General features: G+C 66.7%; 63 protein-coding genes. 45 read left to right on the top strand and 18 right to left on the bottom strand.

Annotated features, from left to right (window positions below; all coding sequences use genetic code 11):
* Together ACLQ62_RS03785 and ACLQ62_RS03780 are read left to right on the top strand one after the other, a co-directional pair.
* A partial coding sequence (locus ACLQ62_RS03785; protein ID WP_411720337.1) for a LuxR C-terminal-related transcriptional regulator occupies positions 1 to 492 on the top strand: 492 nt, incomplete at its 5' end.
* A gap of 109 nt (positions 493 to 601) precedes the next feature.
* Positions 602 to 1171 (top strand): GNAT family N-acetyltransferase, encoded by a 570-nt coding sequence (locus ACLQ62_RS03780; protein ID WP_411720336.1) that lies wholly within the window; start codon positions 602 to 604, stop codon positions 1169 to 1171.
* On the opposite strand, the gene ACLQ62_RS03775 is transcribed toward ACLQ62_RS03780, so the two are convergent.
* Positions 1154 to 1780, bottom strand: a complete 627-nt coding sequence (locus ACLQ62_RS03775) for a hypothetical protein (RefSeq protein ID WP_411720335.1) — start codon at positions 1778 to 1780, stop codon at positions 1154 to 1156. The two genes, ACLQ62_RS03780 and ACLQ62_RS03775, sit on opposite strands and share 18 nt — an antisense overlap.
* Before the next feature lie 71 nt (positions 1781 to 1851).
* Here ACLQ62_RS03775 and ACLQ62_RS03770 point away from each other — a divergent pair, with 71 nt between their 5' ends.
* Positions 1852 to 2952, top strand: a complete 1101-nt coding sequence (locus ACLQ62_RS03770) for an FUSC family protein (protein ID WP_411720334.1) — start codon at positions 1852 to 1854, stop codon at positions 2950 to 2952.
* 2 nt (positions 2953 to 2954) lie between these two features.
* On the opposite strand, the gene ACLQ62_RS03765 is transcribed toward ACLQ62_RS03770, so the two are convergent.
* Positions 2955 to 4040, bottom strand: a complete 1086-nt coding sequence (locus tag ACLQ62_RS03765) for a LacI family DNA-binding transcriptional regulator (RefSeq protein ID WP_411720333.1) — start codon at positions 4038 to 4040, stop codon at positions 2955 to 2957.
* Between the two features lie 136 nt (positions 4041 to 4176).
* Here ACLQ62_RS03765 and ACLQ62_RS03760 point away from each other — a divergent pair, with 136 nt between their 5' ends.
* From ACLQ62_RS03760 to ACLQ62_RS03595, 34 genes are all read left to right on the top strand, one after another.
* On the top strand, positions 4177 to 5418 hold the full coding sequence (locus ACLQ62_RS03760; RefSeq protein ID WP_411720332.1) for an MFS transporter: 1242 nt from the start codon (positions 4177 to 4179) through the stop codon (positions 5416 to 5418).
* 60 nt (positions 5419 to 5478) lie between these two features.
* Positions 5479 to 6174 (top strand): endonuclease NucS, encoded by a 696-nt coding sequence (nucS, locus tag ACLQ62_RS03755; protein WP_411720331.1) that lies wholly within the window; start codon positions 5479 to 5481, stop codon positions 6172 to 6174.
* Positions 6175 to 6235: 61 nt separating this feature from the next.
* The gene (locus ACLQ62_RS03750) at positions 6236 to 6940 is read left to right on the top strand and encodes an HAD hydrolase-like protein (protein WP_411720330.1); all 705 of its coding nucleotides are present in this window, start codon (positions 6236 to 6238) and stop codon (positions 6938 to 6940) included.
* A 65-nt stretch (positions 6941 to 7005) separates the two neighbouring features.
* The gene (locus ACLQ62_RS03745) at positions 7006 to 8286 is read left to right on the top strand and encodes a hypothetical protein (RefSeq protein WP_411720329.1); all 1281 of its coding nucleotides are present in this window, start codon (positions 7006 to 7008) and stop codon (positions 8284 to 8286) included.
* A gap of 444 nt (positions 8287 to 8730) precedes the next feature.
* Positions 8731 to 9528 (top strand): sigma-70 family RNA polymerase sigma factor, encoded by a 798-nt coding sequence (locus tag ACLQ62_RS03740; protein ID WP_411720328.1) that lies wholly within the window; start codon positions 8731 to 8733, stop codon positions 9526 to 9528.
* A 125-nt stretch (positions 9529 to 9653) separates the two neighbouring features.
* On the top strand, positions 9654 to 10496 hold the full coding sequence (locus ACLQ62_RS03735) for a flagellin (RefSeq protein ID WP_411720339.1): 843 nt from the start codon (positions 9654 to 9656) through the stop codon (positions 10494 to 10496).
* A 106-nt stretch (positions 10497 to 10602) separates the two neighbouring features.
* Positions 10603 to 11937, top strand: coding sequence for a flagellar filament capping protein FliD (fliD, locus tag ACLQ62_RS03730; RefSeq protein ID WP_411720327.1), 1335 nt, complete (start codon positions 10603 to 10605; stop codon positions 11935 to 11937).
* Entirely contained in the window at positions 11934 to 12365 is a 432-nt protein-coding gene (gene fliS / locus ACLQ62_RS03725; RefSeq protein ID WP_411720326.1) for a flagellar export chaperone FliS, read from the top strand. The genes fliD and fliS overlap by 4 nt, the downstream gene beginning before the upstream one ends.
* Complete coding sequence (locus ACLQ62_RS03720) at positions 12358 to 12648, top strand: hypothetical protein (protein WP_411720325.1); 291 nt, start codon at positions 12358 to 12360, stop codon at positions 12646 to 12648. The genes fliS and ACLQ62_RS03720 overlap by 8 nt, the downstream gene beginning before the upstream one ends.
* A gap of 127 nt (positions 12649 to 12775) precedes the next feature.
* On the top strand, positions 12776 to 13117 hold the full coding sequence (locus ACLQ62_RS03715) for a flagellar basal body rod protein FlgB (protein ID WP_411720324.1): 342 nt from the start codon (positions 12776 to 12778) through the stop codon (positions 13115 to 13117).
* Entirely contained in the window at positions 13117 to 13509 is a 393-nt protein-coding gene (locus ACLQ62_RS03710) for a flagellar basal body rod protein FlgC (RefSeq protein ID WP_411720323.1), read from the top strand. Before ACLQ62_RS03715 ends, ACLQ62_RS03710 begins: the two co-directional genes overlap by 1 nt.
* Complete coding sequence (gene fliE, locus ACLQ62_RS03705) at positions 13509 to 13811, top strand: flagellar hook-basal body complex protein FliE (RefSeq protein WP_411720322.1); 303 nt, start codon at positions 13509 to 13511, stop codon at positions 13809 to 13811. The genes ACLQ62_RS03710 and fliE overlap by 1 nt, the downstream gene beginning before the upstream one ends.
* Entirely contained in the window at positions 13811 to 15388 is a 1578-nt protein-coding gene (fliF, locus tag ACLQ62_RS03700) for a flagellar basal-body MS-ring/collar protein FliF (RefSeq protein WP_411720321.1), read from the top strand. Before fliE ends, fliF begins: the two co-directional genes overlap by 1 nt.
* Entirely contained in the window at positions 15385 to 16404 is a 1020-nt protein-coding gene (gene fliG, locus ACLQ62_RS03695) for a flagellar motor switch protein FliG (RefSeq protein ID WP_411720320.1), read from the top strand. The genes fliF and fliG overlap by 4 nt, the downstream gene beginning before the upstream one ends.
* A complete protein-coding gene (locus ACLQ62_RS03690; RefSeq protein ID WP_411720319.1) occupies positions 16394 to 17002 on the top strand; it encodes a FliH/SctL family protein in 609 nt (202 codons plus the stop codon). Before fliG ends, ACLQ62_RS03690 begins: the two co-directional genes overlap by 11 nt.
* Positions 16999 to 18321 (top strand): FliI/YscN family ATPase, encoded by a 1323-nt coding sequence (locus tag ACLQ62_RS03685; RefSeq protein WP_411720318.1) that lies wholly within the window; start codon positions 16999 to 17001, stop codon positions 18319 to 18321. The genes ACLQ62_RS03690 and ACLQ62_RS03685 overlap by 4 nt, the downstream gene beginning before the upstream one ends.
* Positions 18318 to 18752 (top strand): flagellar export protein FliJ, encoded by a 435-nt coding sequence (locus ACLQ62_RS03680; protein WP_411720317.1) that lies wholly within the window; start codon positions 18318 to 18320, stop codon positions 18750 to 18752. Before ACLQ62_RS03685 ends, ACLQ62_RS03680 begins: the two co-directional genes overlap by 4 nt.
* Complete coding sequence (locus ACLQ62_RS03675) at positions 18749 to 19408, top strand: C40 family peptidase (protein ID WP_411720316.1); 660 nt, start codon at positions 18749 to 18751, stop codon at positions 19406 to 19408. The genes ACLQ62_RS03680 and ACLQ62_RS03675 overlap by 4 nt, the downstream gene beginning before the upstream one ends.
* Positions 19405 to 20811: a flagellar hook-length control protein FliK gene (locus tag ACLQ62_RS03670; RefSeq protein ID WP_411720315.1), complete on the top strand. Its 1407-nt coding sequence runs from the start codon at positions 19405 to 19407 to the stop codon at positions 20809 to 20811. Before ACLQ62_RS03675 ends, ACLQ62_RS03670 begins: the two co-directional genes overlap by 4 nt.
* 19 nt (positions 20812 to 20830) lie before the next feature.
* Positions 20831 to 21259: a flagellar hook assembly protein FlgD gene (locus tag ACLQ62_RS03665; protein WP_411720314.1), complete on the top strand. Its 429-nt coding sequence runs from the start codon at positions 20831 to 20833 to the stop codon at positions 21257 to 21259.
* Positions 21260 to 21280: 21 nt separating this feature from the next.
* Positions 21281 to 22441 (top strand): flagellar hook protein FlgE, encoded by a 1161-nt coding sequence (locus ACLQ62_RS03660; RefSeq protein WP_411720313.1) that lies wholly within the window; start codon positions 21281 to 21283, stop codon positions 22439 to 22441.
* Between the two features lie 203 nt (positions 22442 to 22644).
* Positions 22645 to 22890 (top strand): flagellar FlbD family protein, encoded by a 246-nt coding sequence (locus ACLQ62_RS03655; protein ID WP_411720312.1) that lies wholly within the window; start codon positions 22645 to 22647, stop codon positions 22888 to 22890.
* A complete protein-coding gene (locus ACLQ62_RS03650) occupies positions 22890 to 23654 on the top strand; it encodes a motility protein A (RefSeq protein WP_411720310.1) in 765 nt (254 codons plus the stop codon). The genes ACLQ62_RS03655 and ACLQ62_RS03650 overlap by 1 nt, the downstream gene beginning before the upstream one ends.
* Before the next feature lie 62 nt (positions 23655 to 23716).
* The gene (locus ACLQ62_RS03645) at positions 23717 to 24457 is read left to right on the top strand and encodes a flagellar motor protein MotB (protein ID WP_411720309.1); all 741 of its coding nucleotides are present in this window, start codon (positions 23717 to 23719) and stop codon (positions 24455 to 24457) included.
* Between the two features lie 55 nt (positions 24458 to 24512).
* On the top strand, positions 24513 to 25412 hold the full coding sequence (locus ACLQ62_RS03640) for a flagellar motor switch protein FliM (protein WP_411720308.1): 900 nt from the start codon (positions 24513 to 24515) through the stop codon (positions 25410 to 25412).
* The gene (gene fliN, locus ACLQ62_RS03635) at positions 25409 to 26110 is read left to right on the top strand and encodes a flagellar motor switch protein FliN (RefSeq protein WP_411720307.1); all 702 of its coding nucleotides are present in this window, start codon (positions 25409 to 25411) and stop codon (positions 26108 to 26110) included. The genes ACLQ62_RS03640 and fliN overlap by 4 nt, the downstream gene beginning before the upstream one ends.
* A complete protein-coding gene (locus ACLQ62_RS03630; protein ID WP_411720306.1) occupies positions 26111 to 26569 on the top strand; it encodes a flagellar biosynthetic protein FliO in 459 nt (152 codons plus the stop codon). It begins immediately after the preceding gene.
* Entirely contained in the window at positions 26569 to 27417 is an 849-nt protein-coding gene (fliP, locus tag ACLQ62_RS03625) for a flagellar type III secretion system pore protein FliP (protein WP_411720305.1), read from the top strand. Before ACLQ62_RS03630 ends, fliP begins: the two co-directional genes overlap by 1 nt.
* Positions 27417 to 27692 (top strand): flagellar biosynthesis protein FliQ, encoded by a 276-nt coding sequence (gene fliQ, locus ACLQ62_RS03620; RefSeq protein WP_411720304.1) that lies wholly within the window; start codon positions 27417 to 27419, stop codon positions 27690 to 27692. Before fliP ends, fliQ begins: the two co-directional genes overlap by 1 nt.
* A gap of 1 nt (position 27693) precedes the next feature.
* Positions 27694 to 28452 carry a flagellar biosynthetic protein FliR gene (gene fliR / locus ACLQ62_RS03615; RefSeq protein WP_411720303.1) on the top strand — a complete coding sequence of 253 codons (759 nt, stop codon included), beginning with the start codon at positions 27694 to 27696 and terminating at the stop codon, positions 28450 to 28452.
* Positions 28452 to 29552, top strand: coding sequence for a flagellar biosynthesis protein FlhB (locus ACLQ62_RS03610; RefSeq protein WP_411720302.1), 1101 nt, complete (start codon positions 28452 to 28454; stop codon positions 29550 to 29552). Before fliR ends, ACLQ62_RS03610 begins: the two co-directional genes overlap by 1 nt.
* 55 nt (positions 29553 to 29607) lie before the next feature.
* Positions 29608 to 31605: a flagellar biosynthesis protein FlhA gene (locus ACLQ62_RS03605; RefSeq protein WP_411720338.1), complete on the top strand. Its 1998-nt coding sequence runs from the start codon at positions 29608 to 29610 to the stop codon at positions 31603 to 31605.
* Positions 31580 to 32338, top strand: coding sequence for a hypothetical protein (locus ACLQ62_RS03600; protein ID WP_411720301.1), 759 nt, complete (start codon positions 31580 to 31582; stop codon positions 32336 to 32338). The genes ACLQ62_RS03605 and ACLQ62_RS03600 overlap by 26 nt, the downstream gene beginning before the upstream one ends.
* A 4-nt stretch (positions 32339 to 32342) precedes the next feature.
* Positions 32343 to 32588 (top strand): carbon storage regulator, encoded by a 246-nt coding sequence (locus ACLQ62_RS03595; protein WP_411720300.1) that lies wholly within the window; start codon positions 32343 to 32345, stop codon positions 32586 to 32588.
* A 7-nt stretch (positions 32589 to 32595) separates the two neighbouring features.
* Here the strand turns inward: ACLQ62_RS03595 and ACLQ62_RS03590 are convergent, their stop codons facing one another.
* The 5 genes from ACLQ62_RS03590 to ACLQ62_RS03570 form a co-directional block, all read right to left on the bottom strand.
* Entirely contained in the window at positions 32596 to 32979 is a 384-nt protein-coding gene (locus tag ACLQ62_RS03590) for a flagellar assembly protein FliW (RefSeq protein WP_411720299.1), read from the bottom strand.
* Positions 32976 to 33848: a flagellar hook-associated protein FlgL gene (gene flgL / locus ACLQ62_RS03585; protein ID WP_411720298.1), complete on the bottom strand. Its 873-nt coding sequence runs from the start codon at positions 33846 to 33848 to the stop codon at positions 32976 to 32978. Before flgL ends, ACLQ62_RS03590 begins: the two co-directional genes overlap by 4 nt.
* Positions 33849 to 33863: 15 nt before the next feature.
* Positions 33864 to 35300, bottom strand: coding sequence for a flagellar hook-associated protein FlgK (gene flgK, locus ACLQ62_RS03580; RefSeq protein ID WP_411720297.1), 1437 nt, complete (start codon positions 35298 to 35300; stop codon positions 33864 to 33866).
* The gene (locus tag ACLQ62_RS03575; protein ID WP_411720296.1) at positions 35297 to 35857 is read right to left on the bottom strand and encodes a flagellar protein FlgN; all 561 of its coding nucleotides are present in this window, start codon (positions 35855 to 35857) and stop codon (positions 35297 to 35299) included. The genes flgK and ACLQ62_RS03575 overlap by 4 nt, the downstream gene beginning before the upstream one ends.
* A 315-nt stretch (positions 35858 to 36172) precedes the next feature.
* The gene (locus ACLQ62_RS03570; protein ID WP_411720295.1) at positions 36173 to 37315 is read right to left on the bottom strand and encodes a peptidoglycan DD-metalloendopeptidase family protein; all 1143 of its coding nucleotides are present in this window, start codon (positions 37313 to 37315) and stop codon (positions 36173 to 36175) included.
* 214 nt (positions 37316 to 37529) lie between these two features.
* Between ACLQ62_RS03570 and ACLQ62_RS03565 the strand changes: the two genes are divergently transcribed.
* On the top strand, positions 37530 to 37820 hold the full coding sequence (locus tag ACLQ62_RS03565; protein WP_411720294.1) for a hypothetical protein: 291 nt from the start codon (positions 37530 to 37532) through the stop codon (positions 37818 to 37820).
* Between the two features lie 119 nt (positions 37821 to 37939).
* Positions 37940 to 39085 (top strand): AI-2E family transporter, encoded by a 1146-nt coding sequence (locus tag ACLQ62_RS03560; protein WP_411720293.1) that lies wholly within the window; start codon positions 37940 to 37942, stop codon positions 39083 to 39085.
* Between the two features lie 25 nt (positions 39086 to 39110).
* Here the strand turns inward: ACLQ62_RS03560 and ACLQ62_RS03555 are convergent, their stop codons facing one another.
* From ACLQ62_RS03555 to ACLQ62_RS03535, 5 genes are all read right to left on the bottom strand, one after another.
* On the bottom strand, positions 39111 to 40505 hold the full coding sequence (locus ACLQ62_RS03555; RefSeq protein WP_411720292.1) for a YibE/F family protein: 1395 nt from the start codon (positions 40503 to 40505) through the stop codon (positions 39111 to 39113).
* Between the two features lie 14 nt (positions 40506 to 40519).
* Positions 40520 to 41746 (bottom strand): MFS transporter, encoded by a 1227-nt coding sequence (locus tag ACLQ62_RS03550; RefSeq protein ID WP_411720291.1) that lies wholly within the window; start codon positions 41744 to 41746, stop codon positions 40520 to 40522.
* A gap of 389 nt (positions 41747 to 42135) precedes the next feature.
* Positions 42136 to 42669 (bottom strand): hypothetical protein, encoded by a 534-nt coding sequence (locus ACLQ62_RS03545; protein ID WP_411720290.1) that lies wholly within the window; start codon positions 42667 to 42669, stop codon positions 42136 to 42138.
* 266 nt (positions 42670 to 42935) lie between these two features.
* Positions 42936 to 43148: a DUF2945 domain-containing protein gene (locus tag ACLQ62_RS03540; protein WP_411720289.1), complete on the bottom strand. Its 213-nt coding sequence runs from the start codon at positions 43146 to 43148 to the stop codon at positions 42936 to 42938.
* A 19-nt stretch (positions 43149 to 43167) separates the two neighbouring features.
* The gene (locus ACLQ62_RS03535) at positions 43168 to 43896 is read right to left on the bottom strand and encodes a DUF72 domain-containing protein (protein WP_411720288.1); all 729 of its coding nucleotides are present in this window, start codon (positions 43894 to 43896) and stop codon (positions 43168 to 43170) included.
* Positions 43897 to 44015: 119 nt separating this feature from the next.
* Between ACLQ62_RS03535 and ACLQ62_RS03530 the strand changes: the two genes are divergently transcribed.
* Genes ACLQ62_RS03530 through ACLQ62_RS03515 form a run of 4 tightly spaced genes read left to right on the top strand, consistent with a single transcriptional unit; the run spans position 44016 to position 47282 of the window.
* Positions 44016 to 45167, top strand: coding sequence for a zinc-dependent alcohol dehydrogenase (locus ACLQ62_RS03530; protein WP_411720287.1), 1152 nt, complete (start codon positions 44016 to 44018; stop codon positions 45165 to 45167).
* 21 nt (positions 45168 to 45188) lie between these two features.
* Positions 45189 to 45758, top strand: coding sequence for a hypothetical protein (locus ACLQ62_RS03525; protein ID WP_411720286.1), 570 nt, complete (start codon positions 45189 to 45191; stop codon positions 45756 to 45758).
* A gap of 9 nt (positions 45759 to 45767) precedes the next feature.
* Entirely contained in the window at positions 45768 to 46634 is an 867-nt protein-coding gene (locus ACLQ62_RS03520; RefSeq protein ID WP_411720285.1) for an endonuclease/exonuclease/phosphatase family protein, read from the top strand.
* Positions 46635 to 46673: 39 nt separating this feature from the next.
* A complete protein-coding gene (locus ACLQ62_RS03515; RefSeq protein ID WP_411720284.1) occupies positions 46674 to 47282 on the top strand; it encodes a hypothetical protein in 609 nt (202 codons plus the stop codon).
* A 7-nt stretch (positions 47283 to 47289) separates the two neighbouring features.
* Here ACLQ62_RS03515 and crcB read toward each other — a convergent pair whose 3' ends face one another.
* The 4 genes from crcB to ACLQ62_RS03495 all read right to left on the bottom strand — a co-directional run bounded on the left by crcB (position 47290) and on the right by ACLQ62_RS03495 (position 50102).
* On the bottom strand, positions 47290 to 47661 hold the full coding sequence (crcB, locus tag ACLQ62_RS03510; RefSeq protein ID WP_411720283.1) for a fluoride efflux transporter CrcB: 372 nt from the start codon (positions 47659 to 47661) through the stop codon (positions 47290 to 47292).
* Positions 47658 to 48116: a fluoride efflux transporter FluC gene (locus ACLQ62_RS03505; protein WP_411720282.1), complete on the bottom strand. Its 459-nt coding sequence runs from the start codon at positions 48114 to 48116 to the stop codon at positions 47658 to 47660. The genes crcB and ACLQ62_RS03505 overlap by 4 nt, the downstream gene beginning before the upstream one ends.
* Positions 48113 to 48619: a universal stress protein gene (locus tag ACLQ62_RS03500; protein ID WP_411720281.1), complete on the bottom strand. Its 507-nt coding sequence runs from the start codon at positions 48617 to 48619 to the stop codon at positions 48113 to 48115. The genes ACLQ62_RS03505 and ACLQ62_RS03500 overlap by 4 nt, the downstream gene beginning before the upstream one ends.
* 157 nt (positions 48620 to 48776) lie before the next feature.
* Positions 48777 to 50102: an FAD-dependent oxidoreductase gene (locus ACLQ62_RS03495; protein WP_411720280.1), complete on the bottom strand. Its 1326-nt coding sequence runs from the start codon at positions 50100 to 50102 to the stop codon at positions 48777 to 48779.
* 112 nt (positions 50103 to 50214) lie between these two features.
* Between ACLQ62_RS03495 and ACLQ62_RS03490 the strand changes: the two genes are divergently transcribed.
* Entirely contained in the window at positions 50215 to 50565 is a 351-nt protein-coding gene (locus tag ACLQ62_RS03490; protein WP_411720278.1) for an ArsR/SmtB family transcription factor, read from the top strand.
* A 111-nt stretch (positions 50566 to 50676) separates the two neighbouring features.
* Positions 50677 to 51327: a hypothetical protein gene (locus ACLQ62_RS03485; RefSeq protein ID WP_411720276.1), complete on the top strand. Its 651-nt coding sequence runs from the start codon at positions 50677 to 50679 to the stop codon at positions 51325 to 51327.
* Positions 51328 to 51422: 95 nt separating this feature from the next.
* Here ACLQ62_RS03485 and ACLQ62_RS03480 read toward each other — a convergent pair whose 3' ends face one another.
* Both ACLQ62_RS03480 and ACLQ62_RS03475 read right to left on the bottom strand, forming a co-directional pair.
* The gene (locus tag ACLQ62_RS03480; RefSeq protein WP_411720275.1) at positions 51423 to 52733 is read right to left on the bottom strand and encodes a TRAP transporter large permease; all 1311 of its coding nucleotides are present in this window, start codon (positions 52731 to 52733) and stop codon (positions 51423 to 51425) included.
* An 8-nt stretch (positions 52734 to 52741) separates the two neighbouring features.
* Positions 52742 to 53353: a TRAP transporter small permease gene (locus ACLQ62_RS03475; RefSeq protein WP_411720274.1), complete on the bottom strand. Its 612-nt coding sequence runs from the start codon at positions 53351 to 53353 to the stop codon at positions 52742 to 52744.
* Positions 53354 to 53490: the final 137 nt, after the last annotated feature.

Raw genomic sequence — 53490 nt, 5'->3', positions numbered from 1 at the left:
GTGCTGATGGACATTCGGATGCCGGTGCTCGACGGTCCGGAGTTCGACGGCGCCGAGGCGACCGCGCGCATCATCGACACCGTACCGGGCACGCGGGTGCTCATCCTCACCACCTACGAGACCGACGATCACATCCTCGGCGCGATCGAGGCCGGCGCGAGCGGCTACCTGCTCAAAGCCGCGCCCCAGGAAGAAATTCTCGCCGGGGTGCGGAGCGTCGTCGGCGGCCAGACGGTGCTCGCTCCCGCCATCGCCGCGAAACTCGTCGCGCGGATGCGGCAGGACAAGCTCCCCGCACGCCCGAAGCTCAGCGTTCGGGAGCTCGACGTCCTGCGGCTGGTCGCGGCCGGCGACAGCAACCCGGTCATCGCCAAGCGCCTCTTCATCAGTGAAGCCACGGTCAAGACTCCTCTGCTGCACGTGTTCGAGAAGCTCGGGGTATCGGACCGCACCCGTGCCGTCACGCTCGCACTCGAGCTCGGCCTGCTCTAGGTCTCTCGTCGGCGCGACATCGCATTTACGCACCCAAAATGGCCGCCCTGAACGAATTTGAGTGCGCAGATGCCATCTCGCGACCCATCCGCGCTCGCTAGCATGAGGCATGCGCGTACTCGAGTTCCGGGAGCCCATCGGCACGGAGCGACTGCTGCTGCGTCTTCAGACGGATGCCGATCTCGACGCCGTCTACTCGTGGCAATCGCGAGCGGATGTCTGCCAATACCTCCTCTACGAACCCCGCGATCGCGAGACGGTCGCCGCCAGGCTCGCGCGGGATGCCGCGCACACTCGCCTCGAGTCGAACGGGGACTATCTGCAGCTTGCCGTCGAACGCCGCACCGACTCCCGGATGATCGGGCAGATGTATTTCACCGTCGACAACGCCGAGTACTCGACGCTTGAGATCGGCTGGGTCTTCCATCCGGATGTGGAAGGGCAGGGCTATGCCGCTGAGGCCGCGCGGGCGCTCCTCGCCCTCGGTTTCGAGACGATGGGCGCGCACCGCATCATCGCGTCGCTCACACCGGAGAACACAGCATCCGTTCGGCTCTGCCTGCGCCTCGGCATGCGCGAGGAGGCCCACTTCATCCAGGACATGTTCATCAAGGGCCGCTGGGAGGACACCGGCGTGTACGCCATGCTCGACCGGGAGTGGTCAGCGCGCCGAAGCTGACGTCACAGGGATGGGTTCGACCGGGGTGCGAACGGTCGACAACGCGATCACGACCGCGAACAGCACAGGCACCGTGCCGAACGCCAGTGTGAGTTCGACGCCCGTGGCGGCGAGGGCCAGGAGGAACGCAACCCAGAGTCCCACCCTTCTGGGAAAGCGGGGAGGGGAGACGACGACGAGGGCTAGCGCAACGCCCGCGGCGGCCAGAATCAGGGCCGGCTTCGCCATCACGCTCGACCACGTGTCGTCGGGGATCAAGCTCGCGGGATTGCGCCCCGAATCGGCCACGATCGACGCGCCGACGGTGAAGACGACGCACGCGATACCCATGCCAGCCGTCACCCGCGTCGCCAGAGGTGGCCGATCACTGAGAATGGCCGCTGCAGCCGCGGTCGCCAGAAGCAGGACGCCGACACAAAACCCCAGTGCCAGCACCGCCAGGGCGTAGCCGTTCCCGTCGGCGCAGATGAAGCTACCGTCGTAGCTGCAGCGGTACCGGATCCGGTCGCGCAGAAATGAGACCGCCGCCCAGGCAAGCGGGATGGCGAGGACGGCACCGAGCAGCGTCGTTAAAGCGAGTACCGGCCAGATCCGCGCCCAGATTCCCATCGCCACAATGTACCGACGTCCCCGGCGCGAAGATAGGCGGCCTTCCCAGCCGAGGTTGAGATGATGAACCCATGGGTACAGCTCCTCGCACGGCGGTCATCGGCGCCGGAACGCGCATCACGTCCTGGCTCGCTCATCCCCGGCTCCTGCTCGCCATCAAGACAGCCATCGCCGTCGGCCTCGCCTGGGTTCTCGCGCATCTCGTGCCGGGCGTCGCCGACGAGTACCCCTACTACGCGCCGCTCGGCGCCCTCATCAGCGTGTCACCGACGCTGATGAGCTCGGTGAAGCGGGGCGCGCAAACCCTCGCAGCCCTCGCCATCGGCATCCTGCTGGCCGGCGCCATCATCCTTTTTTGGGAACCGAACGTCTTCACCATCTCCCTCGTCGTCGGAATCGGGGTACTCATCGCGGGCAGCCGCTGGCTCACCGCCGGCGGGGAATACGTGGCAGTCGCGGCCCTGTTCGTGCTCATCATCGGCGGACAGGACGCCGACGATTACTCGATCGGCTACCTCGTGCAGATGGGCGTCGGCATCGCGGTGGGACTCGGCGTCAACCTTCTCATCCTGCCGCCGCTGAACACCAGCGCGGCGGTCCTCCGGCTGGCCGAATTCCGCTCGCTGCTCTCCGACCACCTGCATGACATCGGCAAGGCGCTCGTCGAGTCGTGGCCACCGGAGCATGAGGACTGGGCCGGGCGGAGCGGCACCCTCGTCGACACCGCCGACCGGGTGCGCGAGGCGGTCGGGCAGGCCGACGAGAGCCGCAAACTCAATCCGAGGGCCAAGCTCCACCGGCGGGACCTCGAGAAGGACTACGAGGATCTCACCGACCTGGAAACGATGACCTTCCATGTGCGCGACCTCACCGAGGTGCTGGCCGCCGCCATCTGGAAGAGCCCCATCCACGCTGAAGTCCCTCAGGTGCTCCGGGAACCGCTGAGCGACACGATCCACGCGGTCGCCGACGTGCTGACTATGCGCAATGCCGGCGAAGAGATCGGCGAGGGCGTCGCGGCCGCCGAGGCGGCGCTCCGCGTCCTGCTCGCACGGCTGGACCAGCAACGTGATCTCGACCCGTCATCACTCAGCCCCGCAGCGACCGCTGCCATGGATCTCCGTCGCATGCTCGCCATCATGCAGGAATCGGCGATGGCGGCGGATGCGTGAATTCAGGCAGGTGCTGGGCCCGTGGTGTCCCCCGGCTGGAAGCGCACGTCGAAGCTGACGGGCTCAGGGGATCGCCCGGCGAGCAACTCGACGATGGCCCGGCCGGCCGCCGCTCCCTTGCCTTGCGATGGCTGCCACACGGTGGTCAGCGAGCGCTCGAGACCATCGACCCGGATGCCGTCGAAGCCGACGACGCTGAGATCCTCCGGCACGCGGAGCCCGAGTTCGTCGGCAGCGGCAAGTACCCCGGCGGCGAGAAGGTCACTCTGGGCGAGTATCGCGGTCGGGCGGTCGACCGCAGGCACGTCGAGCAGCGCGAGAGCCGCTTTCCGGCCGGCGTCGCTCCTGCTTGCGCCGGCGATCCAGCCGCCGATGCCCGGATAGACGTCTCGGGCACCGGCGATCCGCTCCAGTGTGGTGGTCACCGTGGCGCCCGCTTCCCGTTCGGCGGTGAGTAAGCCGACGGTGCGAGCCCGGTCGAGGGCAAGCGTGACGAGGGCGACGCGGGCGTGCCCGAGCTTGCGAAGGTGCTCCGCGAGCAGCCGGACACCACCGCGATTGTCGACGCTGACGGTGTGGACATCCGCGTCGAGGGGCCCCTCGATCTGGACGATCGGGATGTTCCGGCGGCGCAGCGCCTCGAGCGTGCCGAGCGCGTCGGCGTTGCACCCGACCAGAACGACCGCGTCGACCGGCGCAGTCGTGACGCTCACAGAGCCACTGCCCGGGTCATGATCCGGGAGGAGCAGAAGTCCCGCCCCGATCGCGCTGATCTCCTCGGCCAGACCGTCGAGCGTCTGGATCAGTACCGGGTCTCGGAACGAGACCCCGATCCTGGCCGGGATCAATGCGCCGACGATGCCGCTTCTGCCCCGCCGGAGCGACTGGGCGAGCGGATCGGGCCCGCCGTAGCCAAGCTCCGCGGCCGCAGCGAGGACCTTCGCCCGGGTGTCGTCGGACACCGGGCCGTGGCCACTGAAAGCGAGTGACGCCGTCGAGGGCGATACCCCGGCCCTCGCGGCAACGGCGGCGAGCGTCGGGCGGCTCTCTGGCCGGTGTTCGGCGGATGCCGCGCTCTGGCGATTCATACGGTCCCTCGGTGGATACGGCACGGTTCTTGACCGTTGCGGCTGTCTCGGCTAGCTTAGGCGAGAACGGCTCGAATCGATTCGACCTCCCTCCTCCTGCTCCGCTACCCCTCGAATTGATATGGCGTCCTCCCCCGTGCCCACAGAATCAGCCCTCCGCCCCCGCCAGGAACTCGTCGCCTGGCGGAACGCGATCTTCGTCATCTTCACCCTCTCCGGGCTGAGCATCGCCACCTGGGCAGCGCGGCTCCCCGAGATCAAAGCCAACCTCGATGTCTCGACCGGATCCATCGGCATCCTGATCCTGGGCATGAGCGCCGGGTCGATCCTCGGCCTGATGGCGTCGGCGTGGCTCATGGTCCGGCTCGGTGCGCGGACCGGCATGGTGCTGTCGCTCGGCTTCGTCGCCATCGGTCTCGTTCTCATCGGGATCGGCGCTGGCGTCGTCTTCTCGCCGGTCCTCGTCTTTCTCGGGCTCGCGCTGTTCGGCTTCGGCAACGGCAGCGTCGACGTGATGATGAACGTCGAGGGCGCAGCCGCCGAGACAGAACTGGGCAAGACCGTGCTGCCGCTGATGCACGCGTGCTTCAGCCTCGGAACGGTGATCGGCGCTGGAATCGGCGCCGCGGCATCCGCCCTGGAAATCGGAATCGTCTGGCATGCCGGGGGCATGGCCGTGCTGATCGCCGCCGCCGTCGTGACCGCCGTGCGCTTCGTCCCGGTCCGCGAGGAACTCGGCGACGACACCCCGACGCATTCGCACAAGGAAGACTGGAAGACCCGACTGCGCGTCAACCTCTCGGTGTGGGCGGATCTGCGCCTCATCCTCATCGGCGTGATCATGCTCGGCATGGCGTTCGCCGAGGGCAGCGCCAACGACTGGCTCGCGCTCGCGACGGTCGAGGGCCACGGCCAGTCCCAGCCGACCGGCGCCATCGTGTTCGGAGTCTTCGTCTCGGCCATGACGCTCGGCCGCGTTGCCGGCGGACCCCTCATCGACCGTTTCGGCCGGGTGCGGGTGCTCCAGGTGTCCGCCGTCTCCGCGATCGTGGGGCTCATCGTCTTCATCCTCGGACCGAGCCTGTGGATCGTCGTCGCCGGCACCGTGCTGTGGGGCCTCGGCAGCGCACTCGGCTTCCCGCTCGGCATGTCGGCGGCAGCAGAGGGCAGGAATGCAGCCGCCCGGGTGAGCGCGGTCGCGATGATCGGCTACCTGGCCTTCCTGGTCGGGCCGCCGCTCATCGGCCTGCTCGGCGACGCGATCGGTCTGCTCAACGCCCTCTTCGTGGTGCTCGTGCTGGTGATCTTCTCCGGGCTCGCGAGCCCTGCGGCTCGGGAGGCTTCATCCGTCCCCAATGCCGATAAACCGCGCGCCTAACCGACATTCGGGACGGACGAACGGCACGGGCTCACAGCCATCCCGGGCTACACTCGTCGAGTGCGTTTGGTGATTGCGAAGTGTTCGGTGGACTATGCCGGTCGGCTTTCGGCGCACCTTCCGCTCGCGACTCGCCTGCTCATGCTCAAGAGCGACGGCAGCCTCCTCGTGCACTCAGACGGCGGCAGCTACAAGCCCCTCAACTGGATGAGCCCGCCGTGCTCGCTGAGCGTCGTCGAACCGGAGCAGGACCAGGCGGATGCCGGCATCACGCAGCTCTGGAAGGTCACCCACGCGAAGACCGGCGATCAGTTGATCGTGTCGGTGTACGACGTCTTCTCGGACACCGACCATGAATTCGGCGTCGACCCCGGGCTGCAGAAAGACGGTGTCGAAGCCCACCTGCAGAAGCTCCTCGCTGAACAGATCGACCTGCTCGGAGACGGCCACACGCTGGTCCGTCGCGAGTACATGACCGCCATCGGGCCTGTGGACATCCTGGCGCGGGACTCCTCCGGGGCGTCGGTAGCCGTTGAGCTGAAGCGCCGCGGCGACATCGACGGGGTCGAGCAGCTCACCCGCTATCTGGAGCTGATGAACCGCGATCCCCACCTTGCGCCGGTCCGGGGGGTATTCGCCGCCCAGGAAATCAAGCCGCAGGCGCGCACGCTCGCGGAGGACCGTGGCATCCGCTGTCTGGTGCTGGATTACGACACGATGCGAGGCCTTGACAACGCTGACGGCCGACTGTTCTGATATATCTCCCGCTCGCGAGAATTGTCGTTTCAACCGCGAAACTGCCTACTATGGAGTCCTCATGTCTATTTCATCCCCCGAACTCACCGGCACGGGCTCTCTAGCCGTTCACCGCACCTGGTCAACCATTCTGTTCGACCTGGACGGCACCATCACCGATTCAGCGCCGGGCATCGTCGCGCGACTGGCCAAGATGTTCGCGGCGCTCGGCCTGCCCGTGCCATCAGATGAAGAACTGTTGCACTGGGTCGGACCACCGATGCTCGAATCCCTCGAACTCCGCGCGGGCATGACCCCCACCGAGGCGCTGGAAGCGCTGATGGTCTACCGAGGCATCTCCGAGGAGGACGGGCCGTGGAGCGGTTCAGCCGTCTACCCGGGCATGGCCGGACTGATCAAGCAGGTCGCGGCGAGCGGCATCCCGACGGCGATCGCAAGCAGCAAGCCGGAGTCTCAGATTCACGCCGTGCTTGGGCACTTCGGGCTGAGCGAGTACTTCACGGTGATCTGCGGAGCCTCCGAGGATGAAACACGAAGCGCGAAAGCGGACGTCGTGGCAGAGGCGCTCGTGCGGCTCAATGCCGACGGCATCGACACCACCCACGTCGTGCTCGTCGGCGACCGTCACCACGACGTCGAGGGCGCTGCCGTCCACGGCATCCCGACCATCATGGTCGAGTGGGGTTACGGCTCACCGGCTGAGGCCACCCACGCGATGGCTGTCGTGCACTCCACCGACCAGCTCGCCAAGCTCCTGCTGGGCTGACCGCCGTCGCGCGTAGCTGGGCGCGCTCTCGGGTTCCTCTCACCGCCGCCGCATAGGCTCGCATCATGACTGACGGACTGTGGTGGCTGCCGTCCCTCATCGTCTTCGGCACGGCAGGCCTTGCCGTCGTGGTGGCCGTCCGGGTCACGGCAGCGAAGCGCCGGCTCGGTGCCGGCACCCAGGACACTCTCGCGGCTCTCGAGCAGAAGGCCGGTGTCGCCCTCGTGCGCACCGACGACCTCGTGCACTCCGCCGAGGAAGAGGTGGCGTTCGCGGCCGCCCAATTCGGGGATGCCGCCGCGACGGACTTCGCCCGCACGGTGGCATCCGCTCGCGAACAGTTGCGTGAGGCGTTCCAGCTGCACCAACAGCTCGCCGATGAGATCCCAGACAGCGAGTCGCAGCGCCGGCGCTGGAACCAGCGGATCGTCGAACTCTGCACCGAGATTTCCCGCAGCATCGGCGAACACACCGACAGCCTCGATGCGCGGCGCACGCTGGAACGCAATGCGCCCGAGCGGCTCGGCGAACTCCGCCGCGCCATCGCAGCGACCGAGGGTCGGCTGCCCGAGATCGAGTCGACGCTCGAGCGACTGGCCTCCCTCTACGCCCCGGCGACGATCGCTTCGGTGACGGATGCTCCGACACGCGCACGCGACGCGCTCGCGCAGGCGCAGGCCGCGCTCGCCCAGGCCGAGCTTCGGGTGTCAGCCCAGGAAACATCGGCCGAGCACCTTGACGACGCGTCGCAGCACCTGCTCACCGCGCGACACGCGCTCGACGGCGCGACCCGCACAGCTGCCGGGCTCGACTCGGCGAGTGCCGAGTTGGCGGCGGCGATCGATCGGATTCGTGGCTCCGTCGCCGACGCCCGACAGCGGCGCGACTCCGCGGAGGTGCCCGAAGCCGTGGCAGAGATCTCCGCCGGGATCGACATCGCCTCTGCGGCACTCACCCGGGCGAGCGATCGCTCGAGTGTGCCGGACCCGCTCGCCCGGCTCGACACCCTCCGCGAGGCAGAAGCCCGCCTCGACGCCGCGCTGTCAAGCGCCCGGAGCCGCCAGCAGCGCATCGACTCCGCCCGGGAAGCACTCCGGGGCGCCCTTTTCTCGGCGCGAAGCCACCTCGACGTCGCCTCGACGTTCATCAGCGAAAACCGTTCCCGGGTGGGGCCGGATGCTCGCACCCGGCTCGCAGAGGCGGAGCGCCAGCTCGCCCTCGCGGAAGCCGCGGATGACCCGGTGGATGCGCTCGACATCGCCCGGCGCGTCTCGAGGCTGGCACAGGATGCTGATGCGCTGGCCCGGTATGACGCCGGGCCTCGCACAGCCCCGGATAAGCGCTGACCGGACGCACGCACGAATTCATCGCGTCATCCCCTGCCCACGGTGTTGATCGCAGGGTGAACGCGGCACCACCGGCGGAATGCCGGGCTTCTTCACCCCCACTTCGGGGCTTTCTTGACGCTTGATTATTGCGCCGCACTCTGGATTGCTTCTCGCAGAAGCCCCGAAGGAGGGGCACAGCCCGCTGAAGGAGTAGGGGCGGGAAATGCCGGAATTTTCGCGGGAATCTGCGTCTCTACGATGGCGCGTCGGGCAGCCGACACGCCCGGGAGATTTCGGGCTGTCCCCTGTTTCATGGACCGACTCCCGCGGAATTCCGGGCCCACCGACCGGTTGGAACGCTTCGTTATAGTTCGAATCGTACGTTGAACGACGACCCGAAGGCGTTGAACGGACATCGTGACCATAACCATATTGGAGTGGAATGATGACCGGGGTCCAGCCTTGAATCATGCAGAACGCAATCGACTCGTTGTCGACAATTTGCCCCTCGTGGGCTACCTCGTCTCGGAGGTCTGTGCGGCGGCCAGCCATCTTTCCCGGGACGACCTGGCATCGGCCGGAGCCATCGCGTTGATCACCTCGGCGGACTCGTTCAACCCCGATCTCGGGGTTCCGTTCGGCGCGTTCGCGCGCAAACGCATCCTCGGCGCCTTCGCCGACGACATGCGCTCGAGCGACTGGGCGACCCGCGGCGCACGCCGTCGCATCAAGGAGACGGTCGCCGCGCAGGACTCCCTGACCGCCGCCCTCGGACGCAAGCCCAGCATCGACGAAATGGCCTCAGCGCTCGGCGTCGATCGTGAGACGGTCGTCGCCGGCCTGTCGGATGCCGCGCGCACGGTGACGACGCTCGACGGCCCGACGACAGAGTACCTGGCCGCCGACATCCCGCTCCCCGAGGAGTCACTTCTCGTCGCTGAACGCCTCACCTACCTTCGTGCCGCGGTCGCCGCCCTGCCTGCGAGCATGCGGTTCATCGTCGAGCAGATCTACTTCGAGGACCGCCCGGTCAAGGACGTCGCCGCCGAGCTCGGCATCACCCACTCGGCCGTGTCGCAGCAGCGGGCAGAAGCCGTCCGCTTGATGCGCGACGGCCTGGCGACTCACTACGCCGATGTGCCGGCCCCGGAGGTCATTCCCGAGTCCCGCATCTCACCGGTTCGACGGATGGCGTACCTCGCCGGAGTTTCCGAGCAGATCCTGCGGGCGACTCACCCCGCCGCCGTCGCCGTCGGCTGACCGGGCGCTGCCTGAAAATTCTTCCGACGGATGCTTACCCCCGGCGAAACCCGGTCGATAGCTGAGTGTGAACACACCGGACCATGGATGGGCCGGACACCACCCCGATCAAGGAAGACATCACCATGGGTATGCAAATCAACACCAACGTCGCGGCACTCAACTCGTACCGCAACCTCTCCAACACGCAGAACGACCTGTCGAAGTCACTGGAGAAGCTCTCCAGCGGTCTCCGCATCAACCGGGCGGCAGACGACGCGGCCGGCCTCTCGATCTCCGAGGGCCTGCGCGCGCAGATCAACGGCTCAAAGGTTGCCGCCCGCAACGCGCAGGACGGCATCTCGGTCATCCAGACCGCTGAAGGCGCCCTGACCGAGGTGCACTCGATCCTGCAGCGCGTTCGTGACCTCGCCGTCCAGTCCGGCAACGACTCGAACAACGCCGACTCGCGTGCTGCCATCAAGACCGAGGTTGAAGCACTCGGTGCAGAACTGACCCGCATCGGCGAATCGACCAACTTCAACGGCATCAAGCTTCTCAACGCCGGCGCAGCAGCAGCGCCGCTCACCTTCCAGGTGGGTGCCGGCGGCACCGCTGCCGAGGATCAGATTGCGGTCAACTTGACCGATGTGGCTGCTATCGGCGCGACGGTTACTGGTCTGGCAGCAACCGGCTTCTCCACCTCTACCAATGCTCTCGCCACGATCACCTCCCTGGACACTCAGATCAAGAACGTTTCGACCTCGCGTTCCTCGCTCGGTGCCTCACAGAACCGTCTCGAGTCGACCATCAACAGCCTCAACGTGTCGAGCGAGAACCTGGCAGCTGCCGAGTCCCGCATCCGCGACACCGACATGGCGTCCGAGATGGTCAACTACACCCGTGCGAACATCCTGTCGCAGGCCGGTACCGCCATGCTCGCGCAGGCGAACCAGTCCAACCAGGGCGTTCTGCAGCTCCTCGGCTAAACCGGGTTCCTGAACAACGCCCGGTGGCGGCGAGGCAGGAACTGGACCTTCTGCTTCGCTCGCCGCCGGGCGTTTCCGGCACTCACCCACAACGACGGGATCACGAATGGGACTCGCACTCGACGGGCTCGCGAGCGGCCTCGACACCACCGCTCTCATCAACTCGCTCATGCAGCTCGAGGCGATCCCGCAGTCGCTTCTCAAAACCAAGGTTTCAGGCACGCAGTCCGTTCTCACTGCCCTGCAGTCGCTCAACACCAAGGTCGCCTCGCTCGGCGAACTGGCCACAACCGCTTCGAAACCTGGCGCTCTCACCACGTTTTCGGCGACCAGCAGCTCCGACAAGGTCTCGGTGACCGTGGCCAAGGGCGCAACGGCCGGCCAGCTCGACATCGTCGTCGACAAGCTCGCCCAGGCCCAGACCACCGTCTCCGCCGCGCTTACCGCCTGGCCCGAGACGACACTGACCATCACGGGGACGGACGGCGTCGCCGTTCCGATCACCGCCGCAAGCACTTCGCTCGACGACGTGGTGAAAGCGGTCAACGCCGCGCGCGCCGGCGTGACGGCCACGAAGGTCGCCTCAGGAACGGATGCTGTCACCGGCGAGGCGCAATACCGGCTGCAGTTCACGGCATCCGACACTGGAACCCCCGGGGCGTTCACCCTCTCAGACACGAGCGCCGCCATGACCACCATCAAAACGGCGCAGGACGCCGAAGCGACGCTGTGGAAGGGCACCGCCGCTGAGCAGGTTGTCACCTCGTCGACGAACACGTTCGCCGACATCCTGTCCGGCGTCTCGATCACGGCGACGGCTACGTCGACGGACCCGGTCAGCATCAGCGTCGCTCGCGATACTGATGCCGCGTCCACCGTCGCGAAGGATTTCGTCGGGTCGCTCAACGACGTCTTCGCGTTCATCGCCTCGAAGTCCGTCGTGAACACGACGACGACCAACGGCATAACCTCGGTTAGAGGCGGGGTCTTCACCGGTGAGAGCACGGTGCGGAGCGCGCGGCAGTCGCTCGTCAGTGCCGCCTCAATGCCGGTCAACGGATTCTCGCCGTCTGAGATCGGCATCAGCGTGACGAAGGCGGGGGTGCTGGAGTTCGATGCCGAGGTCTTCGCCACCGCCCTCGCGGAAGACCCGGTCAAGGTTGAATCGATGATGCAGACGCTCGCGACCCGAGTCGCGGGCGCGGCGACGCAGGCCTCGGACAAGTACGACGGCACGCTCACCTCGAAGATCACCGGCCAGGAATCCCTCGCGAAGAACCTGAGCGGTCAGATCGAGGAGTGGGACACCCGCCTCGAAAACCGCCGCGCCACCCTCGCGCGCACCTACTCCGCCATGGAGGTCCGGCTCAGCGCTCTCAACGCGCAGTCGTCGTACCTGACCTCGCAACTCGCATCCCTCGGCACAGGAACCTCGAAATGACACTGACTTACGACTTCGCTGCCCAACGTGCCAAGTACAACCGCGACGCCATCCTGTCCGCTACCCCTGGAACGCTCCTCACCATGCTTTACGACCGCCTCCTGCTCGACCTCGGCCGCGCCGAGGCTGCTCAAGAACGCGAAGATTGGGGCGTCGCCCGGCAGAACCTGCTGCACGCCCAGGACATCGTCGCTGAGCTGTCGTCATCACTGAAGGTCGACGCGTGGGATGGTGCGCCTGCCCTGTTCGGGCTGTACACCTACGTCTCGGGCCTGCTGATCACCGCCAACATCAACCGCAACATCGCACACACCCGCGAGTGCATCGGCGTGCTGGAGCCTCTCCGCCAGGTCTGGTACGTCGCCGCGGCCGAACTGCCGGCTGAGCGCCCGGAGCTGGCAGCGAGTGGAATGCTCGGCATTGGCTGACCAGCCGAACTCGATCTGGCCGGCCCTCCTCGACGAAATGGAGGCGGACCTCGCCCGGAATCTCGGTTTCGGGCAGTCGAACGCCTGGTCCCCGCCGGCCGGTGCAGGCCCACTTCCCGCGCACCTGTTCGGCCGCGCCCGTCGCGTCGTGGACGCCCAACAGCGTGCCATCGCCGTGCTGACGGAAGAGCAGGCCTCCGTCGCCCGGCACCTGGCCGCGCTTCGAACCGTTCCATCCCCAGGCGCCTCGGGCCAGTCCGTTTACCTGGACGTCGTCGGTTAGACACGAGGGGATGGCATCCGCTTCTTACCAAAACGGATGCCGCGCCGATAGCTAAGAGGGAGCACGGATTGCTCACCTCTCAGGCCACGGATCGGCCGCGCTGTTTCTCTTCACGAATCGGGTAATCGTGTTCGAATCCGTGTCCTCCACCGCGCTCTCCAGCGCGCTCGATGGGCTCTCACTGCGTCAGCGGGCGATCGCCAACAACATCGCCAACGTGAACACGCCCGGCTACACCGCCCAGCGAGTTTCGTTCGAGGATGCCCTCGCCGAGTCGGTCCGCTCTGGGAGCGGCGCGGCGGCGGCGGTCATCCAGCGGTCGCTTGAACCGACCGACCTGCAGGGCAACAACGTGAACCTCGACACCGAAACGCTGTCGAACATCGACACCGTACTGCGCTACCAGTTCGCGGCACGCGCTGTTGAGGGAACCTTCTCGAGCGTCCGCTCGGCGATGAGGACCAGCTGATGACATTCGACGCAATCGGCATCGCCGGCACCGCCCTCACCGTGCACCGCAAGTGGCTCGACGCCGTCTCGGACAACCTCGCAAACGCGAACACCGCCACCGGCACGGACGGCGACGCGTTCCAGGCCCGCTACGTGCTGGCGCAGGCCGGTGAGGGAACCTCCGGCGTGTACGTCGCCGGCGCCGCATACGGCGACCCCGAGGGCAGGATCGTGCACCAGCCCGACCACCCGCTGGCGGATGCCGACGGTTACGTTCGCTACCCCGACATCGACATGGCGTCCCAGATGGGACAGCTCATCATGGCGCAGCGCGGCTACCAGGCCAACGCGGCGGTCGTGGACCGCGCCAAGGAGACCTACCAGGCTGCACTACAGATCGGACGTAACTGATGCCCATCGACTCCCTTTCGGCTCTGCAGGGCGTGGCAGGAACCGGTTACCTCGTGAACACCAAACCGGCCGGCACGGACGGCTCTGCCTTCGCCGCCGTCCTCGGCGGCGCCATCGACAACGTGCAGCAGCTCCAGTCGACGTCCAACGAACTCGCTGTCAAGGCCGTCACCGGTGACCTCAACGACATTCACTCGGCAACCATCGCCTCGACGCGCGCGCAGGTGACCCTCGAACTCGTCGCAGCGGTGCGAAACAAGGGTGTTGACGCGTTCAACGAGATCATGAGGATGCAGGCGTAATGCCCCAGCAGATCACCTCGGCTTTCGGCCGGCTTCTGGCCGCGGTCCGGAGCTTCACCGTGGCGCAGCGGACGATCGCCATTCTCGGCGTCGCGGTCCTCGCTCTCGGCATCTTCGCGCTGTCCGCCTGGCTTCTGAAACCCGCGTACACCCCGCTTTTCTCCGGCCTCAGCGCGTCGGATGCCAGCACGATCGTCGAGCAGCTCCAAACCAATGGGGTCGACTACGAACTGGCAAACGGCGGCGCCACGATTCTCGTGCCCGAGCAGAACGTCTACGCCGAGCGCCTCACCGCGGCTGCCGCGGGATTGCCGTCGTCAAGCACGGGCGGCTACTCGCTGCTCGATGAGATGGGCGTGACCTCGTCGGAATTCCAGCAGTCCGTCACCTACAAGCGGGCGCTCGAAGGCGAGCTGGCCTCGACGATCTCCGCCCTCGAGGGAGTCACGACGGCGTCGGTCCGGCTGGCCATTCCCGAAGAAACCGTGTTCGTCTCCGAGATGGCCAACCCGACGGCATCCGTCTTCGTCGAGACGAAGAACGGTGTCACACTGTCGGCCGAACAGGTGCAGGCGATCACCCACCTCACCTCCGCCTCGGTCGACGGAATGAACGCGACAGACGTCGCCGTCATCGACTCCAGGGGCACAGTGCTTTCGGCCGTCGGCGTGGGCTCCACCGGCACGGCAGCGCAGCAGACCACCGACTATGAACAGCGGGTGCGCGCATCCGTGCAGGCCATGCTCGACCGTATCGTCGGCCCAGGCAACTCGACGGTCATCGTCGCAGCGGGGGTCAACCTCGAGTCCGCCGAGCGAGTCGAGGAGTCCTTCACCACACCCGAGAACGCCCCGATCCTCGATGAGTCGTCGTCGACGGAGACCTACACCGGCGGGGCGGGCGGGGCTGCAGGAGTGCTTGGGCCAGACAACATCGCGGTGCCAGGGGGCGTCACCGGAGGTGGCAACTACACCTCTGAGTCGGCCACCAAGAACCACGCCGTCGACAAGGTGACGGAGTCACGCACCATCCCGGCCGGCTCGATCGAGCGCCAGTCGGTCTCCGTCGCCCTCAGCGCCGACGTTGCCGACAACCTCGACGTCAACGACATCTCGGCGCTGGTGTCATCGGCAGCGGGCATCGACACGCTCCGGGGAGACGAAGTCACTGTCGAGGTCGTCAACTTCACCACGGCAGCGGCCGACGAAGCAGCGGCAGCCATCGCCGCCGCCGAGAAGGCCGAGGCCGAGGAACGCGCGAACGAGCTGATCCGCACCGGCATCATCGCCGCGGCGCTCCTTCTCGCGACGGCTATTTCGCTCCTGATCATCCGAGCGCGCCGCGTCCGTGCGGAGGCTGAATCGGCCCAGTCCGCGCTCGAGCCAGGCGCGTTCAGGGACATCGTGATGACCGACGCAACCGAGGTTCTGACCGCGGTTCCCAACCCACCGGCGGCATCCGCCGGACCCACCTCGATCGACCGGACCCGCGCCGAAATCGGCTCTCTCGCCGAACGAAACCCCGAAAAGACCGCCGCTTTCCTCCGCGGCCTCATGGATGAGAAGCAGCCCGTATGACGATCGCCGCCACCGAACTGACCGGCACGCAGAAGGTCGCCGTCGTGCTCATGAACATGGAGCAACTGCAGGCCGTCGCCGTGATGAAGCAGTTCTCCGACTCCGAGGCTGAGGAGATCACGGCGGAAATCGTGCGGATGCGACGGGTCGACTCCTCCGTCGCGGAACAGACGCTGACCGAGTTCCACGAACTCACGCTCGAGGACCGGCTCAATTCACGCGGCGGTAGCGACGTGGCGACGGGTCTTCTCGAGGCGTCGTTCGGATCCGAGCGCGCCGCGGGCGTCATGAACCGCGTCGCGGCATCGATGGCCGGGCGATCTTTCGAGTTCCTCACCACCGCCGAGCCTTCGCAGATCGTCAGCCTCGTCGAGGGTGAGCTGCCACAGACCATCGCGCTCGTCCTGGCTCACCTACGCCCGGCACTCGCATCGGCGACGATGGCCGGCCTCAACGATTCACTGCGCACCGACGTCGCCGAGTGCATCGCCGCCATGGGCCCTGCGGCTCCGGAGGCCGTCCGGATCGTCGCTGGCGCGCTGCGGGCGCGATCGAGCGGTGTCGTCGCTGCCCGGACATCGACGGATATCGTCGGTGGCGTCCGACCCCTTCTCGACATCATCAACCAGAGCGACGTCGCGACGGAACGGGCACTGCTCGCGGGGCTCGAGGAACGGGATCCGGAGCTCGCCGAAGAGATCCGCGCACTCATGTTGACCTTCGCGGACATCGTGAAGCTCGAGCAACGCGACGTGCAGCTGGTGCTTCGGGGCGTCGACCCGGCCAGCCTGGCCCTCGCCATGAAGGGAGCCCCGGCTCCCGTGGTCGAGACGATCCGCGCGAACCTGTCTGAACGCAACCGGGAGCTCCTCGACGACGAGACCGCGAACATGGGACCCGTGCGCGTCTCACAGGTCGACGACGCTCGCGCCGACATCGTTCGCACCATCCGCGACATGGAAGCAGACGGCCGGATCGTGCTGTCCCGGGCCGACGATGACCGGTATGTTGACTGAGCTCCCCTTCCGTGCGGTTTCCCTCCCGACCCTCAGCCACCACGATGCCGACCGGATCGAGACGCAGTCGAGGACGCGCGGCCACGCCGCTGGATACGCGGCTGGCTTGCGAGCCGCCGAGAAGGAACGCCTGGAACAGCGCGCCGCCTGTGAAGCGGAACATACCGAAGCCCTGCGGGCCGCTCGGGCCTTCGTCGAGAGCGCACTGACGGCTCTCGCCGCCGCCGTGCGATCCGCGGACGCCCGGATGCTGCCGGTCCTGCAGGAGTCGGAGGACGCCCTCGCGTCGGCCGCCATCGACCTGGCCGAGGCTGTTCTCGGACGTGAACTCTCCGACGGCGACCGGTCGGCCCGCGCCGCTCTCGGCCGCGCGCTCGGTGCCGTCCCGCCCGCGGACCTGACCAGCATCCGGATGAACCCGGCTGACCTCGCGATGATCGATCCAGAGCTTCGCGCCCACGCCGGGGTTCCTCTCCTCCCCGATGCCACCCTCCAGCCAGGCGATGCACTCGCCGTCTTGCCGGACGGGTACGTCGACGCCCGGATCGGCACGGCACTCTCCCGCGCGAAAGCCGCACTCCTGGGGAGCGAAGCATGAGCGAGCCGTGGCGCCCACGCGCTCAGCACTTCAGTTCAGCGTTGCTCGCGGCCCGACCCGAGCGCGTCGGCACCGTCACATCCGTCGTCGGCCTCGCGGTCGAGCTTCGCGGCCTCGACAGCGCCGTCGGCGACCTGATCACCATCGGCGACGACGTGGACGCAGAAGTGGTGGCGACCAGCCGCGACGGCGTCCGGTGCATGCCGCTCGGCCGGATGACGGGAATCAGGGTCGGCGCTCCAGCCAGGTCGCTCGGCCATCCCCTCCTCGTCCCGACCGGAACAGGTCTGCTCGGCCGTGTGCTCGACGGACTCGGTCGCCCCATCGACGGCAAAGGCCCGCTGAACGTCGAGCGACGGGTCGCGCTCGACAAGGAGGCGCCGTCATCGATGGAACGCGCCCGCATCGACACCCCATTGCAGCTCGGCGTGCGGGTACTCGACGCTCTCACGACCGTCGGCAAGGGACAGCGCATGGGCCTCTTCGCCGGGTCTGGGGTGGGAAAATCGTCGCTGCTGTCGATGATCGCCCGCGGAACCGACGCCGCCGTATCCGTCATCGCCCTCGTCGGCGAACGCGGTCGTGAGGTCCGCGAGTTCCTCGAGGACGACCTCGGTGAGGAGGGCCTGTCGCGCTCAGTCGTCGTCGTTTCGACCTCAGACGACCCCGCACTCCTGCGCCTTCGCGCGGCGTTCACCGCCACCCGCATCGCCGAATCCTTTCGTGAGCGGGGCGACGACGTGATGCTGATGATGGACTCTCTGACCCGCGTCGCCATGGCACAACGCGAAATCGGACTCTCCGCCGGCGAACCTCCCGCGACCCGCGGCTACCCGCCATCGACGTTCTCCGTGCTGGCACGGCTCCTCGAGCGCGCGGGAACGGATGCCGTCGGCTCGGTGACCGGCATGTACACGGTCCTCGTCGACGGTGACGACCACAACGAACCGATAGCGGATGCCGCTCGATCAATTCTCGACGGACACGTCGTCCTCGACCGCAGACTGGCCGTGACCGGCCACTTTCCGTCGGTGCAGGCTCTCGAGTCGATCTCGCGCGTCGCGTCACGGGTCAACCCTCCCGAGCGCACGCGGCAGGCAGCATTCTTCCGCCGGGTGCTCGCGGCTCGAAAGGGTGCACAGGACCTCATCGACGTCGGCGCCTACCAGCGCGGCACCAACCCGCTCGTCGATGCGGCTCTTGACCACGACGGCGCGATCCAGTCTTTCCTGCAGCAGCGGATGGACGAACAGACTCCGGCGAACGACACCTGGGACCACCTGATCCGGCTCAACCGACTCCTTGGAGGGTTAACATGACTCGAACATTCTCACTGGCCGGCCTGCTGCGGCTGCGCCGGATCCGCGAAGACCAGGCAGCGGGTGGCCTCGCCGCGGCCAACTCCCGGGTGCGCGAGAACGCCGCGCGGACCGCACAGGTACGCGATTCTCTCGACGGGACCGGAACCGAGGTCTCGAACAGTGCGGCGCTCCACATCGTCAGCACAGCACGCGCGTCCACCCGCAGCATGCTCGCCGAGCTGAACGCCCTCGCGGTACTTCGACAGGCCGCCGCCGATGAGTGCGCGGCCGAGTTCGCGGTCGCCCGCTCCCAGTCCGTTCGCATCGAGAAGCTCGAGCTGCGGCATGGAGAACGCGTGGCGCAGCAGGACCTGCACGCCGAACAGCTCGTCCTCGACGAGATCGCATCCCGATCCTGGTTCGCCGCGACGGGTGAAGCGACAGCATGAGCCTCCTCGAAGCAGCCGGGCGCGTCTCAGAAATCCAGTCCACCCTCGTCGCACTCACGCCGGGTGCTCGCCCGAAGAGCGCCGCAGCGGCGCCAACTGCGGCATCCGCCACCTTCGCCCAGACCCTGTCGACCGTCACCGGCGCGACCAAACCGGAGGCGGTCGGCACCCCGCTCGCCACAGGGAACGCAACGGGCGCCGACGTCGTCGCCACGGCTCAGAAGTACCTCGGCGTTCCGTACGTCTTCGGCGGTGAGGATTCCACCGGCATGGACTGCTCAGGTCTCGTGCAGCGCGTCTACGCCGACCTCGGCATCGAGGTGCCGCGGGTCGTCCCCGACCAGGCGAAGGTCGGCACCGAAGTCGGCTCCCTGGCCAACGCCCAACCGGGTGACCTCATCGTCGCCAAGGGGAGCGGTCACATCCTCATCTACGCCGGGAACAACCAGGTGATTCACGCACCGCGGCCGGGAACCTCTGTAATGCTTGCCGAGAACTGGCGGAAGGATTCAGACATCGAGACGATCCGCCGTCTCGTTCCAGCCACCTCGGCGGCCCCCGCCGCCGCATCCGCTGCATCCGCTGCATCCGCAGGGAGCATCGACGCGTTCGTCGCCGCCACGCAGCGCGCCGCGCTGAGCGGAGGCTCTCGATGACGTTGATTTCGGCACCGCTTGCGAGCCGACCGGAGTCCACCGTCGCCCCGGCGAGCGCGACCGCGCCGCCCGGTGCCTTCGCCTTGATCCTGCAGGGGGTTCTTAAAGCGGATGCCTCCGCCGGAACGCCAGTCGAGGACGATGCTGCAACCAGCGACGGCCTCGACGCGGCGGCGAGCGCAGGCGGCCTGGGCCTCATGAGCCGGCCCACCGGCCAGCCGCTCCCCGTGGTGGGTGGGGCGAGCGGTCAGAACGGAACCGAGGGCACCGGCACAACGGATGCCGATGCGTCCGTACACGCATCGGTCACCGGTACGAATACTGCCGTCGCGGTAACTGCAGCGACGGCATCGCCGGCGGTCACGACGGGCACCGCGGTACCCGCAGTCGACGCGGGGACGAGCACCGAAACAACGTCACCGATATCTCAGGTGACGAGGCCGGTTCACACGCCGGCGACGCCTGCTTCCCCCGATGCCGAGGACGCACTCCCGAGTACCCCAGCGGTTCAGAGCACCGGGCTCGGCACGGCGACCGAGACTCCTGCGACAACGCCATCGTCTCCGATTGTGGACCCGGCGACGGCCGCATCGCCCCCATATGCCCTGTCCCCCTCCGCCGGGTCAGCATCCGGGCAGAACCCGAACCCCGCACCAGCAACCGACGCCAACTCCCAGGCGCCTCAGCCGAGTACAGTCGTCCCGGCCGCCACCCCCGGAACTACGGTGAGCGACGCGCACGCGGCGAGCTCGACGGCATCCGGTGCTACGCCCTCGCCTGCGACCGGCGCTACAGTCCCGGCCGGTCAACCGCCCGTGGCAGCGTCGTACCACGCCGAAGCGCCGACATCCGTTCGCGCACCGGCTCTTGCGGGGGCCCAGCCGTCCGCCGCGGAACCGGCGGCTCCGGTGCCGGTTCCGGCAGGTTCAGCACCGATGCCCACCGCCCCAACAGCACCAGCGGTGCCGTCGGCTCCCGCACCTGCCACCCCTCCTGCGCCCGCGCAACCGCTCACCACCCAGCTGGCGCGACCGCTGTTCAGCCTCGCCGGCGCCCGACCGGGCGAACACGTGATGACCGTGCAGGTGACCCCGGAAAACCTCGGCCCGGTCACCGTCCGCGCCGTCATCAGCGCCGAGGACATCCGGATCGAGCTGTTCTCACCGTCCGACGGCGGACGGGAGGCGATCCGGCAGATCCTCACCGACCTGCGCCGCGACCTCGCCGGCGGCGGCCTGTCGGCGTCACTCGACCTGTCGTCGAAAGACGCCCAGGACAGCAGGGACGAGTGGGCACCACTCCGCGAAACCCCGAGGAACGATGCTACTGCCGCCGCTCCGGTTCCCGAGCGGCGCTCGGCGCAACCTGCAGACAACACAACCACTCTCGACATCACCGTCTAAGTAGAAAAGGAGAACGCTTATGCCCATCGACGCGATCGCATCAACGGATGCCGCCGGCCTGTATGCGAGCAGGGCCACGACTGCTCCCAAGCAGGAGATGGACGGCGAATTGTTCCTCTCGCTGCTCGTCACCCAACTGCAGAATCAGGACCCGAGTTCTCCCATGGATACGAACCAGATGATCTCGCAGACCACGCAGCTGGCGATGATGGAGCAGATCACCGCGCAGACCAAGACCGGCAGCGAGAACTTCTCGCTCCAGATGCGAACCGCCGCAGCGGCGCTGATGGGGCAGGGCGTCAGTTACACGGGCGCCGACGGCACGACCGTCACCGGCGTCGCATCCGCCGTGTCCTACTCGGGACCCGTTCCCCAGGTGACCATCGACGGCGTGACCGTCGCGCTGGACGCCATCTCCGGCGTGATCACACGCCCATCCGCCTCCTAACCACGACCAAAGGACTCTCTCATGCTTCGCTCTCTGTACTCAGGCATCTCCGGCCTCCGCTCACACCAGACCATGCTCGACGTGACCGGCAACAACATCGCCAACGTCAACACGGCCGGCTTCAAAGGCTCGTCCGTGCAATTCCAGGACACGCTCTCGCAGCTCACCCAGGGGGCCGGCGGACCGCGGGCGGATGTCGGCGGAACCAACCCTGCGCAGGTGGGACTCGGCGTGCAGGTCGCCGGCATTTCGACGAACTTCGCCCAGGGTTCAGCGCAGAGCACCGGCCGCGCGACCGACCTGATGATCTCGGGCGACGGCTTCTTCGTCACCAGACTTGGAGGCGAAACCCTCTACACGCGCGCAGGAGCGTTCGACTTCGACCCGCAGGGCAGGCTCGTCGACCCGAGCGGCGCCCTTGTCCAGGGCTGGGGCGCGGTCGACGGCCGAATCCTCGAGGGCGGCGCTGCCAGCACCGTCACCCTGCCGGTCGGCGCCAATTCGGCGGCGATTGCGACGACGTCCGCCACTCTGGGCGGCAACCTGCCCGAGGACGCTGCCGTCGGCACCGAACTGGTGCGCGACCTCGACGTCTTCGACGCGAACGGCGAATCGCAGATCATGTCCCTCACCTTCACCCGCGCAGCGACCGGTTGGGACGTGAGCGACGGCACAACGAATGCCGGGACCATCACGTTCACGAACGGCGCGCTCACCAGTGCCGCCTCGATCACGGTCGCTGGCGTCGCTGTCGACGTCAGCAACCTGACCGGGTTCGCCGGGTTGAGCACGGCGGCGATCTCCGGACAGGACGGGCGCAAGGCGGGCACGCTCGAGTCGTTCACGATGTCGAAGGACGGCACCCTCGTCGGTTCGTTCAGCAACGGGGCGTCGCAGTCCGTCGGGCGCGTCTCGCTCGCGACATTCGTCAACCCCGGCGGCCTCGAGAAGGCGGGCTCCTCGAGCTACCGCGCAACCTTCAACTCAGGTGCTGCCGAGGTCGGTACCCCGGGCGCAGCAGGGTTCGGATCGATCGTCTCCGGTGCGCTGGAAATGTCGAACGTCGACCTCTCGCAGGAGTTCACCAACCTGATCGTGGCCCAGCGTGGGTTCCAGGCGAACGCCCGCATCATCACGACCTCGGACGAGGTCCTGCAGGAGCTCACCAACCTGAAGAGGTAGTTGCGGGCGGCATCCGTCCGTCGGGCTGGCCCCGCGGGTCCGATGGGCATGCGCGGGTGCGAGGACACCGGCGCGAGCCCGGAAGACCCGCGCCGCCCGGATCCCGGGACTCCGCCACGGATGGCCGTCCGCTTACTGAACGGGTGGGGCGGCCGACAGTACTCGGTGAAGGCTCACCCGAGCCCACAAGCAGGGACAAGCCGATGATCGTAGTGACACGCCTGAACGACACACCGTTCGCGATCAATCCCGACCTCATCGAGCGCATCCACGAGAACCCGGATACCACCCTGGTCACCGTTGACGGCGCTAAATACATCGTCACCGAGTCGATGAACGACGTGATCGACAAGATCGCGTCCTTCCGCGCCCGGGTGCTTCTCCTGGCGAGTGAACCTCTCCGCGACGAGCCGGCACGACCTGTCCGCATCCACCCGAGGGACAACTGATGGATCCAGCAACACTGATCGGACTCGTCGTCGCGTTCGGAGCGCTCTACGCGATGCTCACGCTCGAGGGCGTCCATGTGGAGGCGATTCTGCTTCCCGCGCCGATGGTCCTCGTCTTCGGGGCGACCATCGCGGTCGGAATCGCTGGCGGCACCCTCAAGGACTTTCTTCACGCGGTCAAGGCGCTGCCTCGCGCGTTCACAGGCAAGACCACGCCTCCGCAGAATGTCATCGAGCAGGTGGTCGGCTTCGCGGAACGAGCGCGCAAGGACGGGCTGCTCGCGCTCGACCAGGAAGCAGAGAACGTCGACGACGAGTTCCTCCGCCGTGCCCTGCAGAACATCGCAGACGGCACCGACGGCGAAGAGCTTCGCCTCCTCCTCGAGGACGAAATCCACACCAGGTCGAAGGCAGAACGCTCCGCCGCCAAGTTCTTCACCAGCCTTGGCGGATACGCGCCGACCATCGGGATCATCGGCACCGTCGTCTCGCTCGTGCACGTTCTCGAGAACCTGTCGAGTCCAGACAAGCTCGGCCCGATGATCGCTGCGGCGTTCGTCGCGACGCTGTGGGGCCTGCTCTCCGCCAACTTCATCTGGCTGCCGATCGGCTCGAGGCTGGCCCGGCTGTGCGACCTCGAGGTCGAGCGGATGACGCTGCAGATGGAGGGCGTGCTCGCCGTGCAGGCGGGCAGCCAGCCCCGACTGCTCGGAGAACGGCTTCGGGCGATGGCCCCGGCGTACACAGTCCCGGACGCGGCATGAGGTCACGGGGTTCCCGCCGTCGTGCGGAACCAGAGGAAGCCCCGCACGTAGACGAGCGCTGGATGGCGTCCTACATGGACATGGTGACCGTGCTCATGTGCATGTTCATCGTGCTTTTCGCCATGTCGACCGTGGATCAGGAGAAATTCGAGAAGCTCCGCAACTCCCTGGCTGCCGGCTTCGGGGTCACCGAGACGGAGTTCGCCGATACCGCCGATGGCGTCGTTGTGCCGCCAGAGAAGGTTGCAGACCAGGGCGAAGGCTTCACCGAGATCGACCTCGCCCGGGCGGAACTCGACGAGCTCATCGCTTTGAGGGAGCGGATCCGCACGAACCTGGCAGCCCAGGGGCTGCTCAGCGCGGTGGAGTTCGACATCGGTGAGCGCGGGCTGACGGTCCGCCTGATCAGCACCGAGACCTTCTTCGAAGCCAACAGCGACACCCTGAGCGGTCAGGTCGTCGCGGTGCTGGATGCCGTCGCGCCGCCACTCGCAGGGACCGACTACCGGATCTCGGTGGAGGGCCACGCCGACTACCGCGACCCCGATGGCCCGTTCCCGACGAACTGGGAACTCTCCTCCGGTCGTTCGGTGCAGGTGCTTCGTCACCTGGTCGAGCAGCGCGCCATCCCCGCCGAGCGCGTCGCGTCCGTCGGCTACGGCTCCGCGCATCCTCTCGCCACCGGTGCCGGCCCAGACGAGCTCGCGCTGAATCGCCGCGTCGACGTCGTCGCTCTCTCCGACCAGCCCGAGTCCATCCGCCAGCTGATTCCCGGGTTGATCGCCGAGCGCGGAACCCAGTAATGATCAATAGCAGGCGCCGCTAACCGTGCCGCCGCAACGGCCGATAGTTCAGGTTGTGACGGTCCAGAAACAAGCATCAATCAGCGTGCCCGCGAAGCCGGTCAGTGTCTATGACTTCCGCCGCCCGACGACGCTTGGCCGTGAACATTCCCGCGTCCTCGAGTTGGCGTGCGAGACGTTCGCACGCCAGTGGGGCACCCAGCTCACCGCCCAGGTACGGGCATGGTCGCAGGTCACCTTCGACCAGGTGCTCATGCAGACCTACGACGGCTATGCGGCCTCTCTCCCCGCGACGACCGCGATGGTGCTGTGCACCCTTGCAGGGCCGTTCCCCAAGGCCGTGATCCAGTTCCCGACCAGCGCTGCGCTCGGCTGGATCGACCGGATGCTCGGCGGCACGCGGGGAATGAGTGCACCCGAGCGACGGTTCACCGCCGTCGAGCAGGCGTTGGTGCGTCAGCTGATGGACGACGCCCTCGACGACCTCCGATACTCATTCGGCACGCTGCTTGGCGCCCCGATCGCCGTGGACTCGATCCACTACAACTCCCAGTTCGCCCAGGCCGCCGCGACGAACGAACTGATGATCGTCGCATCCTTCACGGTGCAGGTCGGCGAGCACAGCGCACCCGCGACAGTTGCCATCCCGGCCGAGTCGCTGCTCGGCCAGCTCGGGGACACAGCGCCGGTCGACACCCCGTCAGAGTTCTCCGCGATGCTCAGAAGCCAGCTCGCGCAGGTGCCCGTCGATGTCTCCCTGCGGCTCGCGTCGGCAGACGTTCGCCCCGGAGTGATCCTCGGCCTCGCCGTCGGCGACATACTTCCCCTTCCCCACCCCAAACATCGGCCGCTGGATGTCAGCGTCGGCGGTCAGCCGCTCGCGCGCGCAGCCATGGGAGCGCACGGCTCCCGGCTCGCCTGTGTCGTTGTCGAAACCCAGGAGATCAGCCGATGACCATGCCCACGACCCACCTCCGTTCCGCAGCGGACGCAGCAGCGAACCTGCTTCCGACGATGTCGGCGCTTCGCGCCATCCAGGGCTACGACCGGGAATCGATCGGCGAACGCGCGGCGACGGCGACGGTTGCGACGCTCGTCGGGTCGCCATCCGCAGACCTGGCCCTCATCGTGCTCGACCAGAACGCTCTCGCGGCCGCGGCCGGAGACCACTCACCGCTGGTCTCAGCTCTGGACATCGTGCGCCCCGCCCTCGAGGCGGCATCCGCTGCCCTCGGCGCCGGTGTGCTCGGCATGTCCCGCACCGAAGATGCCTCTGCGTTGTTCGCTGACGAGGACACCGTCGTGTTCGCTTTGGTCGGGGATGCCGGCACAGCGGGCTGGTTCGCCGTGCGCGTCCGCGAACACGGCGTTCTCGGCGGGAACGCACCGGCCGCCTCGGTGGTCGGAAAGCTCAGCAGGATCAACAACGTCGAGATGGCGCTCACGGTCGAGATCGGGCACACCCGCATGTCGGTGCGCGACGTCCTCGCCCTCGAACCCGGCGGCATCATCGAACTGGACAGATCGGCAGGCGCCCCAGCCGACGTCCTGCTCAACGGCCGGCTCATCGCGCACGGCGAAGTCGTCGTCGTCGACCAGGACTACGCCGTGCGAATCACCCAGATCCTCGATGTCGCGGATGGTCTCGACTAGATGGACACCGTGTTCGTGGCGCTCCGCGTGCTGCTCTCCCTCGCGGCCGTGCTCGCGCTGCTCTGGTATGCCCAGCGGCGGATCACCCGTGGCAAGGCGAGGGGCAAGGCCGCCGAGCTCGTGACCGTCGTCGGGAGACAGGGGATCGGACTCAAGGCATCCGTTGTCGTCGTCGACGTCGAGGGAACGCGTTTCCTTCTCGGAGTCACCGAACACGCCGTCACTGTCCTGCACAGCTCGGATGCCCCCGCCGCCTCGCGCGCGACGGCATCGGACGCCGAGTCGCCGTCGGATGCCTTCGCCGCGACCCTCGCAGGCGTCACGAACATCGACAGCGTGTCCACGACATCACAGGCTCTCCGACCGCGACGGAATTCTCAGCCGGTGCAGGCCAGCGGCTCGATCCTCTCACCGGCGACCTGGAAGCAGACCGCTGCCGCCCTCCGGCAGATCCGCTGATGACCGCACGCTCGACGCCGACAGTGCCTCGGCACATTCTGCGCCGTGTCGTGCCTGCCGTTCTCGTTCTCGCGCTCGTCGTTCTCTTTCTTCTGATCGCGCCGACCGCAGCTCAGGCCGTGCCGGTCGACCCGACGCCGCCGAACGACCCCGTCGACCCCGTCGACCCTGCCGACCCCGGAGACGTCTCGGTCGAGATCAACGGAATCAACGGAACGCCGTCGGCCGCCGTTCTGACCCTCGTCGGCATCACCCTCCTGTCGGTCGCCCCCGCACTGCTGTTGATGATGACGTCCTTCACCAAAATCTTCGTCGTTCTGGCCATGACCCGGAACGCGCTCTCCCTGCCCTCCATCCCGCCCAACCAGGTACTCGCCGGCCTCGCCCTGTTTCTGTCGCTGTTCATCATGTCCCCGGTGCTCGCCGACATCCACGCAATGGGAGTCCAGCCCTACCTCGACGGCACGCTGACGTTCACCGACGCTCTCTCGGTGGGCTCAGGACCGCTTCGGGACTTCATGCTGGCCAACACCCGCGAGGAGGACCTCGCCCTCATGACGAGGGCCGCCGAGCAGCCGAACCCGGACAGCCCCGAGGCCGTTCCGCTCCTGACCCTCATCCCCGCGTTCATGATCTCCGAGTTGCGGGCCGCGTTCATCATCGGCTTCGTCATCTTCGTGCCGTTCCTCGTCATCGACCTTGTCGTTGCAGCGGCGCTCATGTCGATGGGCATGATGATGCTCCCGCCCGTGATGATCTCGCTGCCGTTCAAGATCCTGCTGTTCGTCCTCGTCGACGGCTGGGGCTTGATCATCACCTCACTCATCTCGAGTTACGGGGTCGGCTGATGGACTCGAACGCCGTTCTCGATGTCGCCCTGCAGGGTCTGATCATCGCCGCCAAGCTGTCAGCCCCGGTGCTGATCACGGCGCTTGTGGTCGGATTCGCGATCTCACTCCTCCAGTCGATCACGCAGATCCAGGAGGTCACCCTCTCGTTCGTCCCGAAGGCGATCGCGGTTGCTCTGGCCCTGCTCGTCGCCGGTCACTGGATGATCTCCGAAATCGTCTCGTTCACCCACCGGATGTTCGACATGATCCCGTCGCTCCTGAGCGGCGGCTGAGATGTCGATCTCTCTCGACTTCGCCTGGATCGAAGCTGTTCTGCTCGCAAGCGTCCGCATGGTGGCGTTTCTCGTGATCGCTCCCCCGTTCTCCTACGGCGCCATCCCGGTCCGGATCAAGGGCATGCTCGGGGTCACGCTCGCCCTCGCAGTGTCGCCCCGACTCACGCCCGGGTACGAATCCTTCGAAACGGCAGGATTCCTCCTCGCCCTCGTCGCCGAGATCCTCATCGGCGCCGTTCTCGGCTTCCTCGTGATGCTCGTCTTCGCCGCCGTCCAGTCGGCAGGAAACCTCATCGACATGTTCGGTGGTTTCCAGATGGCGCAGGGCTTCGACCCGCAGTCGATGATCAACGGTGCCCAGTTCTCGCGCCTGTTCCACATGACCGCCCTGGCCCTGCTGTTCGCATCCGGCGGTTACCAGCTCATCTTCGGCGGCCTGGTTCGAACCTTCAGCGCCCTTCCGCTCGGCGGGATGATCGATTTCACCGCCCCGGCCGAAGCGATGACCAACGGTGTCACCCAGATGTTTCTCGCATCAGTCCAGATCGCCGGGCCGTTACTTGTCGTGCTCTTCCTCGCGGATGCCGGGCTCGGTCTCCTCACCCGGGTCGCGCCGGCGCTCAACGCGTTTGCCCTCGGTTTCCCGCTCAAGATTTTCCTGACGCTCACCCTGGTCACCGTCACCTTCGTCGCCCTCCCGCAGGTCGTCTCCTCCCTCACACGCGACGCTTTCGACCAGATGTTCGGGGTGCGCTGATGGCCGAGACCGACTCCTCAGAACGCACCGAGCAAGCGACAGACAAACGGATGAAGGAGGTCAGGTCGAAGGGCCAGCTTTCGAAGTCGCAGGACCTGACCGCCTGGCTCGGCATCGGTGCCGCCGCCCTGATGATGCCGGCAACGATCGCACTCGCCGCGGATGCCGGGACGATGCAGCTGTTCCAAATCGGAGCCGTCGCGTCGAACCCGGACCCCGGCGGAGCGCTGGGCGCGCTCGGACTCGGGCTTGGGTCCGTGATGTCGAGCCTCGCCCCCATCCTCGCCGTCGTCGGTGTCGTGGTCTTGATCGGGTCGGTCGTGCAGGGCGTTCACGTCAAGAAGCTCACAGGCAAATACGAACAATTCAACCTTGTGTCCGGAATGAAGCGCGTCTTCGGGATGCAGGCGATGTGGCAGGGCGCGAAGGCGCTGATGAAGACGATCGTCGTCGGCCTCGTCCTTTACCTTGTGATTCAGGGCCTGATGCCGCTGCTCATGGGAGCCGGCGGCCTGTCGGTATCCGCCGTCCTCGAGGCGGCGGCGGCCGGCACCGGGTCTCTCCTCCAGACGGCCGTCGCCGCCGGCCTCGTGCTCGCCGCGATCGACGTCTTCGTGGTGATGCGCCGCAACCAGAAGAAGACGCGCATGACAAAAAAGGAGGTGCGCGACGAGAACAAGAGCTCGGATGGCGACCCCCTGATCAAGTCCCAGCGCCGCTCGCGACAGCTTGCCATGAGCCGCAACCGGATGATCGCATCCGTCGCCGGCTCGGACGTCGTGCTCGTGAACCCGACCCACGTCGCTGTGGCACTCTCCTACGAGCCGGGCAAATCGGCGCCCCGCGTCGTCGCCAAGGGATCCGGCATCATTGCCGCTCGCATCCGTGCCGAAGCGGAGGCGAAAGACGTACCCCTGGTGCAGGACATCCCGCTCGCCCGTGCGCTACACGCCGCCTGCGAACTGGGGCAGGAAATTCCCGTCGATCTCTACAACGCCGTCGCCCGAGTGCTCATGTTCGTGATGGCGCTCCGCCGCCGCGGAGCAACTCGGGGCATGCACACGATGACCCCACCCGTTCTCAGCCCAGGAGGCGCCTGACGTGAACCGAAACCTCTCCAAGATCGCCGTGCCTCTGGGTGTCGTCGGCATCCTCATGCTGCTCATCGTCCCGGTTCCAGCCGGTCTGCTCGACGTGCTCATCATCGTCAACATCCTCTTCGCGCTCGTGATCCTGCTCACAACGATGTTCGTGCGCAAACCGCTCGACTTCTCGGTGTTCCCTTCGCTGCTACTGGTGGCGACTCTGTTCCGGCTCGGCCTCAACGTGGCATCCACGCGGCTCGTCCTCGGTGAGGGCTACGCCGGCCAGGTCATCGAGGCGTTCGGACACGTCGCCGTCGGCGGATCCATCGTGATCGGTGCCGTCGTCTTCCTGATCCTCGTCGTCATCCAGTTCGTCGTCGTCACCAAGGGCGCCGAGCGGGTCGCTGAGGTCGGCGCCCGCTTCACCCTCGACGCCATGCCGGGCAAGCAGATGGCGATCGACGCCGATCTCAACGCCGGCTTGATCACCGACATCCAGGCCCGCGAGCGGCGCGCTGAGGTCTCGGCTGAGGCCGACTTCTACGGTGCGATGGATGGCGCGTCGAAGTTCGTCAAGGGCGACGCGATCGCCGGGATCATCATCATTCTCATCAACATCGTCGGCGGCATCGCGATCGGCATGCTGCAAAACGGCATGGAGGTCGGCGAGGCCGTCAGCACCTACACGCTCCTCACCATCGGCGACGGCCTCGTGACTCAGATTCCCGCACTGCTCATGGCGGTATCGACGGGCATGATCGTCACCCGCTCGAACGCCGAGTCGGACATGGGGTCGACGGCATCCGCCCAGCTGTCCCAGTCGAGGAATGCCCTGATGATCGCCGGCGGCGCGGCGATCGCGATGGCGCTGATCCCCGGGATGCCGGTGCTCCCGTTCGTCGGCGTCGGACTGTTCCTGCTGTTCGCCGCGCAGCGAATCAAGGCCTCGGAAGCCGCGAAGAAGGCATCGGCGGAGCTGGCGGAGGACGAAGACAACGCTCCGCGCCCGGAGACGACGGAGGAACTGATGGAGCGGATGCGTGTGCACGCGCTGGAGATCCTTCTCGCGCCGGACCTGGTCAGCATGGTGTCCGGATCTTCCGATGACCTGCTCGCTCGGGTGCGAGCCCTGCGGCGCACGATCGCCATGGACCTCGGTGTCATCGTGCCGCCGGTGCGGACTCGGGACAGCGTCGACCTGCCCGCATCGACCTATGTCATCCGGATCGCCGGAGTCGAAGCCGGCAGGGGTCTCGCCCCGACCGGCAGGGTGCTCGCCCTGGGGGACGCCCTCGATGCGCTGCCAGGGCAGTCGACCGTCGAGCCGGTCTTCGGCCTGGTCGGCAAATGGGTGCCGCAGGAGATGCGGCACAGCGCCGAGATGACCGGCGCGACGGTGATCGACCGGATCTCGGTCGTGGTCACGCACCTGTCATCGATCATCACCAGCAATGCAGCGAGGCTGCTCACCCGCGAAGACGTGCGACTCCTCACCGACGGCATCAAACAGGTGAACCCGTCGGCTGTCGACGAGCTGACCCCCTCGCTGCTGAGCCTCGCCGAGATTCAGCGGGTGCTGCAGGGATTGCTCGCCGAGCAGGTTCCGATCAACGACCTCTCGCGGATCTACGAGGCGCTCTCGTTGCGTGCGAAGGTCTCCACCGATCCGGAAGGGCTGATCGAAGCCGCCAGAGCGTCACTGGGCCCGGCCCTGTCCAGCCAGTATCTCGATGGACGAACGCTGCGGGTGATCATGATCGACCCCACCCTCGAGCAGTCCATGCTCGAAGCCATGCGCCCCTCCGAGTTCGGCACCCAGATCCTGCTGGACCAGGGCAGGATCGAATCGCTCTTCGCCTCATTGAAAGGCGCAGTCGCCCGGGTGGAAGGCAACGGGCAATCCGCGGTGCTGGTGTGCGCCCCCGCCCTCCGCCCGGCCATCAAGCGCCTGGTATCTGGCCAGTCTCACGGCCTTCCCGTGCTGTCCTACCAGGAGGCAGGCGCCGCGAACGTCGACATCGAAACAGTGGGGGTGATCGGCGATGCCCAATCGATTCCGGCGTCCTGACCCCGACCGCACTCCGGTGCGGCCTGCACCTCCCGTCCCTCCGGGCATCGCCGCGTTGCTCGACTCGATCGACGGCGAGGAACGCGAGCTGCACAGCGACGGGAGCGGCACGGCACCCGCTGCGCCAGGCGCTCTGGCGTTTGCTCAGGTGCTCGACGACCTCACGGCGAACCTCGCGACCGATGCCCCCGTGCTTCCACGGCGTCTGGGGCGCCAGCCGTCCGTCCCTCAGCCGCTTCAGGCGCCCGGCGACCTGATCGTTGTGATCGGTGCGGCCGTCGATGCGCTCTCGGTGGTCCGCTCGATGGCCGCGGCTTCCGCCCCCGTCGAGATCGCTGTGGCAGGATCGATCGAGCTGCCCGGGACCGTCCGCGTCGATGACCGACGCAGCGCGGTCCGAGCACGCGCGATCGGCGTGCACAACGCCAGCCCGGTGTTCGTCGCGTTCGGGCTCGACCGCCGCACCATGCATCGGTCCAACTGGGAGGAGCTTGTCCTGGGCATCTCGCCTGACCAGGTCTGGCTCGCCGTGGATGCCGGCAGGAAGCCGGACGACACGGCTCTCTGGGTTCACGCGGTCGCCGCTCGCGTTCCCGTCGACGCCGTGGCCGTCGAAGGCAGCGCGCTCACCGGGAGCCCCGACACCGTCGAGGAACTGAACCTGCCGATCGGCTGGGTGGACGGGTTTGCTCCTGCCCCGACCCGGCCGTCGCGGCCGATATGGGATAGTTGAGCGGATGCTAGTTCTCACACGCAAACCCGGCGAGCGGATCCTCATCGGCGACGACGTCGTCGTGACCTTCCTCGAATCGCGCGGCGACAGCATCCGGATCGGGATCGAAGCACCGTCGGGCGTCAGGATCCAGCGCGACGAGATCGTCCAGGCCGTCACGGACGCCAACCGCGCCGCCGTGGAGGCTCACCCATCTGCTGAGGATCGCATCAAGGCTGCGCTGGGCTACCTGCCACCAACCGCCGGCTGAACCAGAACTATCTGGCGACCGTCGCGAGTTCGGCCTTCAGCGGCCAGTCCTGACCTTCAAGGATGACCTGGGCGCATCCGCCAGTCACACGATTGAGGACGATCGGAGCCATCAGGTTCACGGTCGTCGCCTCGTTCTCACCCGGGTTGATCACGACGAGCACTGACGCGTCCTCGGCAGCCTCGAGTCCGAGCAGCTCGCACTGCGCGTCGGTGATCGTCGGCTGGTACCGCGGGAGGTGAAGTCCGGCGTCGAGGACGAACAGCCGAGGCCCAGCCTCTGCGGTCGCCGTGAGCGAGTACAGGCCGGGCGCGCCATCGGTCTCGACGAGGGTGAAATCCACCAGCGGTTCGAGCCCGGGCGGCGGAACGAGGAAGCTCAGCGCGCTCATCGGAGGAAGTCCATCAGTGTCGGCTGCAGAACCCGCGCAGTGACGGCGAGGGCGGTCTGGTACGACACCTGCTGCACCTGGAGATCGAGGATGATCCTGGCGAGGTCGACATCCTCCACTTCGGAGCGCTGCGCTTCAAGTGACACAGATTTTTCCATGTTGACCTCCATGGCCCGCTGAATTTCGGCATGGCGGGCACCAACCGTGGCGTGCTGGCCAAGGAGGGCTTGCCGGTGCCCGTCGATCGCAGCGAGAGAACTACCGATATTGGTACCGCTGCGCAGGTCGCTCACGATGGTCTGAACCAGGGCGAAGACAGACTCGCTGCCCACACCAAAGACAGCGGCGCCGTCGGCATCCGCCCGCACGGTCGTCCCTGAGCTGATCCGGCGCTCGACGCTCGAACCGGCAGCGCCGGTGTACTCGAACGCCGACGTGAATGCCGCGTCGGCATCGGAGTTGCCCGCGAACACGGAGCGGCCGAGGTAGGTGGTGTTCGCCTCGCTGAGCAGCTCGGACTGCAGGCTCTCCAGCTCGACAGCGATGGCTTCTTTCGCCGCTGGAGAGAGCGCGCCGTCGTTCGCACCTTTCACGGTGAGGTCGCGGATCTTGTTCAGGAGAACTGTCGCGTTGGAGAGGGCGGAGTCCACGGTGGTCAGCCAGGCGTTGCCGTCACTGATGTTACGACCGTACTGTTCGTTGGCCCGCTGCTCAGCGCGGATCGCAAGGGCGTTCGCCGTGCCCGTCGGGTCGTCAGATGGCCTGCCGATGAGTTTCTGGCTCGACGCCTGCTGCTGCAGTTTTGCCATCTGGGTCATGTTGGACTGCAGGTTGGACAGCGCTGAGCGCATCATCGTCTGGTTCGTCACCCGTGGGATCACGATCTACCTCCCGACTATTCCGGTGCGATTGATGAGGGTGTCCAGCATTTCGTCGACCGCTGTCATCACGCGGGCAGCGCCCTGATACGCGGACTGGAACATGACCAGGCTGACGTTCTCCTCGTCCAGGTCGACGGAGGCGTTCGCCAGTTGAGCGTTCGACGCGGATGCCGCCGCGAGCTCGGCAAGGGCGGCCTGCTGCAGTTCGGTGCGCGCGACGACACCGGTGCGGGTGACGAAACCGGTCCAGATCGTGTCGGGGGATGCTGCGGCTGTGCCGAGTTGAGAGATGGCATCGGCGATCGAGCCATCGAGCCCACCGGCATCGGGCGCCGCGGCGGCGATTCCGCTTGCGTCTTTCGGCACGACCGACAGTCCCCGAGCGGCAGGGACGGTCGGGGCGATGGCGAAGAAGTCGACACCGGTTTCGCCGGTCGCCGTGACACCGTTGCGGTGGACGGCGTTGACCTGGCTCGCCAGCGCTGAGGCGAGGTCGTTGTACGACTGGGCCGCCTCGGCAATCACGCCCCCTGTCTTCGAGGCGTCGCTGGGGGCGAGCACCGATACGGCTCCGGCGATCTCGCCGCCGGTCAACGCGACGGAGCTGCCGGGGCGGTGGGCCCACTCGAGCCGCACGGGCGCAGCCGCCGTGCCATCGAGGCGGTAGGCCCCAACGACGGCGACCGGCCGAACGGTGTCGCCTGAGACGATCGCGTTGCCGGCGAGGAGCACATCGATCGTGCCGTCCGGGCGCTCAGCGACCGTCGCACCCGTCAACGCGGACATGGTGGTGGTGAGCGCGTTGCGCTGGTCAACGAGTTCGTTGACGGATCCGCCTGCAGCGAGAGTCGAGCGAATCGTCACGTTGAGGTTGGCGACCTGGCCGGCCGCAGCGTTGAGTTCGTCGGCCATGCCGCCCAGCTCGCTCCGCGCGTGAGCCCACTTCGCTTCCATCTCGTCATAGCCGCGAGCGATCTGCGATACCAGCACACCGGCCTGCTCGAGCACGATGCCGGCGGCCGCAGGGGTGCCGGCGTTGTTGGAGAGGCCCTGCCAGGATGCCCAGAACTCCTGCAGCTGGGCAGAGAGTCCGTTCTCGCCCGGCTCGCGGAGCGAGGACTCGATGTCAGAGAGGATGTTGGCCCGAACGGCGGAGTACCCGGCCAGCCCGGCCGACGACCGAACCCGGGCGTCGAGGTAGACGCTGCCGAGTCTCGCGATCGAATCGACTGAGACCCCACCGCCTCCCTGTTGGGCCGTGGCAAGCGGCCCCACCAAGCCGAGCGCGCCGACGGCGCTCGTCGTGATTCGCTGCCTGGTGTAGCCGACGGTGTTCGAGTTGGCGATGTTCTGGCCGACGACGTCGAGCCCCTGCCGTGCAGCGACAAGTCCGGTGTACGCGGTGTTCAATCCGCTGAAGGTGCTCATCGTCGGCGTCACAGGTCCTTGTCGAAAAGGCGGGCGGAGGCGGCCTGAGCGTCGGCGGCACCGCTTGCGTTGTAGACGCCCGAGTCGGCTGGGGTTTGGGCGAGCGTCTCCTGGGTCGACCGGGAAGCCGCCCTGAGCATCCGCTCGTTGGTGTCACGAAGCACAGTGATGTCGGCCGTGAGTTGTGTCAGAGCCGACAGGTGGCTTGCGAAAATGTCGGACCAGGCGCCGGCGGGCGCGTGGTCGACCAGGTGGCGGAGCGTGGCGTCTTCACTCGTCCCCCAGTTCTCGGCAACCGCGGCAACTTCGACGCTGCGGGCGAGCCCGACGTCCCGGAGGCTCGCGACCACCTGCTCGATTTCGTTGGTGGCGTGGTGCAGCCACCTGGTCTTGCCCGTGGTCAGCAGAAGCTGCTGCACTTCGAGTTTGAACACGAGCAGTTCGAGCAGCTCCCGTTCCCGCCAGATCAGCGCGGAGAGCTCATTTGCACCCATGTCGTCCAACTTCCAGGACCCGTCGGTAAGTGCACTCGCTGCGCGGGGCAGGAGTGCGATGTCGGCTTCGCTCATGCGTGAGCACTCCTCGTCGTTGGTCTTATCCAACTATCGGCGAGGGTGATGACCATGTTAGGGCGTATGGACCCCGACATACGCGCCCATCTCGCGAACCTGTCGCATCGCGTCACGCTCGGGACGGGTAGTCCAGCGACTGAGTCCAGTCCTTGGGTGCTGAGGCAGGCAGACGCAGTACTGCGGCGACGGGCCGCCGTGCAGGTTCACCCGCACGCGCAGCGGGGAACCGAAGTACTCCTCGTTCCAGAGGTCCGGGTGGCTGGCCTCAGTCGCGGTCGCGATCTTCACGTCGTCAACGAAGACGGGAGCGAACTAGAGCTTGACGCCCTTTGCCGCCATGAACGGCACCGGGTTGGTGAAGTCGCCATTGATACGGATCTTGAGGTCGAGGTGGCAGCCGCTCACGACGCCGGTAGCGCCGACGTTCGCCACGATGGTGCCCGCTTCGACCAGCTCGCCGGAGGAGACCTTGAATGAGCCGCTCTGCACGTGTCCGTAGATGGACTCCACTCCGCCGCCGTGGTCGACGATCACACGCTGTCCGTATGCGCCGGCCGAGCCGGTGAAGGTGACCCGGCCGGCGGAGACCGCCTTGACCGGGGTACCGCAGCTGGCACCGAAGTCGACGCCGTCGTGGAAGGAGTTGGAGCAGCCGGCGCCGTTACAGATCAGCCCGCGAGGGCCGTAAGGCGATGAGATCGCTGCCGCCACGGGCCGGATCCAGGTGCCGTCGCCACCCACGAACGCTGAGTAGTCCGCGTTGGCGTTGCTGTCGGATGCCTTGGGGCGGCTGGCCGCGAGCTTGGCCGCCTCGGCAGCCGCCTCAGCAGCCGCCTTCGCGGCTGCTGCCGCCTGGAGCTCCTCGGCGGATGTCGCGGAATAGCCGTCTCGTGCAAGCGCGGGGCGGGTCCAGGTCGGCACGGTGAGCGACTGGGCGCCCGTGTCGTGGATCGGAGCGACCGAGGCCGCCTCCTCCGACGTGAAGGCGTAGGCAGGAAGTGCCACTGTGCCGAAGATCGAGGGAACAGCGATGGCGACGATCAGCATGGACCGGATCGACTTCCAGCGAGATTGCTTGGGGACGGATCGGACCGATGCCGGCGCCGGGGTGGCTGCCACCCGCGCCGCCAGCTGAGCGCGGGATGGAACCGGGATGGTGGCCGTCGGCACGGCAGCGGTTGCGGGGTCGACGGCCGGTTCGACATCGACCATTACGACGGGTTGAGCGGCCTCAGCCGGCTCGTCGTGGTCATCGGTCTCGATCGGTTCGGGTGTTTCAACGGCGGCTTGCTGCTCGACGGGAACGACGGCCGATTCCTCCGCGGGCGCGCCGGTTGCGGCGGCCGAGCGGGCAGCAGCGCGCAGGCTCCTGCGGGTGGGGAGGGCGGTCGTCGAGTCGAGGGCAGAGTCGCCGCCGCTGCCGTTGTCTGGCTCTCGGCTGGTCTCGTCACTCATCAAAAATATCTCCGTGCGTGGCAGCGATCGGCCCCGCGGCATCCGTTTTTGGATGCTCCGCGCGGTCTTCCTGACGCAAACGTTCGTAGGGCGGGCGGCGGTGAAATGATCCGCGCCTGACTTTCGGGTTCAACCGAGGGTACTTGATCCTTCCTGAGAGGACCATCCCAGTTCGGGTGGTATGACCGTCGTCGAGGGCGTAGCGTCGTGATTCATGGCCGGATTACTGCGCGAACCGTCTCTCGAGGACGCCGCCGACCGGGGCCGCGTCCACCAGCAGTGCTGGGTCGAAACGTACGAGGAACTCGTTCCGCCGGAGTTCTGGGAGCACTCCACCGAAGCACGGCGGATCGGAATGTGGGAACGGATGCTCCGTCGAAGAGAGCCTCAGCGCTTCTACCGCCGGAACGGCTTCACTCCCGACGGCATCCGAGATGCGCGACCGCACCAGGGAACCGACCTGACGGCGATCCGGATGCTGCGGCCCGCATCGCCCGTGGGCTGACCTGGCTATATCCACCAGAATCGTTGCGGCGAGCCGGACCAGAGCGGGGGCGTCGTGCGGCACGATATTAGGCAGGCGTGAGCCGAGAGCCAACGGGCTCGAACGAGGGTGTGGGGACCATGCGCAAGAGAAAACAGACAGCCGAGATCAACCAAACCGATGTCAAACCGGACGTCGCCGTCCAACGCGGTGCCGGGGCAGCTGGTTTCAGCATCGCTGCGTTCCGCATCGGCCTTGTCGGCGGGCTCGGCGTGCTCACCGCGATGCTCATCGGCGGCATCCTCGGCCAGCTGGGCACCGTCCTCATCTATATCGGTCTCGCCCTGTTCCTGGCCCTCGGGCTTGACCCGCTCGTCACCTGGCTGGAGAAGCGCATCCAGCGCGGTGTCGCCATCGCCCTTGTCGTTCTTGCGGTGCTCGGAATTTTCGCCGCTCTCCTGTTCGCTGTGATCCCCGTGCTCGTCGAACAAGCATCCAATCTGGTCGACGATTTCCCTCGCGTGCAGAGGGAAATCGAGGGGAGCGACTTCATCAAGGGTCTCGAGGGTGCCTTCGGGGGATCACTCAGCATCAGCGATGCTCTCTCCAGCGCCATCGAGTTCATCAGCGACCCGAAGAACCTCGTCGCGATCGGCGGCGGACTCGCGGCGGTCGGTGCCGGCGTCGCCAGCGGCGTGACCGGTGCGATCATCGTCCTGATCCTCACGCTCTACTTCCTCGCATCACTGCGCTCGATGAAGGGCGTCGCCTACCGCTTCGTGCCCGAGTACCGTCGGGTCGGCTTTGCGACGATCACCGAGGAGATCACCGGGGCGGTCGGCCGCTATGTCGTCGGTCAGCTCAGCCTCGCCGCATTCAACGGCATCCTGAGCCTCATCTTCCTGTCGATCATCGGGGCACCGCTCCCGTTCCTGCTGGCGATGATCGCGTTCCTCGGATCGCTCATCCCGCTCGTCGGCACCCTCACCGCCTCGGTCATCAACACCCTGATCTGCCTGTTCGTCTCACCGGTGACCGCACTGTTCGCCGGCATCTACTACCTCATCTACATGCAGATCGAGGCCTACGTTCTGAGCCCACGCATCATGAACCGAGCCGTCGCCGTGCCCGGTGCACTCGTCGTGATCGCCGCCGTGGCCGGTGGCGCCATCGGTGGCGTGCTGGGGGCGCTCGTGGCGATCCCCGTTGCCGCATCCGCGATCATCATCGTGCAGAAGGTGGTCTTTCCGCTCCAGGACTCGAAGAAGTCCCCGAGCGGAGCCTGAACTCCCGCCGGAGACCTCCGCTGTCCTAACCGTCCAAGCCCGAGGAACCAGACGGGGCCCGCCCCTCCACGGCAGCCTCCCGGCGCAGAACCCGCCTGGTGATCGGCACATCTGCCGCGGGAAAGCCTTCTTCGGCGAGCGCGCGTGAACCGGTGGGCTCGTCCGTCGCGTCGACGACCGGCCTTCTCGGTTCAGCGGTGGAAACCACACCTCTCGTGCCCACCGCTTTCACGACGAGCACAGCGATCCCCGTCGTGACCGGGATGGCGAGAACAAGCCCGATCGACCCGACGAGGGTGCGCACAATCTCCTCGGCCAGTTCACCGCTGCTGATCGTGTCGACGAAGGGCCGGTCCTGCAGCGAAAGCAGGATGAGCAGTGGGAGGGCGGCGCCCGCGTAGGCAAAAACAATCGTGTACACCGTTGAAGCAATGTGATCACGTCCCACCCGCATGGCTCCTGCGAACAGGCGCCTGGCGCTCGACTCGGGGGCCAGTTCGTGCATCTCCCACACGGCCGACGACTGGGTGATGGTCACATCGTTGAGCACCCCCAGGCCCGAAATGATCAGGCCACAAACGAGGATCCCGGAGAGCGAGATCGATCCGCTGGCATAGGAGAGGGTGTAGTCGGCATCGTCGTTCAGTCCGGTGAGGTGCGCCGCCCCTGTCGCCCACGCCGCGATAAGCGACGTGGTGACGAGACCGAAGATCGTCCCCAGCAGCGCCGTCGAGGTCCGAGCCGAAAACCCATGGGCGAAATAGAGCACCCCGATCATGATCACGCTCGAACCCACGAGCCCGAGCAGCATCGGCGACGAGCCCTCGACGAGCCCCGGAATAATGAAATAGGCAACGACAGCGTATGCACCGGCCAGCCCCAGAAGGGCACGGAAGCCGCGCCATCGCGCGACGAGGACCACGACGAACGCGTAGACCGCTGCGAGCAGGGCCATCGGGACGGTCCGAACGAAATCGATGAATGAGTAGCGGGTTTGGGCTCCCTCACCCGCGCTGGACCCCAGGTCGAGGAAACGGATTCGGTCACCGATGTTCACGTCGGCTTCCCGACTGACCTCCGGGGGCACTTCGACGGCGACGGCAGCGCCTCCCCGGTCCGGCGCCAGATGCGTGACAATGCATTTCTGGTCGACACTCGCCTCTGTGGACGGGTACAGGCATGGGGCGAGGCTCGTACGCTCGACGGTACCGATCTGGAAACTTGCGCCCTGCGCGGCCGAGTACGGGTTACCGACTTCTACGTCGCTGCTGGTGCCGGACGGCCACAGGAGGAACATCCCGACGATCGTGGCCAGAGTGATCGGGATCAGAATGGCGGCGAGCAGCCGGTTCGCGCGTCGGCGCGTGGCCACCGCCTCGGGTGACGTGTCATGGTTCTCGTGAGCGTGGGAGTGGCCCATGGTGTCCTTCTCTGTCAGTGCTGGAGGCGTCGAGCCCGAGCGGATCGCAACGCATCGGTGCCGACCATCAGGGTAAGGCCGATTGCGAGGAAAATGATCAGGGCGATCGGAAGCGACTGGATGCCGCTTCGATCCAGCAGGACACCGCCGAGCAAGGCGCCTCCGCCGATACCGATGTTAAACGCGGTGGTCTGCAGCGCGGCAGCAAGGTCGCGCGTCCGGAACGACGCGGTGTGAAGCATCCGGGTCTGGAGCATGGCGGGGATCCCGCCGAACGCGACCCCCCAGACCACGAACGCGACGACAACCACGACGGTGTTCGCCGACCAGGCGGCGAGGACGAACACCGAAGCCATGACGGCGATCAGGGCGAGTGCGAAACCACGTCTGGGGAATCGGTCGGAGGCGAAGCCGGCGAGCACGAGCCCGATCGCACCCGCGCCGCCGAAGAGGAAGAGGAGGAAGGCGACCGAAGTCTCTGGGAAGCCGGCGGCTTCGATCAGCCACGGTGCGATGTAGGTGTAATACGTGTTCTGGCCCGTGAGCAGGATCATGATCACGACGCAGAGGAGCACCACTCCGCGCATGCTGCGGTCCTTGTACATCGGCACGCGGATCTCGCCGGTCTTGACCGGCACGTGGTGGTCAACCGGCGGAAGGTACTTCACCACGGCGAGTGCCAGGAGCACGACGATCGCCGCGATCACGCCGAAGGCCACCCTCCAGCCGAGGGCGTGCCCGAGCGCCGTCCCAACCGGGACACCGAGCACGAAAGCTGCGGACGCTCCGCCCGAGGTGATCGCGACCGCCTTGCCGAGCTGGTGCTTCGGCACGAGATGGGCGGAATACGCCGCAACGACCGCCCAGAACAATCCGTGCGCGAGCCCGCCCAGGATGCGGGCGCCGACGAGGATCTCGTACGTCGGGGCGATCGCGGCGAGCACGTTGGCCAGGGCGACGACGAGCAGGACGACAAAGACGAGGCCCTTGCGCGAGTACTTTCTGGTGAGCGCCGCGAGCGGTGTTGTGGCGACCACAACGGTGCCTGCGAAGACGGTGACGAGCAACCCCGCCGTCGACAGGCTGACATCCAGCTCGGCGGCCATCTCGGGCAGCAGTCCGGTCGGCAGGAATTCGCTTGTCACCGACACGAAGATGGCGCCGGCGAGCGTGAGCAGGCCGATCCACGGAAAAGCGGGGGATGCGGCCTTAGCGTTTGGGGCGTTCAAGGAAGTGGACACAGGCGTCGCCGATCAGAAGGGGTGGGTGGGATGCGCGGCACCGAACTCCGATGGGCGGCGCGCTAGGCGATACAGCCTATTCGACTCCGGGCCTCGAGCGATGATGTTGCAAGCCGACGTCGTAGGCCTCGTGCAGGAGCTCCAGAAACGCCGGATCGAGCTGCTCTGGGTTGGTCAGCCGGAACGCGTGCACGACGTTCCGCGGCGAGATTCCTGTACCCGCGTGATGAGCGGATGCTCCGCCCGCCTCATGAGAACGAGGTGGCCGTTCAGCCAGTGCTTGCGTGGCTGGAACGCGGCGAAGCTCATCCGCGCCTGAAGGGCGATCCTCGATTTCTCGGAGAGGATCTCAAGCGGCCCCAGCTCACCGCCACCCGCCGACCCCCCCTTCACGCCCCGGCGGGCGGCTCCGCCAGCAGCTCGACCCGATCGTCGAGGTACGACGCCAGGTCGACAGCTTCCGCATCGCCGGCGGTGGCGTTCCAGCGCACTCGCGGCCGATCGCCGTCGAGGAACAGGCGGCTGGGCGACGTCCGAAGCTCATCGACGTCGAGCGCCACGGGCGCCGCATCGAAGTTGACGGTGTCGCCGTGCGGGAATCGCCCCCGGGATGCCGCGGCGCGGTACGCGCGGCGCTGCTCCGCTGACTGGGATTGGTAGCCCGGGCGCCCCGGCTCCAGCGCACGAGTGGCTTGCCCCGTCTCGTACAGCGTGCCGTCCTCGCCGAGGAGGAATACGCCGAGTCGCCAGACGCGCCCTCTCGACCGCAGCACCGCCGGACGCGGAACAAGCAGAACCCGGTGCTCGGGAACGTACTCGGCGAGCGCCTCAGTGCGCGCACCCGCCGCGCTCAGCCGCTCCACGGCGCGGTCGAGAAGGGCGCGGATCTCCGCAGCGATCCGTTCGTTGTCGGCGGTGGGCATCACTCATCGCCCGCGTGGTGTCGAGTGAGTGGCATCAGCACGGTTCCACCGCCGGCAATTGTCACGAGCGGATGCCGTCAATTCGGCATGATGACCGCCGCGGTCCCCGAGAACGAGGGAACTGCCGCGCGCTTCGAGAGGCCCGAACCGACTCATGCGACTCAGCCTACCGAGGCACCCGAAGCGCAAGTCTCGACTGAGTAATCGGGGCGGAGCCGCTCGTCGTAACCGGGGCGGAGCCGCTCGTCGATGAACACCTCGAACGGTCAGATTTTCGTCAGCGCACTCCCCTTGTGCATGGCGTCGTGCCCGGTCTTGTCACTGGTGACTTCGTATTGGGGGTCCTCAGGGCTACACCGGCGGGTACGGCCCTTGAACTCTACGTCTGTGGTGTGCACCTTCGTGATGCGCCCATCGACCTCACCACCCTCCGAGTTCCAGCGCACATGGTCGCCAACCGTAAACGTCGTTGCCATCATTTCTCCTCCATCCGGATCGTCAGGTCACCAGAGCCCGCAAGGTGTCGGCGTTTCTCACCGCATTGCCGCCGCCGTCGTTGTTGAAATAGACGTAGACATCCGTGCCGCTGTCGCGCCACTCGCGGATGCGATCCGCCCACCACCGCAGGTCGTCGTCGGAGTACGAACCGCCGTAGAGGTGGTCGTGATCCGGACCGTGCATGCGCACGTACGCAACCGGGGAGGTGACCCGCAGGATGCACGGAAGGTTCGCCCCGCTCATGACGCAATACCCGGCGCCGTGCGCCTCGAGCAGGCGGAACACCGCCTCGTCGTTCCAGCTCGCGTGCCTGAACTCAACGGCCACCGGGATCCAGTCCGGAACGCGGCCGAGGAAGTAGTCGAGCCTGGCATCATCACGCACCATTCCGGGCGGCAACTGCACGAGCAGCACCGCCCGTTTGTCGCCCAGTTCGTGCCAGCTCCTCGCGATGCGGTCGATCCAGGCGTCCGGTTCGTACAGTTTCTTTCCGTGCGTGAGTCCACGCGGAGCCTTCACCGAAAGCCTGAACCCTGCGGGAAGCCGGGTGCGCCAGCTGGCGAACGAGGCATCCCTCGGCCAGCGATAGAAGCTCGCATTCAGCTCAACGGTGTCGAACCGGGCGACATAGTGCGCCAGCCGATGCCATCGCGGCAGCCCCTCCGGGTACAGCACGTGCTCCCAGTGGTCGTAGCTCCACCCGGATGTTCCGATTGAGATACTGCCCATCTGCCCACCGTATAAGTCTGGGCCCGGTCCGCCACAACCCCCTTGTCGCATCCACGACGCACGGCCACGCTTGCCCTCACGGCGGAACGGAACGACGACAGAACAGCGGGAGGATGGCGATGCGCGCGATGGTGTACCGCGGGCCGTACAAGGTCCGAGTCGAAGAGAAGGACATCCCGCCCATCCAGCACCCCAACGACGCGATCGTCCGGGTTACTCTTGCGGCGATCTGCGGATCGGACCTGCATCTGTACCACGGCATGATGCCGGACACCCGGGTCGGCATGACCTTTGGCCACGAGTTCATCGGCGTCGTCGATGATGTCGGTTCGTCGGTGCAGAACCTCAAGCGCGGCGACCGCGTGATGGTCCCGTTCAATGTCTACTGCGGCTCCTGCTACTTCTGCGCCAGGGGCCTCTACTCCAACTGTCACAACGTCAACCCGAACGCCACTGCCGTCGGCGCCATTTACGGCTATTCGCACACCTGCGGCGGGTACGACGGCGGCCAGTCAGAGTTCGTTCGCGTTCCGTTCGCGGATGTCGGGCCCGCGTTAATCCCGGAATGGATGGACGACGAGGACGCGCTCATGTGCACCGATGCCCTCGCGACCGGGTATTTCGGCGCGCAGCTCGGCGATATCGGTGAAGGAGACACGGTCGCCGTCTTCGGCGCCGGACCCGTCGGCCTGTTCGCCGCGAAATCGGCCTGGCTGATGGGCGCCGGGCGGGTTCTCGTGATCGACCACCTCGACTACCGGCTCGAGAAGGCACGCAGCTTCGCCCATGCTGAAACCTTCAACTTCGCCCAATACGACGACATCGTCGTGGAGATGAAGAAGACGACGGGGTACCTGGGCGCGGATGTCGCGATCGACGCGGTCGGGGCTGAGGCAGACGGCAACGTGATCCAGCACCTGACGTCGGCCAAGTTCAAGCTGCAGGGCGGGTCGCCGGTCGCGCTGAACTGGGCGATCGACTCCGTGCGAAAGGGCGGCACCGTCTCGGTGATGGGCGCGTACGGGCCCATGTTCAGCGCCGTGAAGTTCGGAGACGCCTTCAACAAGGGCCTGACCCTGCGGATGAATCAGGCCCCGGTGAAGCGGCAGTGGCCGCGACTGTTCCAGCACATTCAGAGCGGGTACCTGAAGCCGAGCGACATCGTCACCCACCGCATTCCTCTCGAGCACATCGCCGAGGGGTACCACATCTTCTCGGCCAAGCTCGATGACTGCATCAAGCCGGTCATCGTGCCGAGCGCCACCGTTTAGCCGTATTCGAAGGGAGCAGACATGCCCTACACCGCCGAGCAGCCGAAACGACGCGAGTCCAACGAGGAGCTGCGGGCCCGCATCCCGGGCTGGGGTGCCGACCTCGACCCGAAGAACCGTCCGGCCGTGCCGAGGGAGCGCTTCGACCCCGGAGCGACCGGTGCGCACTGGGACTTCCCCGAACGCCAGCCCGAGAAGCGGCCTCGGGAGCGATCGATCGAGCACAAGTTCCTCCCGCCGGTTTTCGGCACCTCGTCACCGCTCAAAGGACTGTCAGGGGTGATGCGGAGGTACGCCTACCGCACGTACAGCGAGGCGCAAGCCGCCCACTGGCTGATCCTGCTGGCATCCGACCGGGTCGATGCCGTGGAGAGTCACCTCCGCTCCTTTGTGAGCCTCCGCCCGGACAACCCGATCACCGAGACCGGTGTGCGCAGCGAGCTGACCCGCCACGGCTATGCCTCCCGGGTGGGCAGGAATCGCGCCGACCTGAAGCACCAGTGGATCGACCCGATCCTGGTCGCGGGTCCGTGGATCGCGGCCGGCGGCCTGGTCTTCGCCGTCGTGAGGGCTGTCGCCCGGCGCCGCTGAGTGTGCGCCATGAAAAGTCCACAGCGTGAGGCGGTGTCGGCCAGCCCGTACGCTGGACCCATGACGGATGCCGCGATGATCGGTCCGGTGGAGCCGCCGGGTCTGCACGTCATGACCTACAACATCCGTCGGCGGATGGCTCACGTGACCCAGCACAGCCCCGACCTGTGGACCCGTCGGAGACCGCATCTCCAGACGCTGCTGCAACGCGAGATGCCAACCCTTCTCGCGATTCAGGAGGGGCTGCCCGACCAGGTCGAGTTCGTCAGCCAGGCGCTCGGGCCCGACTACCGCCAGATCGGGCGCGGACGCAACGCCGACGGAGACGGTGAGCAATGTGCGATCTTCTTCCACACCCGCCGTCTGACCCTCAACGACTGGACGCAACGGGCACTCTCCGACAGCCCGCACGTCGCCGGATCCCGGTCGTGGGGCAACATGCTGCCCAGGATCGTGGTGTCCGCCGACCTCACCGACGTGGCCAGCGGCATCCGGTTTTCGGTCCTCAACGCCCACTTCGACCATTTCTCTCGCACCTCACGTGCCCGCTCGGCGAAGATGCTCAACGACCTGGTCGAGGCGACGGATGTTCCGGCGATCGTTCTCGGCGACATGAACGCCGGCGTGCGATCGGCCCCGTACCGGATCCTCACCAGCGGCCCGCTCCGTGACGCCTGGATGGCTGCTGAGGAACGCCTGACGCCCGCGTGGGGAACCTATTCGGGGTACCGGCGGCCGAAGCAGGGCGGCAAGCGCATCGACTGGATCCTGGTGACCGGGTCGGTGACTGTCGAGGCGGTCGGGATCAACGCTGCGCGGTTCCAGGGTGCGGCGGCTTCCGACCATGAGCCGGTGCAGGCGCGCCTCACGTTCTGAGACCGGTGCCGCGCTGAGCGAACGGGATATCCTGTGGCAATGATCGAGACGTTCCTGCGGGCTCCTCGTGGGCCCGCTGAACTTGCGGCGGACGGGGTCCGCGTCGTGGGCGTGCTCAGCATCGTCGTCGCGTTCGCCGGCTGGTCGGCCGTCGACGTCGCGGTCTTCGCGCTGGGGATCCTCGGTCTCGTGGTCCCGCGATTTCTCGGCCTCCGCCCGGCGCTCGACGCCGCCTTCGGCGTCACCGTGCTCGTGGCCGCGTGGAGTGCGCTGCTCGACCTCTACGAATCCATCGCTTACTGGGACATCCTCGTCCATTTCGTTCTGAACGGTCTGACCGCTGCGGTAATCTACGTCCTCGCGATGAGGTGCGGAGTGATCGCCGACTCGGGCAACAGCAGCGTCCTCCTGAGTTCGATCGTCACCCTGACGACGGTGTTCGGGCTCGCGGCCGGGGTGATGTGGGAACTCGTCGAGTGGGTGGGCCACACCTACATCGATCAGACGATCTTTGTCGGGTACAACGACACGGTCGGTGATCTCGCCGCCGGCGGGCTCGGCTCGCTGCTGGCTGGTTTCGCGGGCCGTTATCTGGCGGGGCAGAGCCGGTTCGTTCCGGCGGCGAGCCCCGCTCGCGCCTCAGCCTGACGCACTCTCAAAAACTGCCGAGCAGGAACCCGGCTGCACTGGCGAGCACAGCGAGAACCAGCATCCCGACGCTGTTGACGAGAGCGACGCCGTAGCGGCGCGCCTGGATCAACCGCACCGACTCGACGCTCGCCGTGCTGAACGTCGTGTAACCGCCGAGGAACCCGGATCCGAGAATGAGGAACACCGGCGACGGCACCAGAGCGGAGAGAGCCAGCCCCGTGACGAGCCCGAGCAGGAATGATCCGGAGACGTTGATGACAAGGGTTCCGAGCGGGTAGGAGGTAGCTCGCGACTGCAGGAACCCGTCAAGCAGGAACCGTGCAACAGCCCCGGTCCCTCCGGCGAGCGCCACCGCCACGAAGACGATCGGTGTCATGCCCTGCCCACCACAGCCCGGCGACGCACGGACCCGACGACAACAACTCCTGCGCCTGCCGCTAACAGGCCGAGCAGCAGGGTGCCTCCGGCGTAGAGGATGCCGGGAACCACGTCGCCGGCACGCAGCAGCAGGTCGGTCCCTGAGGCGAGCGCGCTGTAGGTGGTGAACCCGCCCAGGAATCCGGTGCCGGCGAAGAGGCGGATGCTCCGAGCCCAGCCTGTTCGTGATCCCCCGTCGACGACACCCTCGAGCAGGGCGCCGAGCGCGAAGGCGCCACCGACATTGATCAAGAGAATCGCTGCGGGGAAGGACCCGAGCGGCGGCACGGACAAAACCAGGCCCTCTCGAGCAGCGGTGCCGAGGGTTCCGCCGAGCAGAACCAGTCCGAGAAGTGCCGGCTGCAGGTGCAGCGGTCGAACCGGGAGAGGCTGTGCTGGTGGGCCGGCGCTCACTCCCCGGTCTCCCAGGGCGGCGGGGCGTTGGTGCGCGTGTCCGGGTTGGGCACGACGACGAGCGGCCGGTGCTGCCGGTGAGCCAGTTGAGCGGCGACGGAGCCGGTGAAGAACTCCTGCAGAGTGCCACGGAACCCGGGGGCACGGGTTCCGACGACGATCATCAGTGCGTCGACGCGGTCAGCGAGCGCCGCCAGTTCGTGGCTCGGATCCCCCACGAGCGGCTGAACGCTCCACCGGGTGCCGGTGGGTTCGAGAATCGAAGCGATCCGGTCCCGCAGAGACTCATCGAAGATTTCGACGCGAAGGTCAGCCAGATCCGGGTCGATCGGCATCGATGTGAACCGACCATCCGTGAACCGCTCGACGACATAGCGGCTGGGATCGGCTCGTGCACAGACGAGCATGGCGTTGAATTTCGATGCGAACTCAGCAGCAGTCTCCAGTACAGGGGTCAGCTGGCGTGGCACGACCCCGACGAGGATCACATTGGGATCCGGCATCGGATCTCCCCTCTCTGAACCGTCCGGCACCCGAGAAGGGAACCGAACCGGCCCCACCGCCGTAGCGGATTTCTACGATGACAGAAGTGTTCCAGAAATCCCGCGTCGCCGAAAGCAGGCCCTCGTTCGCGTCGCCCCCCGGGGTGGCGGGCGTCTGCTAGTTACAGCAGGCGGAGCCGGACTCCCCGACGGATGCCGAGGAGCAGACGCCCGTCTCCGGCAGGACCAACTGCACCCGGCGGGCAGCACCGTGGTTCCCGGCGAGTTCGTCGGCGATCGAGCGAACCTGCTCGTATCCGGTCAGAAGGAGGAACGTGGGCGCTCGTCCGTAGCTCTTCATGCCCGCGAGAAAGAAGTTTGGTTCGGGATGAGCGAGTTCGGCGACGCCATGCGGGTAGACGGTGCCGCAACTGTGCGAGTTCGGGTCGATCAGCGGCGCGAGAGCTCGAGGCGCCTCTACGATTTCGTCGAGCGACAACCGGATCTCCCGCAGCATGTCGAGGTCAGGGCGGAAACCGGTGGCGTTGACCACCTGGTCGGCCTCGATCGAGACGGGTTCGCCGCGGCGGCGGCCTTCGACGACGACGCGGTCCCCGGCAGCCGGGTGAAGGTCATCGATCTCGAAGGAGTCGATCAACGAGATCCTGCTCTGCCGGACGAGCTCGTGGATGGAGCTTCCCAGCTGCCCCCTGGCCGCAAGTTCATCGTTCTCCGAGCCGAAGACACGGACGGGGCTTGCGCCGCGGATCGCCCAGCCGACGGTGGTACCGCTGTCCTGTCTGGCCAGTGCGGCGAGCCCCAGAAGCGTGTTGGCGGCAGAGTGGCCCGCTCCGACAACAAGGGTGTGCTTGCCGGCGAATCGAGCCCGATCGGCACCAAGCACATCCGGGAGGGCATGGCTGATATTTTGCCGGACGCTGTCGAAGTTGGTGGGCATCAGGCCGCCGGCGGTCAGCCCGTTCGGGGTGCCGTAGGTCCCGGACGTGTCGATGACGGCGCGAGCCAACTGCTCGACCATGGCGCCGCCGCGGCGGATCCGCAACAGGAAAGGAGTCGAACCGCGGCCGGTGGAGCGGGTGCGGTCCATGCCTCGCCTGGACACATCGGTGACTGTGCTGCCGTATGAAATGCGCGGGGCCAGCTCCGAGGTCGCCGCCAGTGGCAGCAGATACTCTGTCACGAGTTCCCTGCCGTACGGCAGCTTCTTCGCTGCGGGCGCCTGCCAGCCCGCTTTGTCGAGGAGCCGGCCGGCGGCCTCATCGACGAGGTATTCCCACGGCGAGAAAAGCCTCGTGTGACCCCAGGCGAGAACGGATGCCCCCGCCGACTCCCCGGCTTCAAGGACGAGCGTTTGCACCCCGCGTTCAAGCAGCTGCGCGGCGGCGGCGAGACCGACGGGACCCGCGCCGATGACGACAACCGGAAGACCGTCCAGCTTCCGCGACGCGGGAACGGTCGGGGAGGGCAGTTCAGCGATGCTCATCGGAGTTTCTCGACTTTCTCGCCACTCAACCGACGGGTAGTATATTGATCCTTGTCGATATACAGTGTGAGCAATACATCGACCGTTGTCAATATCAGAGAGTTGGTTTCCCATGTCGCCAACCGGGTCGCTGCCGGTCACGGACATCTCTGCGTGCTGCACGCCGATCACTCGGGAACCGATGGATGCCGCCGGTGCGGAGATACTCGCGAGGTCGCTCAAGGCACTGGCAGACCCGGCGCGGTTGCGACTGCTCTCCCTTGTTGCGTCGCACGAGGATTCCGAAGCCTGCGTCTGCGAGCTCACGGAACCACTCGACCTCAGCCAGCCGACCGTCTCGCACCACCTCAAGGTCCTCGTCGACGCCGGGTATCTCGAGCGCGAGAAGAGGGGAACGTGGGCGTACTACAGCCTGACGCCGAACGCACTCGCGTCGGTTTCCGGACTGATCAGCGGACTCTGAGAACCGCCTCCAGGCATCCGTATCGCGCTCCGCTTGCATTCCCATAGGGGGTGTGTAAGCTCGTCCCTCGTGTTCGGAAAAGTCAGGTCGGCCGGCGAAACGTCAACGCTCGTGGCATTGGTCGAGCCCGAATGGCCCGACACAGAGAGCGTCAATGGCGAGCGCTCGGATGTTTCTTCTCGTCTGTCCTCACGGGCGGACTACGGTACGGCCCCCAATCGCGTGCTCGTTCTCGGCGATGCCGATTCCACGTTCGAGGCAATCCTCGGGGAACTCGCGCATCACGGCGTCGACGCGGTCCGGGCTCACGAGATCTCGGCGTGCGCGGCATCTCTGCACGAAAACAAGGCGACCGGTGTCGTCCTGACGATCGACGCGGCGAGCCTCGCCGACCGTGCGGCACGCAAGGATCTCGCCAAGACGCTGTTCGGAACCCTCCGCCGGCTGCTCCCTCTGCTCGCGCAACCCGCTCAGGTCCTTGTTCTCGCACGCGGCACGGATGCATCGCAGAAGGTGCGCATGGACCGGGAGGTCCAATCGGTGATCGCCAGGATCAGCCGGCTGGCCACGAACGAGTACGGTGTCAACCTCACCATCAATGCCGTCGACATCACCGGGGACGTCGACACGGCCCTCGTGGCCCGACGTGCGGCTGAGCTCTTCGACGCGCGAGAAGAAGTCACGACCGGCGAACTCCTGGACTATACCGAGATCGAGGGGCAGACCATCGGCTGCGCCCTGGCTCTCCGCTTCGTCTACTGAGGCTCCCCGCTTCCCTCAGCACCAATTCACTCGTTCCGGACGAAAACACGCGGCGTACCGCATGCCTTCGTCCGGAACGAGTGAATCCGCTCCCGCTACTTGGAGATGAATCCCAGCTGCGTGGGGAGCCAGGTGGAGAGTTCCGGAACGTACGTGACGATCAGCAGCGCGATGCACAACGCCCAGAAGAACGGCATCATTTTGCCGATCACTGGCTCGATTTTCACGTTCCCGACGCGTGCCGCGACGAACAGGTTGTTGCCGATCGGCGGCGAGATGTTGCCGAGACACATGTTGAACACCATCATCGCTCCGAAGTGGATCGGGTCCACCCCGACGGATGTCACGACCGGCAGGAAGATCGGCGTGAAGATCAGGATCGCCGGCGTCGGGTCCATGATGGTGCCAGCGAGAAGAAGCACGACCATGATGATGGCGAGGATGATCGCCGGGTTGTCCGTGAATCCCAGGAGGCTCTTGCTGATCGTCTCCGGGATGCGTGAGTACGACAGCACCCACGCGAGAATCCCGGACACACCGATCAGCAACATCACGATCGATGTCGTCTTCGCGGCGTCGAGGATGACCTTCGGCAATTCGCGGATCGGCAGTGTGCGCTGGACGAGACCGAGAACGAGCGCGTAGAGAACGGCGATGACCGCGGATTCCGTCGCAGTGAAGAACCCGCTGAGGATGCCGCCGATGACGACGACGATGAGCGCGAGCGCAGGCAGCGCCCGCAGGAAGACGGTGACCGCCTGCCGGAATGTGGGCCGGTAGGCGCTTTTGAGCTCCGGGTGCTTGCGAGCGTAGAACGCCACCATGACGAAGCAGACGGCAGACCAGAGCAAGCCGGGACCGATGCCGGCCATGAACAGCGCAGCGATGGACGTTCCCGACACGAGCGAATAGACGATGAACGTGTTGCTCGGCGGAATCAGCATGCCTGCGGGTGAGGCGGCCGCGTTGACAGCGGCGGAGAAAGCCGGGTCGTAGCCGTTCTTCTTCATCGGCGGGGCGAGGACGGTTCCGACCGCGGCAGCGGAGGCGACCGACGCGCCCGAAACGGCACCGAACATGGTGTTGGCCACGACCGTCGTCTGTGCCAGTGAGGCCGGAAGCCGTCCGGCGACGACCTGGGCGAGGTCGATGAGGCGCGACGCGATTCCGCCGTTGGTCATCAGACCGCCGGCCAGGATGAAGAACGGTATGGCGAGGAGGGCGAACGAGTTGCTGCCGGAGAACACGCGTTGGGCTGACGTGAGCGCAGCACCCTCCCAGCCCAGGAGGATGACGATGGCGAGTGCAGAAGGCAGGCCCATGGCAACGGCGACGGGGAGGCCAAGGGCGATGCCGATGGCAATACCGCCGAGAAGGACGATTGTGGTGATTGTCAGAGTATCCATGAGGCGCCTTAGATCACTTCCGCGGTTTCTTCAACGGACGGCAGTGGCCGTTCTCCGTTGAGAAGGACCGCGATGAGGTGGTAAATCGAGTAGAAGGTGATGAGAAGGCCGGTGAGCGGCAGCACCATGTAAACCTGGCCGACCGTGAACGGCAGGGTCGAGATCTGCTGATCCCAGGCGTTCTCGGCGACGCGGTAGCCACCGACAACGAATACCAGGATGGCGAAGAAGATGATCGTCACTTCGACTGCCACGGCGACGGCTAACTGTGCGGTTCGCGGAAACTTGGACACCAGCAGTTCGACGGCGATGTGGCCGCGCTCTGAGAAGACCAGTGCAGCGCCCAGAAGCGCCAGGATCACGAACGTAAATCTGGCGGCTTCTTCTGTCCACGGCGCAGGATCGTTCAGAACCTGGCGCGAGACGACCTGCCAGGTGACAACGACGACGAGCACCACGAAGAGCACGATGCACAGAAGGCCGAGCGCTCGGTCGGTGAAACCGCGGATCAGCTCGAGCGCCTTGAACGTCTTGAAGATGCGCTCAGGTTCAGCTGCTTCTCCGGCGTGACCCGAGTCGTCCTCGCGAGGGTTCGCATCGTCGTCTCGGTTGGTGTCCATGTTGTGTTCCCTTCGGCTGCCGGCCGTCGGCCGGCGTGAATTCCATTCAGCGCTCACGCGAGCGTGGTGGGGGGGGGGGGCCCCCGGCCCACCCCCCCCCCCCGGGGAGGGGGGGTTAATAATTGTTTGGGGCCCGG

The sequence above is a fragment of the Mycetocola sp. genome, assembly GCF_046716805.1.
Lineage (GTDB): Bacteria > Actinomycetota > Actinomycetes > Actinomycetales > Microbacteriaceae > Mycetocola_A.
The sequence above is the reverse complement of the archived record's forward strand: the minus strand, read 5'-3'. Positions and strand labels throughout refer to the sequence as shown.

Coding starts and splice junctions, on each gene's coding strand:
- ACLQ62_RS03780 (WP_411720336.1), top strand. CDS start 602: ATGCGCGTACTCGAGTTCCGGGAGCCCATCGGCACGGAGCGACTGCTG.
- ACLQ62_RS03575 (WP_411720296.1), bottom strand. CDS start 35,857: ATGAGCGAAGCCGACATCGCACTCCTGCCCCGCGCAGCGAGTGCACTT.
- ACLQ62_RS03480 (WP_411720275.1), bottom strand. CDS start 52,733: ATGGATACTCTGACAATCACCACAATCGTCCTTCTCGGCGGTATTGCC.
- fliD (WP_411720327.1), top strand. CDS start 10,603: ATGGGACTCGCACTCGACGGGCTCGCGAGCGGCCTCGACACCACCGCT.
- crcB (WP_411720283.1), bottom strand. CDS start 47,661: ATGACACCGATCGTCTTCGTGGCGGTGGCGCTCGCCGGAGGGACCGGG.
- ACLQ62_RS03530 (WP_411720287.1), top strand. CDS start 44,016: ATGCGCGCGATGGTGTACCGCGGGCCGTACAAGGTCCGAGTCGAAGAG.
- ACLQ62_RS03590 (WP_411720299.1), bottom strand. CDS start 32,979: ATGAGCGCGCTGAGCTTCCTCGTTCCGCCGCCCGGGCTCGAACCGCTG.
- ACLQ62_RS03565 (WP_411720294.1), top strand. CDS start 37,530: ATGGCCGGATTACTGCGCGAACCGTCTCTCGAGGACGCCGCCGACCGG.
- fliN (WP_411720307.1), top strand. CDS start 25,409: ATGACCATGCCCACGACCCACCTCCGTTCCGCAGCGGACGCAGCAGCG.
- fliR (WP_411720303.1), top strand. CDS start 27,694: ATGTCGATCTCTCTCGACTTCGCCTGGATCGAAGCTGTTCTGCTCGCA.
- ACLQ62_RS03735 (WP_411720339.1), top strand. CDS start 9,654: ATGGGTATGCAAATCAACACCAACGTCGCGGCACTCAACTCGTACCGC.
- ACLQ62_RS03600 (WP_411720301.1), top strand. CDS start 31,580: ATGCCCAATCGATTCCGGCGTCCTGACCCCGACCGCACTCCGGTGCGG.
- ACLQ62_RS03520 (WP_411720285.1), top strand. CDS start 45,768: ATGAAAAGTCCACAGCGTGAGGCGGTGTCGGCCAGCCCGTACGCTGGA.
- ACLQ62_RS03680 (WP_411720317.1), top strand. CDS start 18,318: ATGACTCGAACATTCTCACTGGCCGGCCTGCTGCGGCTGCGCCGGATC.
- ACLQ62_RS03710 (WP_411720323.1), top strand. CDS start 13,117: ATGACATTCGACGCAATCGGCATCGCCGGCACCGCCCTCACCGTGCAC.
- fliG (WP_411720320.1), top strand. CDS start 15,385: ATGACGATCGCCGCCACCGAACTGACCGGCACGCAGAAGGTCGCCGTC.
- ACLQ62_RS03685 (WP_411720318.1), top strand. CDS start 16,999: ATGAGCGAGCCGTGGCGCCCACGCGCTCAGCACTTCAGTTCAGCGTTG.
- ACLQ62_RS03495 (WP_411720280.1), bottom strand. CDS start 50,102: ATGAGCATCGCTGAACTGCCCTCCCCGACCGTTCCCGCGTCGCGGAAG.
- ACLQ62_RS03515 (WP_411720284.1), top strand. CDS start 46,674: ATGATCGAGACGTTCCTGCGGGCTCCTCGTGGGCCCGCTGAACTTGCG.
- fliF (WP_411720321.1), top strand. CDS start 13,811: ATGCCCCAGCAGATCACCTCGGCTTTCGGCCGGCTTCTGGCCGCGGTC.
- ACLQ62_RS03655 (WP_411720312.1), top strand. CDS start 22,645: ATGATCGTAGTGACACGCCTGAACGACACACCGTTCGCGATCAATCCC.
- ACLQ62_RS03610 (WP_411720302.1), top strand. CDS start 28,452: ATGGCCGAGACCGACTCCTCAGAACGCACCGAGCAAGCGACAGACAAA.
- ACLQ62_RS03475 (WP_411720274.1), bottom strand. CDS start 53,353: ATGGACACCAACCGAGACGACGATGCGAACCCTCGCGAGGACGACTCG.
- ACLQ62_RS03540 (WP_411720289.1), bottom strand. CDS start 43,148: ATGATGGCAACGACGTTTACGGTTGGCGACCATGTGCGCTGGAACTCG.
- ACLQ62_RS03660 (WP_411720313.1), top strand. CDS start 21,281: ATGCTTCGCTCTCTGTACTCAGGCATCTCCGGCCTCCGCTCACACCAG.
- ACLQ62_RS03630 (WP_411720306.1), top strand. CDS start 26,111: ATGGACACCGTGTTCGTGGCGCTCCGCGTGCTGCTCTCCCTCGCGGCC.
- ACLQ62_RS03765 (WP_411720333.1), bottom strand. CDS start 4,040: ATGAATCGCCAGAGCGCGGCATCCGCCGAACACCGGCCAGAGAGCCGC.
- ACLQ62_RS03555 (WP_411720292.1), bottom strand. CDS start 40,505: ATGGGCCACTCCCACGCTCACGAGAACCATGACACGTCACCCGAGGCG.
- fliE (WP_411720322.1), top strand. CDS start 13,509: ATGCCCATCGACTCCCTTTCGGCTCTGCAGGGCGTGGCAGGAACCGGT.
- ACLQ62_RS03675 (WP_411720316.1), top strand. CDS start 18,749: ATGAGCCTCCTCGAAGCAGCCGGGCGCGTCTCAGAAATCCAGTCCACC.
- ACLQ62_RS03650 (WP_411720310.1), top strand. CDS start 22,890: ATGGATCCAGCAACACTGATCGGACTCGTCGTCGCGTTCGGAGCGCTC.
- ACLQ62_RS03490 (WP_411720278.1), top strand. CDS start 50,215: ATGTCGCCAACCGGGTCGCTGCCGGTCACGGACATCTCTGCGTGCTGC.
- ACLQ62_RS03500 (WP_411720281.1), bottom strand. CDS start 48,619: ATGCCGGATCCCAATGTGATCCTCGTCGGGGTCGTGCCACGCCAGCTG.
- ACLQ62_RS03690 (WP_411720319.1), top strand. CDS start 16,394: ATGTTGACTGAGCTCCCCTTCCGTGCGGTTTCCCTCCCGACCCTCAGC.
- ACLQ62_RS03525 (WP_411720286.1), top strand. CDS start 45,189: ATGCCCTACACCGCCGAGCAGCCGAAACGACGCGAGTCCAACGAGGAG.
- ACLQ62_RS03645 (WP_411720309.1), top strand. CDS start 23,717: ATGGCGTCCTACATGGACATGGTGACCGTGCTCATGTGCATGTTCATC.
- ACLQ62_RS03770 (WP_411720334.1), top strand. CDS start 1,852: ATGGGTACAGCTCCTCGCACGGCGGTCATCGGCGCCGGAACGCGCATC.
- ACLQ62_RS03750 (WP_411720330.1), top strand. CDS start 6,236: ATGTCTATTTCATCCCCCGAACTCACCGGCACGGGCTCTCTAGCCGTT.
- fliP (WP_411720305.1), top strand. CDS start 26,569: ATGACCGCACGCTCGACGCCGACAGTGCCTCGGCACATTCTGCGCCGT.
- ACLQ62_RS03570 (WP_411720295.1), bottom strand. CDS start 37,315: ATGAGTGACGAGACCAGCCGAGAGCCAGACAACGGCAGCGGCGGCGAC.
- ACLQ62_RS03775 (WP_411720335.1), bottom strand. CDS start 1,780: ATGGGAATCTGGGCGCGGATCTGGCCGGTACTCGCTTTAACGACGCTG.
- ACLQ62_RS03670 (WP_411720315.1), top strand. CDS start 19,405: ATGACGTTGATTTCGGCACCGCTTGCGAGCCGACCGGAGTCCACCGTC.
- ACLQ62_RS03535 (WP_411720288.1), bottom strand. CDS start 43,896: ATGGGCAGTATCTCAATCGGAACATCCGGGTGGAGCTACGACCACTGG.
- fliS (WP_411720326.1), top strand. CDS start 11,934: ATGACACTGACTTACGACTTCGCTGCCCAACGTGCCAAGTACAACCGC.
- fliQ (WP_411720304.1), top strand. CDS start 27,417: ATGGACTCGAACGCCGTTCTCGATGTCGCCCTGCAGGGTCTGATCATC.
- ACLQ62_RS03745 (WP_411720329.1), top strand. CDS start 7,006: ATGACTGACGGACTGTGGTGGCTGCCGTCCCTCATCGTCTTCGGCACG.
- ACLQ62_RS03665 (WP_411720314.1), top strand. CDS start 20,831: ATGCCCATCGACGCGATCGCATCAACGGATGCCGCCGGCCTGTATGCG.
- ACLQ62_RS03545 (WP_411720290.1), bottom strand. CDS start 42,669: ATGCCCACCGCCGACAACGAACGGATCGCTGCGGAGATCCGCGCCCTT.
- ACLQ62_RS03595 (WP_411720300.1), top strand. CDS start 32,343: ATGCTAGTTCTCACACGCAAACCCGGCGAGCGGATCCTCATCGGCGAC.
- ACLQ62_RS03560 (WP_411720293.1), top strand. CDS start 37,940: ATGCGCAAGAGAAAACAGACAGCCGAGATCAACCAAACCGATGTCAAA.
- ACLQ62_RS03605 (WP_411720338.1), top strand. CDS start 29,608: ATGCTGCTCATCGTCCCGGTTCCAGCCGGTCTGCTCGACGTGCTCATC.